This window comes from Saccharicrinis sp. GN24d3 (assembly GCF_052400645.1).
Taxonomy (GTDB): Bacteria; Bacteroidota; Bacteroidia; order Bacteroidales; family Marinilabiliaceae; genus Saccharicrinis.
The window spans coordinates 148,909-206,579 of sequence record NZ_JBQTGI010000012.1 but is presented as its reverse complement, the minus strand read 5'-3'; the positions used below and the strand labels follow the sequence as shown (position 1 = coordinate 206,579).

Annotated in this window: 30 protein-coding genes (2 of these 30 only partly in view); 8 read left to right on the top strand and 22 right to left on the bottom strand. The window is 41.3% G+C overall.

Annotated elements, in window-relative coordinates; genetic code table 11:
• Positions 1-184: the end of a CapA family protein gene (locus tag ACT29I_RS15675; protein WP_430935472.1), read on the top strand. Its footprint begins 962 nt before the window's first position; the window shows 184 of its 1,146 coding nt (coding positions 963-1,146); the start codon falls outside the window, past its left edge; it ends in the stop codon at positions 182-184.
• 427 nt (positions 185-611) lie between these two features.
• Here the strand turns inward: ACT29I_RS15675 and ACT29I_RS15670 are convergent, their stop codons facing one another.
• Entirely contained in the window at positions 612-3,032 is a 2,421-nt protein-coding gene (locus tag ACT29I_RS15670) for an alpha-ketoacid dehydrogenase subunit alpha/beta (RefSeq protein ID WP_430935470.1), read from the bottom strand.
• 291 nt (positions 3,033-3,323) lie between these two features.
• Between ACT29I_RS15670 and ACT29I_RS15665 the strand changes: the two genes are divergently transcribed.
• On the top strand, positions 3,324-3,569 hold the full coding sequence (locus tag ACT29I_RS15665; RefSeq protein WP_430935468.1) for a hypothetical protein: 246 nt from the start codon (positions 3,324-3,326) through the stop codon (positions 3,567-3,569).
• 74 nt (positions 3,570-3,643) lie between these two features.
• Here ACT29I_RS15665 and ACT29I_RS15660 read toward each other — a convergent pair whose 3' ends face one another.
• Together ACT29I_RS15660 and ACT29I_RS15655 are read right to left on the bottom strand one after the other, a co-directional pair.
• A complete protein-coding gene (locus ACT29I_RS15660) occupies positions 3,644-4,648 on the bottom strand; it encodes an FAD:protein FMN transferase (RefSeq protein WP_430935466.1) in 1,005 nt (334 codons plus the stop codon).
• Between the two features lie 253 nt (positions 4,649-4,901).
• On the bottom strand, positions 4,902-6,077 hold the full coding sequence (locus ACT29I_RS15655) for a N(5)-(carboxyethyl)ornithine synthase (RefSeq protein ID WP_444793908.1): 1,176 nt from the start codon (positions 6,075-6,077) through the stop codon (positions 4,902-4,904).
• Between the two features lie 463 nt (positions 6,078-6,540).
• Here ACT29I_RS15655 and ACT29I_RS15650 point away from each other — a divergent pair, with 463 nt between their 5' ends.
• Together ACT29I_RS15650 and ACT29I_RS15645 are read left to right on the top strand one after the other, a co-directional pair.
• A complete protein-coding gene (locus tag ACT29I_RS15650) occupies positions 6,541-7,407 on the top strand; it encodes an outer membrane beta-barrel protein (RefSeq protein WP_430935462.1) in 867 nt (288 codons plus the stop codon).
• Positions 7,408-7,423: 16 nt separating this feature from the next.
• Entirely contained in the window at positions 7,424-8,635 is a 1,212-nt protein-coding gene (locus ACT29I_RS15645; protein WP_430935460.1) for a hypothetical protein, read from the top strand.
• A gap of 305 nt (positions 8,636-8,940) precedes the next feature.
• On the opposite strand, the gene ACT29I_RS15640 is transcribed toward ACT29I_RS15645, so the two are convergent.
• The 4 genes from ACT29I_RS15640 to ACT29I_RS15625 form a co-directional block, all read right to left on the bottom strand.
• Positions 8,941-10,590, bottom strand: coding sequence for a DUF1501 domain-containing protein (locus ACT29I_RS15640; protein WP_430935458.1), 1,650 nt, complete (start codon positions 10,588-10,590; stop codon positions 8,941-8,943).
• Positions 10,591-10,767: 177 nt separating this feature from the next.
• Complete coding sequence (locus tag ACT29I_RS15635; RefSeq protein WP_444793907.1) at positions 10,768-12,432, bottom strand: DUF1800 domain-containing protein; 1,665 nt, start codon at positions 12,430-12,432, stop codon at positions 10,768-10,770.
• Between the two features lie 355 nt (positions 12,433-12,787).
• A complete protein-coding gene (locus tag ACT29I_RS15630) occupies positions 12,788-13,636 on the bottom strand; it encodes a DUF6599 family protein (RefSeq protein WP_430935454.1) in 849 nt (282 codons plus the stop codon).
• A gap of 125 nt (positions 13,637-13,761) precedes the next feature.
• Entirely contained in the window at positions 13,762-14,961 is a 1,200-nt protein-coding gene (locus tag ACT29I_RS15625; protein WP_430935452.1) for an aldo/keto reductase, read from the bottom strand.
• Between the two features lie 198 nt (positions 14,962-15,159).
• Between ACT29I_RS15625 and ACT29I_RS15620 the strand changes: the two genes are divergently transcribed.
• On the top strand, positions 15,160-15,771 hold the full coding sequence (locus ACT29I_RS15620; RefSeq protein WP_444793906.1) for a leucine-rich repeat domain-containing protein: 612 nt from the start codon (positions 15,160-15,162) through the stop codon (positions 15,769-15,771).
• Positions 15,772-15,812: 41 nt separating this feature from the next.
• Here the strand turns inward: ACT29I_RS15620 and ACT29I_RS15615 are convergent, their stop codons facing one another.
• The 9 genes from ACT29I_RS15615 to ACT29I_RS15575 all read right to left on the bottom strand — a co-directional run bounded on the left by ACT29I_RS15615 (position 15,813) and on the right by ACT29I_RS15575 (position 26,221).
• Positions 15,813-16,178: a hypothetical protein gene (locus tag ACT29I_RS15615; RefSeq protein ID WP_444793905.1), complete on the bottom strand. Its 366-nt coding sequence runs from the start codon at positions 16,176-16,178 to the stop codon at positions 15,813-15,815.
• 19 nt (positions 16,179-16,197) lie between these two features.
• Positions 16,198-16,815 carry a DsbA family protein gene (locus tag ACT29I_RS15610; RefSeq protein ID WP_430935446.1) on the bottom strand — a complete coding sequence of 206 codons (618 nt, stop codon included), beginning with the start codon at positions 16,813-16,815 and terminating at the stop codon, positions 16,198-16,200.
• Positions 16,816-19,875 (bottom strand): AsmA family protein, encoded by a 3,060-nt coding sequence (locus ACT29I_RS15605; RefSeq protein WP_444793904.1) that lies wholly within the window; start codon positions 19,873-19,875, stop codon positions 16,816-16,818. It lies immediately after the preceding gene.
• Positions 19,876-20,313: 438 nt separating this feature from the next.
• Entirely contained in the window at positions 20,314-21,585 is a 1,272-nt protein-coding gene (nqrF, locus tag ACT29I_RS15600; protein WP_430935442.1) for an NADH:ubiquinone reductase (Na(+)-transporting) subunit F, read from the bottom strand.
• A gap of 64 nt (positions 21,586-21,649) precedes the next feature.
• The gene (gene nqrE / locus ACT29I_RS15595) at positions 21,650-22,267 is read right to left on the bottom strand and encodes an NADH:ubiquinone reductase (Na(+)-transporting) subunit E (RefSeq protein WP_430935440.1); all 618 of its coding nucleotides are present in this window, start codon (positions 22,265-22,267) and stop codon (positions 21,650-21,652) included.
• Positions 22,268-22,292: 25 nt separating this feature from the next.
• A complete protein-coding gene (locus ACT29I_RS15590) occupies positions 22,293-22,949 on the bottom strand; it encodes an NADH:ubiquinone reductase (Na(+)-transporting) subunit D (RefSeq protein ID WP_430935438.1) in 657 nt (218 codons plus the stop codon).
• Positions 22,950-22,960: 11 nt separating this feature from the next.
• A complete protein-coding gene (gene nqrC, locus ACT29I_RS15585) occupies positions 22,961-23,656 on the bottom strand; it encodes an NADH:ubiquinone reductase (Na(+)-transporting) subunit C (RefSeq protein WP_430935436.1) in 696 nt (231 codons plus the stop codon).
• 12 nt (positions 23,657-23,668) lie between these two features.
• Positions 23,669-24,835 carry an NADH:ubiquinone reductase (Na(+)-transporting) subunit B gene (locus tag ACT29I_RS15580; protein ID WP_430935434.1) on the bottom strand — a complete coding sequence of 389 codons (1,167 nt, stop codon included), beginning with the start codon at positions 24,833-24,835 and terminating at the stop codon, positions 23,669-23,671.
• A 39-nt stretch (positions 24,836-24,874) separates the two neighbouring features.
• Positions 24,875-26,221 (bottom strand): Na(+)-translocating NADH-quinone reductase subunit A, encoded by a 1,347-nt coding sequence (locus tag ACT29I_RS15575; protein ID WP_430935432.1) that lies wholly within the window; start codon positions 26,219-26,221, stop codon positions 24,875-24,877.
• A gap of 340 nt (positions 26,222-26,561) precedes the next feature.
• Between ACT29I_RS15575 and ACT29I_RS15570 the strand changes: the two genes are divergently transcribed.
• Both ACT29I_RS15570 and pruA read left to right on the top strand, forming a co-directional pair.
• Positions 26,562-27,830: a type IX secretion system plug protein gene (locus ACT29I_RS15570; protein WP_444793903.1), complete on the top strand. Its 1,269-nt coding sequence runs from the start codon at positions 26,562-26,564 to the stop codon at positions 27,828-27,830.
• 307 nt (positions 27,831-28,137) lie between these two features.
• Positions 28,138-29,763: an L-glutamate gamma-semialdehyde dehydrogenase gene (gene pruA / locus ACT29I_RS15565; RefSeq protein ID WP_430935428.1), complete on the top strand. Its 1,626-nt coding sequence runs from the start codon at positions 28,138-28,140 to the stop codon at positions 29,761-29,763.
• 112 nt (positions 29,764-29,875) lie between these two features.
• Here the strand turns inward: pruA and ACT29I_RS15560 are convergent, their stop codons facing one another.
• Positions 29,876-30,631: a transposase gene (locus ACT29I_RS15560; protein ID WP_444793902.1), complete on the bottom strand. Its 756-nt coding sequence runs from the start codon at positions 30,629-30,631 to the stop codon at positions 29,876-29,878.
• Between the two features lie 135 nt (positions 30,632-30,766).
• Between ACT29I_RS15560 and ACT29I_RS15555 the strand changes: the two genes are divergently transcribed.
• On the top strand, positions 30,767-31,090 hold the full coding sequence (locus ACT29I_RS15555; RefSeq protein WP_430935424.1) for a hypothetical protein: 324 nt from the start codon (positions 30,767-30,769) through the stop codon (positions 31,088-31,090).
• A 37-nt stretch (positions 31,091-31,127) separates the two neighbouring features.
• Here the strand turns inward: ACT29I_RS15555 and ACT29I_RS15550 are convergent, their stop codons facing one another.
• The 5 genes from ACT29I_RS15550 to dprA all read right to left on the bottom strand — a co-directional run.
• Positions 31,128-32,378, bottom strand: a complete 1,251-nt coding sequence (locus ACT29I_RS15550; RefSeq protein WP_444793901.1) for a glycosyltransferase — start codon at positions 32,376-32,378, stop codon at positions 31,128-31,130.
• Positions 32,379-32,449: 71 nt separating this feature from the next.
• The gene (locus ACT29I_RS15545) at positions 32,450-33,079 is read right to left on the bottom strand and encodes an OmpH family outer membrane protein (RefSeq protein WP_430935420.1); all 630 of its coding nucleotides are present in this window, start codon (positions 33,077-33,079) and stop codon (positions 32,450-32,452) included.
• A 202-nt stretch (positions 33,080-33,281) separates the two neighbouring features.
• Complete coding sequence (locus ACT29I_RS15540) at positions 33,282-34,349, bottom strand: PorP/SprF family type IX secretion system membrane protein (RefSeq protein ID WP_444793900.1); 1,068 nt, start codon at positions 34,347-34,349, stop codon at positions 33,282-33,284.
• 54 nt (positions 34,350-34,403) lie between these two features.
• Complete coding sequence (locus ACT29I_RS15535) at positions 34,404-56,795, bottom strand: PKD domain-containing protein (protein ID WP_444793899.1); 22,392 nt, start codon at positions 56,793-56,795, stop codon at positions 34,404-34,406.
• A gap of 214 nt (positions 56,796-57,009) precedes the next feature.
• On the bottom strand, positions 57,010-57,671 hold the 3' portion of the coding sequence (gene dprA / locus ACT29I_RS15530; RefSeq protein ID WP_444793898.1) for a DNA-processing protein DprA. Its footprint extends 445 nt past the window's final position; the window shows 662 of its 1,107 coding nt (coding positions 446-1,107); the start codon falls outside the window, past its right edge; its stop codon occupies positions 57,010-57,012.

The following is a 57,671-nucleotide window of genomic DNA, read 5'->3' as shown; positions in this document are numbered from 1 at the left end:
TGGGGTTATTCATAAAATTAAAGATCTTACCAAAATTGATTTCCCGGAATTAAACCACAGACTGGTGATAGAACCTGATGGTAAGTTCAGTATGCCGCTGGAAAGAAAAATGGTACCCAAGAAGGTAATCTGCAGCGGACAGTTATCATTAGGCAGCAGAAAGTTAGTTGACATTAGACAATAAAATTATTGTCATCAATAAAATTGGAATCCTTAATATTCTCGATCCCCTTTTAAAATATAAACCTTATTCCAATAGAACCAACTTTAATGAAGGAGGCAATAATAGTTTAAGATTCCAATATGAAGGCACGGTTATTATAAACTTATGCATCAGAAATCCTGTTACGCTATTAAACCACATCAAAACAAGATGTTTCAATTCTCCAGAGCGTTGCTATTCCTCTTTTCTGCAACTCCCTGTTTTATAGTATCGTAAATACTCATTACGTACCACTATTCCATAATCCGGCCTTAATCAACAGACGATCCCTTCTTTGAAAATTTGACAGCACGGGTTTAACGGCCTAACCAGCTAGCGTAATTTTAGTTACAAAGAATTAATTTAACATCCCACGATTTAAAAAACCGTAACATCTGTGGACAAACACTTAATATATCGGCGGATACTTATGCGGATCGAACTCAGTCATAATTTCATAAATGGCCTCGTAAACATCTTCGGCATTTGGGTTCGAGAAATAATCTCCATCCGTGCCAAAAGCTGGTCGGTGATCCTTGGCCGTAACGGTTCTTGGAGCCGAATCCAGGTATTTGAACGCCCCGTTTTTCTCTACCACCTGCTGCATCATAAATGCGGTGGTACCACCCGGAACATCCTCGTCGAAGAACACTACCCTATTGGTTTTTTTAACGGACTCCAATATCACACCATGAATATCAAATGGCAACAAGGTCTGAACATCAATCAACTCGACAGAAATCCCGATGTCAGACAACTGCTGCACCGCTTCCATGGCAATACGCACGCAGGAACCATAGGTCACCAAAGTGGCATCTTGCCCCACATGTAATACTTCAGGAATTCCCAACGGGATGTTGAATTCTCCAATATTGGAAGGTTTTGGTTCACGGATTCGGTATCCGTTTAGGGGTTCAATCACTAATGCCGGATCGTCTGCCTGTACCAATGTGTTATACATACCGGCTGCCCGGGTCATATCACGAGGCACACACACATAAACACCCCTAATGGAATTGATCACCATGCTTGTTGGCGAACCTGAATGCCAGATTCCTTCCAGCCTGTGACCACGTGTACGGACAATCATCGGAGCTTTCTGGCCTCCCTTGGTTCTATATCTTAAGGTGGCCAAATCGTCGCTCATGGTTTGCAGGCCGTACATCAGGTAATCGAAATATTGAATCTCGGCAATGGGACGCAAACCGCGCAAAGCCATTCCCAGACCTGTCCCGATGATGGTGGTCTCCCGGATTCCCTCATCCCAGATTCGCAGGCTACCGTACTTTTTCTGTATGCCTTCCATGGATTGATTCACCCCTCCAAGAACACCTGTATCCTCGCCAAAAGTCACTAATTCCGGTATTTTGGCGAATAAAGCATCAAAGTTATCCCTTAAGATCTCCCTTCCCGGAACTTTCTCCACTTCTTTGGGATAATGAGGTGGGACAACCGGAACCTTAACCGCGGCAAAGTCATCTTCAGAGTACAACCTGTCATTATACATCTCGCTGGTTTTTTCGCGATAATCCGCAATCCAACGTTGTAAATTAAACTTAAGGCTGTCCGGGTTATTACATGTGTTACAGATATGCCGCAATATTTTCCTGGCAGTGGATAGTATCGCTTTACGGTTCAACGTCATTTCATTTTTCAACTCCTTCACCAAAGTATCAATGCGCTCATCGTTTTTACCGGTACACTTACACAGCCTTTTGTCCACGATATCCAGCAGCATATCCCTCTCTTCTTTGAGGGTGGCCATATTCTGTTTCCAGGCTTTCTTTTTGGCTTCGTCAACTTCCTGACGGGCTTCGACTTCAATTTTGTCCAGTTCTTCGGCCGTTGCCAACGAACGTTCAATCATCCAGTCTCTCATCTTAACCAGACAATCAAAATCTTTTTCCCATTGCAGACGTTCTTTCGACTTATACCTCTCGTGCGAACCTGATGTTGAATGCCCAACAGGCTGCGTCACCTCCTCCACATGAAACAATACGGGCACATGCTCTTTTCGACATTTGGCCACTCCTTCTTCATAGGCCTGGCACATACCAGCATAATCCCAACCTTTCAATTTATAAATAAGAATACCCGTTTTGTCTTTAGCTCCCTTCTCGAATCCTTTTAATAGCTCTGATATACTTCCCTTGGTTGTCTGTACGCTTTTGGGTACCGATATCCCATATCCGTCATCCCAAACCGACATGGCCACCGGTATTTGATGAACCGCGGCCGCATTCATGGTTTCAAAGAAATGTCCTTCCGATGTACTGGCATCGCCAATGGTACCAAAGGCAACCTCATCGCCTCCCTTACTAAACTTAACAGATTCCTTAAGCGCAGGACTGTTCCGGTATATTTTAGATGCGAAGGCCAATCCTATCAAACGGGGCATTTGCCCGGCAGTTGGGGAAATGTCCGAAGAGGTACATTTCATATCTGCAATATTTTTCCACTCTCCCGAATCGGTTATGGTTCGTGTCCCAAAATGATTGTTGAACGAACGACCGCCATTATCAGGGTTTAAATCCGTATCGGTTTCTCCGTATAAAGAAGCAAAAAACTGCACTGGCGTTGACATTCCCGCTGCCAGCATAAAAGTCTGGTCGCGATAATACCCCGAACGCCAATCACCTTTCTTAAATTGCTTGGCCATAGCTATCTGAGCTACTTCCTTGCCATCGCCAAAAATTCCAAACTTGGCTTTTCCGCTCAACACTTCCTTGCGTCCTGCAATACTCATATTGCGGCTCATATGACCGATGCGATAATCGTTCAACACCTCTTTTTTAAACTCGTCAAAACTAATTCCTGAATTCGATATCATGCTTTTATAATAGACTATTTGAGTTTAGACAATAGATTTTTTACTCATTTTATTTCTTCCAAAATGATTATAACCTATTTTTTACCGACGAACAAAGCTAATAAGAATTATTCTAAATAAAACTGCAATGTGTCATTCTCTATTGAAATAATATTTGGTTTAATAACACCAAATAAAATTGCGCAGTTGCCTTTCCATTTCCCAATCATCAAACATATTTTTACACGGTTTGTTTATTAAATACTATAATTGCGTATTTTTGCACATACAAAATCAAAAAATAGAGAAGCTATGTTTTTAAAAGTATTATTACTAAGTATTGTGTTGGTGGCAGTGGTGTTTGTATTAATGGCTATCAGTATTTTGATTAAAAAGAAAGGAAAATTCCCCAATATACATATCGGGAGCAACAAGGAAATGCGTAAAAGAGGTATTTCCTGTGCGACTACCCAAGATAAACAGGCACGAAAAGAAACCATTAAAATTAAACCGTTGCATTTGGGTGGCGATGACGAAAGCCAGACGCTTAGTTGTTAATCAGATATTAGTTCTTGGTCAATAGTCCGTAGTTATTAGTTTGTTAGAAATTTCCATTGACAATTGACCAATGACTATTCACCTATAATCAACTTCTCAAACCCTCGGGTATATTTCACCTGGTTTTCCCCACTTTCATCTACATAAATAAAATAGCCTTCTGTGTTTGGAAGAGAATCTATCAAAGCATAACCCTTTTCTAATCCCATAACCATACAAGCGGTGGCATACGCATCGGCCCTCATGCAATCGGGGGCAATGATAGATGCGCTTAATACAGAATGCTGCACAGGATAGCCTGTCTTTGGGTCGATGGTATGTGCATATTTTTTACCGTCTTTAACGTAGAAATTACGATAGTTACCCGAAGTGGCCAGGGCCACATTCGTCAGTGATAGAATGGCCTGTAACTCTCTATTCAAAGCCGCTTTATCATCAATAGGTTTATCAATGCCAACCCGCCAGGAAATACCTTTATGGTTAATACCACTAGCCCTTATCTCTCCACCAATTTCCACCATATAGTTTTTTATACCCTGCGAAGCCAGATAATCGGCCGCCACGTCCACGCCAAAACCTTTTGCAATAGCACTGGCATCAAGCATGATATCCGGCTTAGCCTTATTAAGGAAATCATCGTTTAAACTAACCATATCCATGCCAACATTCGGCATCAGTGAATCAATCAATTCTGGGGTCACCTCATCTTTCTTTTTAAAACCGAAACCCCAGACATTCACCAACGGACCGACTGTCATATCAAAAGCCCCTTTCGAGTTTTTATAGACCTCCTGACCAGAAAGGAAAACCTCTTTCATCATGGGATCTATCTCTGCACCTTTTTCGCTCAAGTTAAATCTGCTGATGGTAGATGTTTTTACATAAGTTGACAAAGATGCATTTACCTCATTCAAGGCGGTCATTACGCCTTTATCTAAAGCATCATTCCCCTGAACAGGCTGATAAATAATATGGTAGTAGGTTCCAAAAATAGGACCTTCTATTTTTACATAGTCGTAAGACTTTGTTTGGCACGACAAAGTTACTAAGGTCAGGAGTATGATAAGGATCTGCTTCATTATTTAATTTTTTGAGATACAAGCGCAAAAATAACGCAATATCCGAAGCAGACAAAGTTTAAAATCCTTTAGGCCGAATCTCACTTCTGATTCCCATTAAACCCGCAATATGCATTAGAAAATATATTACACATTGAAATTGTTTCAAAACAAGACACTCCGCTGCTTCACTTCAACTCACCATAACGATGCTCCCGAAAGTAATCGGGACAAGTTATGCCTCGTTTCAGTAAAGACTTGTTTTATTGCACTTTCAATGTTCACCACGAAGTTCTAATGCATAATCCGAGTTAAAGTTATGCGGATAATTTGACATACGGTTCTGAAAAGTTAAAACGGATTCTTTAACGATCACCCCTTGGTCAATATTAATTGCTTTTCGGATCGTACTATTTTTCATCCAACCCTTACGTCCTTCAATAATAGCAGATAAATATATAATTAATGCAGCTGAAATTGACCTTGAGGCACTTTCCCACAGATAACTTGGTGTATGATCTACAGCATAGTAGTCGACATTACCAATATGTTGCAAAGGATTTTTAAATGTGGTTGGCTTCGCAAAATAGAAGCCCATACCTTCGTCGCAACTGACATCGATAATTAGAGTGCCTGGTTTTAAAATATCTTTTTCTTCTTCCGTCACAAAATTGATTGGATGGTCTGTATCCTGATAAACACCATTAATAATAATTTCAGATTCTCCAATTAAATCCGATAGAGGCAGTACCGTTCCATCATGCTCTACCGCAACAAGTCTGGGTTCATTATCAACACCATCACGGATACGGATATAATGAACATCCAAAATTTCTTCACGCACCTCATGGTCCGGCCTCTGGATACAAATCGTTATATCCCTGAATCCATGTGCCTTTAACGCATAAATGGCACCTCTGCTAACTGCACCAAAACTAAAAATAATTACTTTCCGCTGGTTGCCATAATGACCATCGATGCCTTTTAATTGTAATGCATGAATAACGGCACAGTAACCTGCCATTTCATTATTTTTATAAAACGTATGTCTTCCTACCCGACCCTCAGGAGTCCAAACAAACATATCCTCAAAGGCAATAAGTGTCAATTTTCGGTCTATCGCTATTTGAGTAATGTCATTTTGTTGGGCGCAATGCGGATATCCCCATATAAACCCACCTTCTTTTATTTCCTGTAAATCGGCCAATACTGGTTTTGCAATAATTACAGAACCAATTTCTGTCAACAATTTATGACGAGAAGCCACACCTCCTGCACGAGAAGTGAAAAACTCGTCATCCACACCAAAAGGTGCGCCATACCCTTCTTCAAAAATTAACTGCCTCCTGATGTTCTCCGGAATCCGTGTCAAGTGATCGGGATGAATCGGGACGCGTTTTTCATCTTGTTTTCTTGAAGTACCAATAACTCCTAGCATAATTCTTTCCATAAACTTTTCTCTTTAAATTTTTGCCATTAAAAAAATATTATCGGCTCTACATAAGTAATCCAATGAGAAATTTATTGCCAGAGAGAATGATTATGTTGTTTCGTAGCAAAATGAAGCAATAACTGATTGAAGTAAGAAGTGGTATAAACCAGTCGCAATTTACTCTATTTATTCAAGAAATACATTTTTTTGATAACCGAATGAATTATATTCAACAAAATTCTGCTTACGTTCAAACACAAAAAAAACTTTTACATACTACAGTTGTTCTTCGAAAAACACAAAATTGCTCATTTTTCGCACACTATATAAAAGCATTATTCGTTTACCTAATATATCAACATACACAACACAATGGAACCGGCATGGCCGCCTGCCTGTTGCAGACAGGAGCAAATTATTAGGACAACCTATTATTGTTAGTTTTTTGCACTGGTTATTAAGGTTTTGCTATTATTTATACATGAAAAAAAACATTTTACTAACGGCCTTACTCCTGGCTGTTCTACACCCTACTTTTGCGGCTAAGAAAGGCAAACCGACATTGCTGGTTGGGTTTTACGGAGGAGTGAATTTTACCCAACCTGCCAGCTTATACTCCTACAGCGTAAATAATGTTCTTGGCTCAACATCCGATATAACCCCAAAGAACTACCATGGAATGTTAAGTAATCGGGGTAACCAGTTTGGTTTTGCAATGTTTTACCCTGCTTTTGGCAATCTACATATTGGGTTGCTTCCATCTTATAGCAGTTACAAGTATGCCTATACAACAGAACGAAGTTGGACCGAAGAAACTGGTTCTACTCTTAATGATGAAACTGAACACATTCAAAAGCTCAGGTATTTTGAGATCCCCTTATCGGTTCGTTATTATGTGGGCACTACTAAGCTTAAACCCTTTGTTGAAGGCATCGTTTCTTACGGGATGATGCATACGGCAGACAAAACAGCAAATTCGGAATTTACCAGAGACAACGGAGCCACTGCTTCTGTTGTTCAAAGCACCTCGATAAAATCGGATTATAGCGACAATTTTATCACCAGCAGGTTCGACCTGGGTGTTGGAGCAGGAGTATCCTACGACTTTAATCAGATTATTCTGATGCTGGGTGCGTCGTACTACATTAATATAAACAATGTTACCGATGAAGAAAATCGCTATTCGAACGATTTGTTTGTAGGCAATGCTTATGATGTTCAGGACGATCTTAACCTACATGCTTTAAAAGTGAATCTGTCGGTGATATTTCCTATCAGCAAAATCACCAAACGTTCCGATATAGAGTGTAATTATTTTAGAGAACAGAGAGATAGAAAGAAAAGGTAATCAATCAACAGCCAACATGATGCAACATAGTTACGTTTTAATATACAGTTTAGTTCTAACATTGTTTTTATGCTCTTGCGACATTAGAAACAGTAATGTAGAACCCGAATACAATTTTGTTAAGGTTTACGATGATGAAGATGTTACCAAGTCTTATTTCCCTGTAGGCGCAATAGAAACTGATGACGGAAGCATCATTATATTATCTGCCGTAAATGATTCGCAGAGCACAAACTACCCTACTATTCATGTGATGAAAACGGATAAAAGCGGAAACCCGGAATGGGAAACGAACGTTGATCCCGCTTACGTTAGTCCCGTCACGGGCCTACTGAGTTTTGGGGGCGAGATACGCTTTGTATGCATGGACGATAACTCATTTATAGCACAGGTAATGGAGATAAACACCGTTACAGGTGATGTTACAGAGGTAGGCGATATGCCCGATAGCTATCCGCTTGCAGCTCATTACTCGCCGGAAACCAACACACTTGTGATAGCATCGTACGATGGAATTGGTTACAATACCATGATTACCGGATATGATGCTTCTTTGAATTTATCCTTTGAGCTTATCTCACCTACCAACAAGGATTTTTCTTACGATATTTTTCAGCACTTAAAAAAACAGCGTGCTCCTTTTCCCTTTTTCATCCATTCTTTTGAAAACAACGGGATAACCTACTACGGCGTAAATGCTTTTTCAAACTATACCTTATCCTTGCTTTTTGTGAATCACAGCAGCAAAACCATCAGCGGCAGGGTAAACGGATACCAGGAACAAGGTGGAATAGGCGCAACGGTTAATAAGGCAGATGGAGTGTTTGCCATTGCCAAATCAAAATTTAATATTGGAGATATTGCCTTTGCTACAGAAGCGGCCATTGATGTTAACGGTATTCAGAACGTGACCCAACTTGAAGATATAGCTTATCCTGAATTATCGACAAAATCGAATGTTAAAATCGTAAAGGAAGAGTTGAATGGGAAAGAAATGTTGGTATATGCCGCCACAACCAACAGCAATCAATTGGCATTATACTTTTTTGACGCCGAAACCAATGAATTAAAACTCACCGAATACCTGGGACATACTAACCCTGTAGAAATATCCAGTTTCTTTAAAGCCAATGACGGTGGACTTATAATTGCCGGAAAAACAATGGTAGCAGGAAGATACGAACGTATTATATTATACAAAGTGGCAACGGATGAGATGGATTTTTAGTTATTAGTTGATTAGTCAATGGTATAGTTGACTTTAAAAGTGACGTTTTCAACAAACGAAAAATGTTGTCATTTAAAGGTGTATGGACCCGAAGTTAATAAACAATTCAAGGGTACGGGGTGTCGCTTCGCTCCATATTCGGCATTCAGCCTTGGGAAACCAAACAATACAAATTGATTAATATAGGAAGCATAGGCTAATTTACCCCCGGTCCCTTCGTCTTAGACGCAGTACTTCCCCCGGTTTCAGAACCAGGGGAAGAACCAATGACTCTAATATCCATTGACCAATGACTGAACTATTACCTATCTTTTGACAATAATCTTACCGCTTTCCGTGTACTGTTTTGTTTCTACGGAGAAAAGATATTGGCCTACCGGAAGGTTGTTTACCAACAGGTAAAAATTGTGATCCCCATAATTCAGGAACTCTGTTTTATGCAGATACACCACTCTGCCATTTACATCAAAAATCTTTATTTTGGCACTGCCGGGCATGGGCATCTTAAATTGAATAGTCAATCTATCGGAAACAGGATTTGGGAAAGCTATGGCATTAACAAAACCCGCTTCCAGCTCTCTAACACCGATATCCAGGCCAAAAATATCAATCCTGTTATCAATAAAATCGCTAAAGCGGGCTACCTCCAGGGTTTCTTTGCTGGCTCCAAACCAATCCTGTAAAACGGACGTATATACCTGACGATAATCGACCTGGTACTTCATATTCCCCCCAATCAAATCGCTGAGGTCGGGATTGTCGCCTACCACCTGGCTTTTCACGGCTTTCCCAAAAACAAATACCGGGGTTGAGCTTCCGTGGTCGGTACCGTAACTATCGTTGGATTTCACCCTACGGCCAAACTCGGTAAAGGTCATGGTCAGCACTTTATCCTCCAATTCCATATTGGCCAAATCATCCTGAAAGGCTTTAATGGCCGATGACAAATGGTACATTAACGAAGCATGTATTCCAAGCGTAGAATCGTTCTCGTCCACCTGATTCCCATGTGTATCGAACCCACCCATGCGGCACATAAAAATTCGCGTTTTAATTCCGCCTTTCAGCAAACGGGCTATCAGCCTAAGCTGACCCGACAGGGCATTTTTCTTATATAGCGCCAAGGTGGGCGCAGGGTATTCTGTAGGGTAATCAACGGTTGAGTTAGAACCATTATCGTACACTTGCTTTAAGCGCTCGGCATAAACATTCGACATACCTTCGAACTGCCACAGATATTCCAGTTCTTCACCCGCATAACCATCGGGCTTATGCAAGGTTGCATTATCTACCCCCACCCCGTTAATCAGCTCGTAAAATGCTTCGGGACTTTGTACGTTTAATCCAATGGGTATTCCTTGTTCCCTGTGAAAAGCCAACGACATGGCACTCCCCATCTCTATGGCAACGGGATCTTTCATGGTCTCACTTGGAAATGCATCCGGGTAATTGGGGTATTCCAGATTAAGGAACCTACCCATCCATCCCGAAGTGACATCAGCCTGGTCTTCGGTACCATCCAACCCCATAAAAACCAGGTCGCGCCCTCTAAAATGCGAACCGTTCATATCGGGGTAACCCACATTCTGAATAACAACTGCCTTGTCTTGGTCATACAGTTGCTTGAAATGAATCATATCAGGGTGTAATCCTACCTGTCTGCGCTCAGGAATGGATTCATCTACGTTAATATAACTGCGCTCCCCATGATCGGGCAGTGCGATATTCGCCCTCAAATTATAATATTCGTTGTATTGACCAATGGGAACCAACGAGTTAAGCCCATCATTACCGCCATGTAACTGAATAAAAATTAGCACATTTTCGTTATTACCTTCCAACGCGGCTTTGGCCATGGCCGTTGTGGGCATCATCGCCCTCACCGGTACACCACCTAAGGCAAAAGTACCTGCAGCTGTTGCACCTATATTTCGTATAAAACTTCTTCTTTTCATATTGATTAGCATTAAGACAAACGAACACAAAGACGCTGGGACACAAAGTTTTTTTTTAAAATAACTACCCCTGTTTATCTCTGTTTAAATCTTTGAAAGGATGCTGTCAAATATAATTCCCACGCTTACTTGCAGATTATGGTGAACTCATATTTGGCAATACCTTGCAGCGATTAATTAGCACAATTGGTATTCAGGCGACTGCATAATAGCATTGATCAAGATCAAAATACGGGATTCAACGGTGGTTTTATATTGGCTTGGATCAGAAACATAGTTGTTCCATTCCGCGGTCCACGCCGATACGTACAAACCATCCAGAAACACGGTGGTCAAAAAGAAATCACGTCTTTCCGCAGCTATCGGGAATGGAATCATCAATTCTATCAATGCATCAACCAGGATATTAGCATCCGCAGGAGTAGAAATTGCACCACCGTTCTCAACCCAGGACAGGACATCTATTTTAATGCCTAGAACTTCGCCCTTGGGGTTTACTCCATTTAAAATATACTCGGCAAACTTATATCTGTATGCCAACGTATGAGGCCTGATCCAGTTTCGGCTGTAAATAGGGAATTGATGATAAGCCGGATAACCTGCCACTTCGAACGGCTCGTAGAAATTAAGCCCTTGTTCTTCTATAAATTCAAAAATACCATCGATATATACCGTATTGTACAAAGTATCCAAGTCAGCAGGAACATTTACATCGAACAACCGCAAAGTTCCTAAAATAAGATCGATAGGGGATTTGATGATAGATCCAATGATATTATTGGATGTTGCTGCATCATCCACATCGTAAAAATGCTGGCTGCTTAACATGGCTTTTACCAATGTTGGCATATCATAGCCCGAGGATTTAAACTGGGCGGCCAATGGCACGATTACATTGGCCTCAATGTCATTATCAATCATATAATAAACAAAAAAGCGGTAGAGTTTGCGGGTGATAAAGCGGGCCGCTTCGTCTTTATCAAAAATCATCTCAATCATCTCATCAAACTCTTGCCTGGCCGCATCGCTGGTAGCATAACCGTTACTTAGTGCTGATGGTGCTATTATCCTGTTATCGAACCTGCTGCTAAACACCTTTTCTCCGGCGTCGTGCCTGTTGGCAATAAAAGTGTCACCGCTTTCCACTTCTCTTAATACACCTGTGGGTAATTGTGTATCTTCATTTATATTTCCAAAAGAATGGTCAACCTGATATCCTGTCAAAATCCGTGTAGCGGCCTTAATATCATCCTCGGTGTAATGGGTATAATCGCCCAGGCTCACCTGTGGTCCCCGACCAATGGAATACAGCTCGAACATCTCCCGTGCAAAATTTTCATTGGGACTGCTTACATCGTTGGTGCCATTATCTAAATAAATAAGCATGGCATTATCCATACAAATGTGTTTAAACAGCTCCTTGAAACTGCCAAAAGCGAATTGCCGATACAAGGCATTCTGATAGTAGATCATTTCTGATGATTCCACCAAACTGCGCCGAACAGGTAAATGGGTGTGAAAAAAGTAAGTTAACCTTTCGGAGATATTAGTTCCCGAATTTCGCATCTGTTCCAGATGGCAGATAATAAAATAATCGGTCAACTCTTTTTGCCCGCTGTTGCCTCCTGTTGCTGCAGGGTTTAACCAGGTTTCACCAGTCTTTAAATCGACGGGTAATTCGGGCGGAGCAGGCTCCGAGAAGAGTTCATTCATGGCCTCATCAACAGTATAAGAAGCAAACTGTTGAATGGCCGCCTCAGTAGGTCCAAAAGTAGCCCGCCGTAACAGATGGGCCGCATTTGTTCTTCCTAAGGCACCAGATAATTTGTCTGTTGCTGCCATTAAGTTGTGTGTTGTGTTGATTTATTTAAAGATAACGAAATTATTTTTCCAATAGTATTTCAGGTAATGGATTACTTGTTTGAGTGGTGGAATTGAAATACGGATTGATCATTTTTTGTCCACAGTTTAAAAGGATTTAACAGATTATTGGCATTTGACAATAGTAAATAATACCAATTAAGATTTGAATGAAGGTTTTAACAAACTTGCGACAGATGCAAAAACAAAATGGACAACATTATAATTCCAAACAGCCAGAAGTGCATTTGGAATTCACGCCAACGGCTCACCCCAATGAACAAAAATCATTTTCAAGATTCAGGCACCCGAACTTTATTGGAACTGGAACTATTGTTTATTTTGCATTTGTCAGCAAGTCATTTAAAAGCTGCTGATGTTTTTCGGGTTCTTTGGAGTCTAATAGACCGCAAATCATACCCCGATCATATACTAGCACTACCTTACCAATATATGGGTCTGCAAACACATATTGCTTTGGCTTAAGCTTTTTTTTGTATTTAACTCTATCGAAATATTTTTCAAGTAGGGTTTTACACTTCTCATCGTTCCCTTTGTAGGCAAACAAACGGATTTTTTCTCCAGCATTATTGTATTCTACCGTACACACACCATCAAAACCGGTAAGGCCTATAAAGTTTTCTGCCATATAGCGTTCGGAATAATCAATTTTGTTTTCATTTGGAAACCAATTGAACTGCATCGGTAAAGAGCAATCTTTGCAGATGGATGCTGCCACCCTCCTTGCAAAAGTCAACAGCTCTGTTTCATTTACTTCGGGTTGTCCATTATATATTTTCACATAATAATCTCCTGCTAGAAGAAACACCGCTCCCCCATCAATAAATCCTTGTGCCCCAATATTATTTATACTTGCAGTTTGAGGCCTTTCCTCGGAATAGATACCAAAGGCCAGCATTGGATTTCCATGACGGTAAAGCTCCAAGGTTAACATTTGCCCGGATGAATTTTTATAATCGACCACCCACAAATCCTTGAAATCATAACCCAAATAAAAATCGGATGCACCATTGATATAATCGTAAAGGTTATCGGGAGAAAAGTATTGTTTTTCACCTTCAATGTCCCAGGCATTTATGTTGGCAAATTTGGTTGGATAAGATTGGGAGAAGGCAGAATATTGGATTGATAGGATTAGGAGTAAAAATAATTTTCTGTAATTCATAAGTAAATAGGTTCTAGGATTAAGGGATAATATCTTGTTTACCTGACGCTTAATTAAGACGCCTTCTATTAGGTATAGGGAACGGTTCTGATTCGCATTAGATACAGAACCGTTCCATTGCCCTGTTACACGATAAAATCGTCAGGCACGTCCATTAAACGGCAAATATCTTGTACTCTTTCGCCCACGGCAAAATCCTTAACACATGTTACCGTGCACTCATCACAGTTTGCACAAGCATTACTATTGACCTCCATGTGCGACAACAAGTCTTTAGCCTGATTCATATCCCGATAACCATAAGTATACATGTACGAACGCATTATTTCGGGGATTGGCAGATTGTTTTTACACATTCCTTCACAATGGCTGCACTGATTGCAGTATAAGCCTGCCACATCACGGGCATAGTCCAGATCTTTTTCTTCCTTTTTGGTCAGCTTAAGATCTTCCATTACCGAAAAGCTTTCTTCCAGATGTTCGAAAGAAGTGAATCCCGGAATAGCGGTACAAATATTCTCGTCGAGCAAAGCCCATTTTAGTGCCGCCCTGGTATTAACAGGCGCCGTTTTTTCTTTGTCCAGAAATCCCCCTGCCATGGTTTTCATGGCCACAAAACCGATTCCTTTGGCAGCTGCTTCTGCTATGGCCAGTTTTAATTCTTCGCGGTGGTCCTGCTTAAAGTTGTATGCAGTTAGCACCACATCGTAAATACCAGCCTCTACCGCTGCCCTGATAACATCTGGCTCGTTTTTATGTGTTGACACCCCTATAAACCGAGCCTTCCCTTGCTCTTTGGCTATTTTAACCGCTTTCAATATTTCGGGATGAAGAACTGCTTGCTTTGTTGAGAGAGCATGCACATACAGCAGATCCACCTGACGCATCTGTAAACGCTCCAGGCTTATATCAAGCATCTCCAAAAACTTTTCGGCTGTAGCTTCTTCATTTATCAACCCGGTTTTTCTATCCATATCCTGACAGTACACTTTGGTGGCTATAAAAAACTTGTCCCTGTCGTGATTTTTCAACACCTCCCCTATCATAACTTCATTTTTACCTTTCTGATATCCATGAGCTGTATCAAAGTGAAGGATTCCTTTGGCGATACCTCCTTCGACCAGAGCCTTGCCATCACCCCGCATGGCACCAAAACTAACAATGGGAAGTTTTACTCCCGTACGTCCTAGCGTCCGATAAATTATTTTTTGTTCTTTTTTAGGCTTGGCTTCCGCGGTATTTCCGTTTAACAACGTAACTCCTGCCAATCCGGCAGCTGTTACTTTAATAAAATGACGTCGGTTGTTCTTGTCTTTAGTTTTCATGGTTACACGTTTTATGGGCGTATGTAAGTTACTAAAATTATGGCATATCTGAAATTTACAGCACAACTATTGCACGGACATACATTTGCCCCGACAGATTGATATCCATAATATTTATTTGAGTGGAATTTTAATTTTTTTAAAACAATAAGTATATTCCTACGTATTTCACATACTGGTTATACAAAGAGTTATTAAATGGGAGATATACATATTATTGAAGAACTAAGAAATCAATTACCCAAAAAGCTGAAAGAAGTCAAAAGGGTAACCTGGTTTTTACGTGGATATCAACTGAACGATTTGGGACATGTTACCCACCTGAGCATCTCAAAGTTCGGGCTTCAAGGACAATGGCCCAAAGCCCTTTTTAAATTGGAGCACCTTGAATTCCTGGATATACAGGATAATGAAATCACTGCGATACCCACAGAAATCTCTAATTTAAAAAGTTTGAAGTGTTTGGATATCCGCGTGAACCAACTCAGCTCACTCCCAACATCTTTAGTTAAAATGCCGATGTTAGAAAAACTCTACCTGGGTGACAATGCTTTTCAAAAAATACCTGTGGTTGTAGGCTCGTGTCCCTCTCTTTGCACCATTGATTTTACCAACAACCTGGTTTCAAAAGGCTGCGAACATCTGTTTAACTCTAAAACGATAAAAAACATTTACCTGAAACAAAACAAGCTTACTTCATTTCCGTTCCACTTAACTGAAGGTAAGAATATTGAAGATTTAAACCTGATGGAGAACCAGGTTTCGAATATCCCCGAAGAAAACAAAAACATTGCGAATTTATTATATTAAAAAATGGCTGCCCAAATAAAAAGCAGCCATTTTTAGTCTTTCTAATTGCAGGCAGCACAGGCACGAGCTTCTAAAAGCAACTTTTGCGTAACACTTTCCAGCTCAGCCTTAAGCGCATTAAATCTGGTATCCGAAGATTTCAAGTCAGCCAATGCGCCCACAGCACAGGCATTCACAATAATAATATCATATGCACCTGAACAATCAGTCCCTTCACAATTATAATCTACGCCGTTATACGTCCAATAACAACTCTGGTCCGTGCAACAGGCGTTAACATCGATTGAAGGGCCACCATCTGGACATTCTGCATCCGGGTTTGAGCAAAACTCATCAGACTCCTCTTCCGCACATGAAAAGCACACCCATGAAGTCATCAACATTAAAACAAATAGTTTAGTTTTCATTTTTCCCATCATTTATTGATTAAAATTCTTCCTTTAAAATTACATCTAATTCTTTAAACGGCCTATAACCACTATACACTCTATTATTTATAATCAGGCAAGGAGTTCCGCTTAAATTATTTTCTCTGAACAACCTGACATTCTCTTTCAAATATGAGAAATCTTTGTTTGACACTATACATTCCGCAATTTCATAATTTTCTGCCATTATATCGTCAATTAATTCACGAAAATCCTCAGAAACAATTACCGAAGGATTTGTAAGAAGCAGTTCGTGAAATTTATCGTACGAACCATATTGAGCAATACAACTAGCTGCCTGTAGCGCATATAAAGATGATGGATTTTCTCCAAAACTAACCCATTTTACCACTACCTTAGCCAATCCACTATCTAAATATTTTTCCTTCAATTCCGGAAATGTTTTCAAAAAAAGATATCTACAATATTTACAATCATATGAAGCAAACAAAAAGATAGTATTGGCAGAGGAATCATTTCCAAAGACCACGTCCTCATAACTCTGGACCAATGGTATCTTCAGCTCCGAAACGCTATCTTTCTTATCTCTTGTGCAAGACAAAAAAAATAAGAAGAGAATGAATATTGTTTTAATGATTGCTGTTACAAGTTTCATTTATTCTTTATCTTCAACACTGTATTTAACCAACCTAGGATCAAACCTAAAACTTACCATTTGTTCTTGTAAATTCACTTTTGCATCCATTCTAATCCTATCCGGCCTATTATCCAAGCCTGCCTTATATTTGCCATTCTCAAACTTAGACACTACATAAATGGGTCTTTTCCCATCTCTTACTTCATCTTCTTCAAAGCCATTTTCCTTTGCCATTTTTTCAAGTGCGGCTTTATCCTTTTTTGACAGTAGCTGGTTCAAGTACATTTTTAGATGGTATGTATAATCTTCACCAAAGCTATACATTCCAAAAAACATAGCATCAAACGATGAAGTTTTGATGTTAGTACGCGGGAAATACATCTTATTCTTGAAAAGAAATAAATTACTCTCTATCGTACTAAAAAACAACTTATCCAAACCGTCCAGTTTAATCGCTTTTATTTCTTCGATTTCCATTATTGGTTTAACATTGATAAGTGCTCCATTTTCTATCTTAACATTTCCTTTTAAAAGCATTTTCTCGTAAACGGGACTGTAATCTACCAAAACAATTTCTCCATCCATAGCACCGGACAATGTGCCTTGAACATTTTCTTTCTTGAAATCTTCCTGATCGATATAGGTTTCCAGCTCAAACATCATTCTGGATACATCCAGATTCTTTACTTCGCTTTTAAATTGCATGAAATCCCTAAAACTCCTTTCAGCTTCATTTTTCACGGACGGATCCTCTTGAGCCATATCATAATTGACAGAAAGTTTAGCCTCCCCACCAAAAACGTTGCAAGTTAAATCCTTGGCTACATAAAAACTTTTTTCCACGTCAACCAAAAACTTAGAATCTATATTTTCTGCCAAAATATCTTCATACTTAAAGCTTTTGGCTCTGGCTCTTCCTTTCGCTTTAACGGTGTACTTCTGCACATAAGGTTGTTCTTCCTGTTTCGCCTTTATACCGGCTTCGGTTACTTCTTCCAAATCGGGCACCGTATCTATCATAAAAGCCTCAATCCAGGCATAGTCCAAATCACCAACTTCGAAATTACCGTGCACCCTCAGTTCTTTAGGGTTATTTAAAACAGCTCCGGTATACACATTGGAAACGGTGGTGGAATCCGCAGAGAAATCAAGTCCCAGGTAATTTCCCGACACCCGGTTCATCCACACACTGTCGTTTTTGTAAGCTATATTTCCCGATAACATTTTCACGTTCATCAGGGTATCCGGCATATTCAGATAAACATTATTCATGCGCACCTTAAACTGGCTATTTTCAAATAGCAGACTCATGGCCTGGTCTGCAACAGAATCCATGTTAAAAGAACCTGCAGAAGCCAAATTAGCCCCTACTTCACCCGACATGCTATTGGCTAACGAGTCCGGCAACATTCGATATATTTCAAAGAGGTTTACAGATACATCTGACTTTAAATCATACTTCACATCTTTAAATCCATCAATCTGTCCCGAAGCCGAAATATAGGAGTTTGCAGTTGCCATAAGCAGGCTATCTATCTGCAAAGACATATTTTCGTAATCGCTAATTTTTCCTGCGAATGAACTTGTCAAATATCCTTCGGTTATGCTAACGTTATAATCGGGAACCTGCAGCCTTATAGCGCTTAATTTTATGTTTTTGGGGCGATATGCCAAAACTCCACCCAATCCTTTAATTTCGGGAACAGAATCCATCCGTAAGCCCACATTTTTTAGACTCAGATTTAATTGGGATCTATTTAAAAAGTACTCCGTAAAATCATCGGTAATAGAATCGGGCAAGACTCCCGATGTGGCCAAGCTTGCTTTCAGGTTCCCGCTAATATCCGTCACCAAAGAATCAGGAATAAACGGTTGCAACTCGCTCAAATCGACTGAAGCACTTCCCGAAATGTCGTATTGTGGTTTTATGGGATTTATAATTTTGGCAGACAAATCGATGGAACTCTTGTCTGTTTCAGCATGAAACTTTTTAATATTTAAAACGGATGATTCCAAAGTCGCGGTGTACCCATTGGAAAAATGAGCATGAAGGTCTATGCTCTTTAATTCAGGATATGTATCATAATTAACCAAGCCGTCTGCCAGCGTTAAATCCATATCCACTTGCGGCAATGTATTGGCGGTAACATAACCTTGGGCAGTGCCTTCCATCCCAACCTTGCCCAACACTTTGTTTAACTTCAGGTCAGCAATCATTTTTTGAGGCAGGATGGACATATTTTCGGCGACATCAATCTCCGAACCTGAAAACTTAACATCAATTTGAGCACTGTCTTTTTGAACAAGGGTGCCGTGCAGGCTAATTTTGGCGTGCCCTGTATTTAATACAAAATCGGAGATACCAATGGTATCGTTTAAAGCAGTAACCGAAAAATTCAGTTTAGTATCGGAAAGACTATTGCAGTTATAATCGCCATAACAAAGCTCCTTTACCACCAGTTTTCCTCTGGTGGCTGCCTTAAAGCCTGTAGGTTCTACCTCCCCGTTCATTTCCAATTCGGAGATATGAACAAGTGCTGAAGTTTTTAGCAGGTCATCAACATACTCCAACTCAATGTTCATAAGCTCTAACTTATCCAATGTATAAACCCCTTGTACTTTTGTGGTGTCCTTAGTGTTTTCGATGGTTTTTGCACGACCTCCCTTCAGCAAAAAATCAAAGTTACTTCTTCCCAAAGAGTCAACTAAATATTTTGCTTTTACATCTTCAATCTCGATTTTTTTTACCAGGATATTGCCTTTCATCAACTGAATCAGATCTACCGAAGCATAAAGCTTTGAGATAGCTGCTACCGTATCAGGTCGGGTTCTGATGGAATCATTAGTTCCCCTGCTCAACATGATCAAATCGTTAAACTCGATGGTAGCATAAGGAAAACGATATAGCAAGCTAAAATCAACCTCGCCAACCTCAAGGGGAACATCAAAGGTTTTAGCACCTTTGTCAATGGCGAGTTTAATGATATCTTCTTTAAATATTTCGGCAAGAATAATCAAGAGGAGAACAAAACCTCCTGCAATTAAAAATAAATTACGAACTAATCGCTTTTTTGACATAATTAAAAAAGTATCAAGTAGTAAGATTTAGGTAAATAGACTTACTGTAACGAAGGTAGGAAAAATAGGGAATTGAAATGTTAGGTTTGAAAGAAAAAAGAAATTATTCGGCACGTTTTATACCGGATTATGTATTGGGGGTTCGTCATGAGCATTGCAAGTACAATAAAACAAGGCATTACTGAAACGAGGCATAACTTGTCCCGATTACTTTCGGGAGCACCGCTCTGGTGAGTTGAAGTGATGCAACGAAGTGTCTTGTTTTAAAGTAATTTTAATGTGTAATAGAATTTCTAATGCATATTGGAGGGTTTATCGTTAGCGGCTATACATAAATACTTTTACCTATTAAAGTGGTCCTACGTTACAAAAAAAGACCCCCGAAGGAGTCTTTTTCTATCATTATTATACTCAGTGTCTCTGAGTCTTTTTATTCAACTACGATCCAAAGTCGTCGAATGCGATCATTTCATCAGGTACACCCAGATCGTATAACATCTTGTTTACCGCGTCGTTCATCATTGGCGGCCCACAAAGATAATATTCGATATCTTCCGGCTCCTCATGCTTGCTTAGGTACTCATCATTAATCACCTGGTGGATAAAACCGGTCGATCCCTCCCAATTATCCTCAGGAAGAGGCTCACTCAAAGCAATAGAAAACTTAAAGTTAGGGAATTTCTTTTCGATCGCTTCAAACTGATCCTGGTAGAAAATCTCTTTCTTGGAACGTGCTCCATACCAGAAGGTCGCTTTACGGCCTGTTTTTAATGTATGGAACAAGTGGAAGATATGTGAGCGCATTGGCGCCATGCCGGCACCCCCGCCGATAAACATCATCTCGCGGTCTGTTTCTTTGATGAAGAATTCACCGTAAGGACCTGAAATAGTTACCTTATCACCCGGCTTGCGAGAGAAGATAAATGAAGAACAAATTCCTGGATTCACCTTCATAAACCCGTTATTAACCCTATCCCATGGTGGCGTGGCAATACGAATATTCAACATAACAATGTTTCCTTCCGCAGGGTGGTTGGCCATAGAGTAAGCCCTATAGGTAGGCTCCGGGTTCACCATTTGCAGATCGAACATGCCGAACTTCTCATACTCCTCACGGTACTCTTCCCCGATCTCCATATCTTTAAAATCAACCGTGATTTTAGGTACGTCAATCTGTATATAACCTCCCGATTTAAAGTCTAATATCTCACCTTCCGGTAATTTCACCACAAACTCCTTGATGAAAGTGGCCACGTTATCGTTAGAGACCACCTCACATTCCCATTTCTTGATACCCAGAATTTCCTGCGGTATTTCCATTTTCAAGTCTTCTTTCACCTTAACCTGACAAGCCAAACGCCAGTTATTGGCCTGTTCTTTTCGGGTAAAATAACCCGTTTCGGTTGGTAGGATTGAGCCTGCCCCATCGTTCACCTGACAACGACACATGGCACAGGTACCACCACCACCACAGGCGGATGGAAGAAAGATTTTATTGTTTCCTAAAGCCGACAATAATGTTTGTCCCGGGGCAACCTCCAATGCCTGTTCTCCGCCATTAATGTCGATAGTTACGGTTCCTGCCGGAGTCAACTTTTGCTTTACGTACAAAAGTATAGATACCAACAGTAGGATAACCAGTAAGAAAACTACCACACTGGTAGCGATTACTGTACCCTGACTAGCTAAAAATATCATATTTATTTCCATTTTTCTTATTTTAAACAAGTTTCTTCAGCGTCAGCGCTTTAGTTACTTGCTCCGGCCAGGCCGGCTAGAGTTGAATTCCCATAAAGCTCATAAACGCGATACCCATTAATCCGGTAACGATAAACGTAATACCCAAACCGCGTAATGGAGCAGGAATATCAGAGTATTTTAATTTTTCGCGAATCGCTGCTATACCTACAATAGCCAACAACCAACCAATCCCAGAACCAAGTCCGAATGAAGTTGCTTCGGCTAAAGAAGCATATTGACGCTCCTGCATAAACAGAGAACCTCCCAGAATAGCACAGTTTACCGCAATCAGTGGCAAGAATATACCTAACGAGCTATAAAGTGCGGGCGCAAACTTTTCTACAATCATCTCAACCAATTGCACCATAGAAGCAATTACGGCAATAAACATGATAAAGCTCAGGAAGCTAAGGTCAACCTCGGCAAAACCTTCACCCAACCACGAAAGGGCACCTTCTTCAAGTACATATTTATTTAACAGATAATCGGCAGGTACTGTAATAACCAGTACAAACACAACTGCCAAACCAAGTCCGAACGATGTTTTAACGGTTTTTGATACTGCCAGGTACGAACACATACCCAGGAAGTAGGCAAACACCATATTATCGATAAAAATAGACTTTACGAATATATTAATTATATTTTCCATTGAAATCAATTTTTCCAGTTACCAATTAATCCTCTACCAATTCCTTGTTACGGGAACGCTGAACCCAAATAATGATTCCAACGGTTACCAATGCCATCGGTGGCAAAATCATGAAACCGTTATTCACATATCCCAAATCATAAAATGCCTGAGGTATGATATTTAAGGTTCCTAACCCAGGCAGTGTTAAGGTACCGGACCCAAACAACTCGCGGAAGAAAGCTACAATAATCAGGATTACACCATAACCTGCGGCATTACCAACACCGTCAAGAGCCGATTGCCAGGGTTTGTTACCCAAAGCAAATGCTTCCAAACGTCCCATGATAATACAATTGGTAATAATCAGACCCACAAATACCGATAATTGCTTACTTACTTCGTAGGCAAAAGCTTTCAATATCTGGTCGACCAGAATTACAAGAGCTGCAACAACTACCAACTGAACGATAATACGAATACGGGCAGGAATAGTGTTGCGTAGCAGTGATATTAAAATATTGGCGAACACCAACACAAACATTACCGAAATAGACATTACAATGGCCGGCTCCAATTTAGCCGTCACCGCCAAAGCCGAACAGATACCCAATACCTGAATGGTAATAGGGTTTTGGGCGTTAAGCGGGTTTGTTATCAATTTTCGGTTTTTAGCTGAAAACAAAGGTTCTTTGTCGCTCATTTTTTAACCGTTTAATTTTTTAAATATTTTTCGTACCCTTCCAGGCACTCTTTTAACATATCGGTAACTCCGTTACTGGTTATGGTCCCACCGGAGATAGCGTCAACTGCGTGAGGATTACCTTCTGAAACACCACCTTTTAAAACTGCAATAGAAGTAAAAGCCCCCGAGTTATCAAAAATGGTTTTTCCCTTAAATTGAGTTTCGAAAAAATCTTTTGAGATTTCCGCACCTAAACCGGGTGTTTCTCCCTTGTGGTCGAAAGTGGCCCCATAAACCGTATTTTTGTCGGAGTCTATGGAGATATAACCCCAGATTGCCCCCCATAAACCAACACCGCGAAGAGGAATAATAAGCTTCTCTTCTCCGTTATCAAGATTACAGATATAAAGTGGATAGTTACGGTCTTTGGGTTCCTTACGAAGTTCCTTGGCCAAATCAATAGCAAAGGCTTCCCCTTTAATTTCCTCGCCATTCATATTAATTACTTTCGTATTTTCACCAATATGATTATCGTATAGCTTCACTGCTGTTGTGGCATCGCTGGCAATCCCTACCGACTTTAACAAATCGATTTTCTTTGCTACTTCTACGTTTTTATCTTGCTTCTCTTTTAAACCAGTAGCTACCAGGGCCAAAACTGCTGCAACAACAACAACCATGACAACAGCATAAAGGACTGTATATAAATTTCCTTGTTTGTCCATTTTTCTAATTTATTAAGCGTTTACTTTTACCCTTTTTAAACGGCGTTTAATATTTTGCTGAACAATCATATGATCAATCAATGGAGCAAAAGTGTTCATCAATAAAATAGCTAACATTACACCTTCCGGGTATGCAGGATTGAATACGCGAATCAGGATAGCAAAAACACCTATCAAGAAACCGTAAATATATTTTCCCTTTTCGGTACGTGCGCCAGACACGGGGTCTGTTGCCATAAACACGGCACCAAAAGCAAAACCACCCAGGCAAAGCTGTTGAATAGCATCTACAGACATCAGACTGTCTGGTGCCCCTACAGCATTAAATAAAAGAGCCATTAAATATCCACCCACAAAAGTACTGACCATGATCTTCCAGCTCCCGATACCGGTAGCCAAAAGAACAACAGCTCCAATTAAAATTGCCAGTGTACTTGTTTCGCCAATAGAACCTGGAATAGTTCCAATAAAACTTTCTAAGGCAGAAGGTAATAAATCCACTTTGCCGATTGCTGCATTACCAAGCGCAGTAGCACCTGAGTAACCATCCACAATACCTTCGCCTTTGGTCATGCCGGAAACCCAAATAAGGTCGCCCGACATTTTTGACGGATAGGCAAAGAATAAAAACGCCCTGGCGATTAAAGCAGGGTTCCAGATATTCATACCTGTACCACCAAAAACCTCTTTACCTATAACCACAGAAAAAGCAGTTGCCACAGCGACCATCCACAACGGGATATCAGCCGGTAAAACCAAAGGGATCAGCATCCCTGAAACAAGGAATCCCTCTGCCACTTCGTGTCCTCTTAATTGAGCAAACATAAACTCAATGCCAAGACCTACCACATAAGATACAACTACAATAGGTAGTACTTTTAAAGCACCATAACCTACCATTTGCCAAAAATCAGCATCAGGCTGACCTATAGCTAAAAAATGTTGTAACCCTGTATTCCAAATACCAAACAACAAAGCAGGTATTAAAGCCATAACCACAACGGCCATTGTTCTTTTAGAATCAATAGCATCATGGATGTGCACACCATTTTTTGATGTTGTTTTAGGAACAAAAAGTAAGGTCTCAAAAGCATCAAATGAAGAGTGCAATTTTTCAAACTTTCCCCCTTTTTCGAAGTTCGGTTTGATTCTATCCAAATATTGTCTTAATGCTTTCAATTTATTATGATTTTAATTTTTACAAATTGATTGAACCGATTAACTCATCTCTTTAATCATCGTATCGATACCTTTACGAAGAATACTTTGAATTTCGAGTTTTGAAGTACACACAAACTCACATAGCGCCATATCTTCTTCTGCCACCTCGTAAATCCCAAGCTGCTCCATCTTATCGATATCCTCAGTTATGATGGCTTTGATCAAATGCTCAGGTAAAATATCCATAGGCAAAACCTTGTCGTACTGTCCCGAGACTATAATAGCGCGGGGACCACCGTTAAGGTTTGCATTTAGTTTGTACTCTTTTTTGGCACTCAACCACGAGAAATATGATTTTGAAACACTGAACTTACCAAAACCCGGTGCTGCCCAGCCCATAAATTCTGCCACATCTCCTTCGGGGATTACCGTGATTTGAGAATGGTAGCTTCCCACATACCCGTCTTTAGCAATTTGATCGCCGGTAAGTACGTTTCCACTGATATATCTTAGCTTGCCTTCTTCAACATTTTCCACGTACGAAGCGATACTGGCACCTACCTTTGTTTTTACGTAATTCCTGGTCTTTAACTCAGATCCTGTCAGCGCAACAACCCTGGAAGCATCATAAACACCTTCCAGGAATAATTTACCTAATGAAATTACTTCTTGTGGTTGGATGGTCCAGTAGATATCTCCTTTGTTGATAGGTGAAACATGGTGAATTTGAATACCCACGTTACCTGCAGGGTGAGGACCCGAAAATGAATGTACTTTTGCTCCTCTTGCCGAAACAAAAGATTTGGAGGCCATTTCGTTGTTCACACCGATGTGCACACCTCCTTGAGTAAGTTTGTTGAGCACATCTACGCCTGCCTGGAATTCTTTTTCTTGTCCTGCTACGATAAAATCGTAATCCGGCGCCAAAGGTGAAGAATCGAATGCCGAAACAAATATTGCCTTAGGCTCATCGGTGGGATTGGCGACCACATTGTAAGGACGTTGACGAAAGTAAGGCCACATACCTGAAGCCAAAATCTTTTCCAGCGCTTCCTCTTTTGACACTTGTTTTGGATCAACAGCCCCAAATTTCTCAGCTTCGTTTTGGTTATCACTTTTAACCACAACCTCTAATATTCTTCTACGCTCGCCGCGGTTAACCACCTGAACCTCGCCGCTCACCGGTGAGACAAACTTAACATCGGTACGGTATTTGTCGAAAAATAAAACCGAACCGGCCTTAACTTTGTCGCCAGGCTTAACAGCTAGCTTCGGAACCAATCCGGGGAAATCGCCCGGTTTGATCGCAAAAAGCTCAGGTAACTTGGTAGTACCAAATACTTTTTCCGCTTTACCCTGCAGCCGAATATCAAGACCTTTTTTTATTTTGATTACGTCTGACATGTTTGATAAAAAGTTTTAAAAAAATTTCGATGCAAAAATACAATAAATTATAACTTGACAATCCTCTAAACCTAACTAATAAAGAAAAAATTCGTTAAATAATTTTTAAATTATAAGCTGGCCCTAGCAGATTGGTTTCTTTTACTTTAAGAAATTACACATTATTGCCGAAAAGATTAGGCATTTTTAGGTAATCGGTTATATCATTTGTCTTATTCTTTTTATTCAAATGGTAAATGCAAAAGCATAAAATTGTATTTTGCCCGTTTAAACCAACAAACAACAATAATAAAAGGTCAACTATGCATAGTTATTGACTTAAACGACTAGATCCTCAATCATGACAAAAAAAATAACTTCTATTTTCATGTGGCTAACTATTGCTGTTCTATCGGCATTAGCTCAACCTATCACCAATACTGTTCATAAACACAAAATTAAAACGGTACTATGTCATAAACTTGGCTGGCCATTGTCATATCCCATCATTGGTTTAAACGGAAACGATCAAATAGAACTGTCATTTGATGATTTGGATGGCGAAACCAAGGATTTCTACTACAACATCATACATTGTGACAAAAACTGGGAACCATCGCAACTGATGGAAACAGAATACCTTAACGGAATCAATGAAGTGCCTATTCTTGATTATGTGTATTCGTTTAATACTTCAATTGATTATGTCCATTACAATATTGTTTTACCCAACAACGACATCGAATTGTTGGTTTCAGGAAACTATATCATTCAGGTTTACGAAGATAACGACACGAACAATCTAGTTCTAACACAAAGGTTTATGGTGAACGAACAGAAGGTAAATGTGATTCCGAGTGTTAAGTACACCATGAATTCGGATCTGAGAAAAGCCAAACAGGAAATTGACCTGACCATAAAACACAGCGATTTTAATTTCAGCAATCCTCTGGAAGAGGTGAATGTAAGCCTATTCCAGAACGGCAGGACGGACAATGCCATCACAAAACTCAAACCGCAGTTTATCAAACATAACGAATTGGTATATAATTACAATCGAGAGACCATGTTTGAGGGCGGAAACGAGTTTCGCTGGCTGGATATACGCAGTCTCCGTTTTCAGAGCAGTAAAATAAAAGATATATCTTTTCACGACCCCTACTATCATGTTGAGCTTTTCCCGGATATGTCGGTTGCCGGCCGATCTTATTATTTCAACAATGATTTTAACGGGAGATATGTCATTGAAGTCCAAGAAAAAGACGAACACGAACGGGAAGCCGACTACGTTTACGTTCACTTCTCCATACCTAGCCAACCATTGGCGGGTGGGGATGTACATATACTCGGGGGGCTCACCAACTGGAAGTTGGATGAAGCATCTAAAATGAAATATAATTTCGTATTTAAGCAATACGAAGCTTCCTTACTATTGAAACAAGGGTTTTACAATTATCAAATTGCGTTTAAACCAAACAACCTCGACCAAGCTTCCGTCAGCATGTTCGAAGGTTCGCACAGCAAAGCCGAAAACGACTACCTGGTTATAGTTTATTACCGTGGCATGGGCGATTATTACGACCGGTTAATAGGTGTTAGCCAGGTGAATTCGGTTACGAGCAGGCAGTAATTCAGTCCCGAAATTTTCAAAATCAAAGATTTTTAACATTTCCGAGGCCCCTCGAAAAACACTCCTAATTGAAATTTGGTGTTTCCCGCAACATACAGTGTGTAATCATTGGTTCAAAACGCATCGGATAATTTTGAGTCGACCGATGAGCTGAACCTTGACTATTATCATACCCTTTAGTATCTAAATACTGATTTTATTCATTAAAATACGAGGCATACTATCTTAAATTTGTACAACTTGGAATTAGTAGGTTAAGCTGACCCCAATTATGATGACAATTTTAACAATGATAAAATAATAAGTTATGCCTAAAGGAATATTTAACGTACCCCTTGCCGAAAACGAGCCGGTATTAAATTACGCTCCGGGATCTCCCGAAAGAGAGGAGCTTAAAGCACAATTGGAAACTTACAAAGAAACCGAAGTAGATATTCCGATGTATATCGGCGGACAGGAAATTAGAACGGGAAATAAAATTTCCATGCACCCCCCTCACGACATTAAGCATTGTCTGGGTTATTATCACCAAGGGGATGAGACGCATGTATACAAGGCCATTGATGCAGCATTAACTGCCAAAGAAAAGTGGGCTAACCTAAGCTGGGAACATCGTGCGGCGATCTTTTTAAAGGCTGCCGATTTGGTTGCCGGCCCGTACCGTCAAAAGCTGAATGCAGCCACCATGTTGGGTCAGTCGAAAAATGCTTTCCAGGCTGAGATTGATGCAGCTTGTGAATTAGCGGATTTCTTGCGTTTCAACGTTCAATACATGACCGACATTTATGCCGAGCAACCGGAAAGCGCTCCCGGCATGTGGAACCGGGTAGAATACCGTCCGCTGGAAGGATTCGTGTTTGCTTTGACTCCCTTCAACTTTACTTCCATTGCTGGCAACTTACCTTCCGCTCCTGCTTTAATGGGTAATACAGTGGTTTGGAAGCCATCTAAAACGGCGGTTTATTCGGCCCAGGTATTGATGGAAATATTTAACGAAGCAGGTGTTCCTGCCGGAGTTATCAACCTGGTGTACGTTTCCGGTCCCGTTGCCGCCAAGGTTGTTTTTGACCATCCCGAGTTTGCGGGAATCCATTTTACAGGGTCCACCGGTGTATTTCAGAGTATGTGGAAAACAATTGGAGGAAACATCGAAAGATATAAGTCGTACCCGCGTATTGTTGGAGAAACAGGTGGTAAAGATTTTATTCTGGCACACAAATCATGCGATGCCAAAGCGGTTGCTACCGGTATTGTTAGAGGTGGTTTCGAGTACCAGGGGCAAAAATGCTCTGCTGCTTCACGTGTATATATCCCTGCCAGTCGCTGGGAAGAAATTAAGGGTTATGTAGGCGAGCAGTTGGCTGAGATAAAGATGGGTGACCCGGAAGACTTCACCAATTTTGTGAATGCCGTTATCGACGAAAGTTCGTTCGATAAACTTGCCAGTGCCATTGATGCTGCCAAAGCGAGCAAGGAAGCCAAGGTGATTTTCGGCGGAAACTACGATAAATCGAAAGGATATTTTATAGAGCCTACCATCATTCAAACAACCAATCCTCAATATGTAACCATGGAAGAAGAGTTGTTTGGGCCTGTAGTAACCTTATATGTATACGAAGATGCCAGATTTCAAGAGACCATGGACATCCTGGATAAGACATCGATGTACGCCCTTACAGGTGCCATCTTCGCACAGGACAGGTATGCAGCCGAATTAGCCACTAAAAGATTGGTGAATTGCGCCGGCAACTTCTACATCAACGACAAGCCAACAGGTGCAGTAGTAGGGCAACAACCATTTGGCGGCTCCAGAGGCTCAGGCACCAACGACAAAGCGGGTTCGTCTATTAATTTGATGCGCTGGGTAACACCGCGAACCATCAAGGAGACCTTTGTACCTGCTCACGATTACAAATATCCGTTCTTAGGATAATACATTATAGGTTTTTTAGAATAAATACAGGCCGACTCTGATTAATCAGGGTCGGCTTTTTTGCTTGCATTACTCACCGGGTGAGCAGGAAGAATCTGGCGAGCTGGACGAACTAAAACGTTAAACCATACTCTTTAATAACCTCTCTATCTATTAACGTCCCTTCTCGTAACCCCATAACATCTCTGGCCGAAGAGAACTCCCAATCTTGAGCCCGGGTAACCAAACGTGCTGCAACAGGATTATTTAAAATGTATCTGTAGCAAATTTGAGGATATTGCCTCTCCGGTGTTTCTACTTTTATCACTGTAACACCATTAATCATATACCAATTTTTTGCAACACCATCTGTGCAGGTAATGCAAACTGCCTTGGTTCTTTCGCGAAATAACGAACCGGTTCTGTTTTCTTGATTGTTAATGGCTCGAGTGTATGACCGAAGGATGGTAGCCATCTCTTTACTCACCCTTTTACTCATCTCATCTTTACTCACCGGGTGACTATGTACATCTTGCTTATAGTCACCCGGTGAGTAGATGGGATTTACGTCATGCTTATAGTCACCCGGTGAGTAGATGAGATTTACGTCATGCTTATAGTCACCCGGTGAGTAGATGAGATTTACGTCATGCTTATAGTCACCCGGTGAGTACTTGGAATCCGATGAGTAACTTGGTGCATCTTTTAACCTAAGCATCAAATGAAAATGATTAGGCATTAAACACCATGCCAATATGCTACAATGAGGCAGCAGGTGCCTTTGTAACTTACTTAAAAAGAAAAGGTAGTTGTCGCGGGTATAAAAAATGCGTTGTTTGTTGTTGCCCTGATTGTAAACATGGTATAGTTGGTCCGGCGCAAAATACATGGATTGCTGTTTTGTAACAATTTAGGCTATTTTTCGAAGTAATTCAAGTTTTACTCACCCGGTGACTAGAAAAAGCTTTAAACTTTGGAAAAGCATTAGAAATAACTAATATTGCGCTTTCGAAAATATATCACAATGAATATTTACAAAACACTCAGCTTAGCTTATTATATTGGAATGATACTGGTATTGGCCGGAATCCTGTTTCAGTTAAATGACATCCCGTATGCATTTATTTGTTTGGTTTCAGGTATTGTTCCCTTGTTAGGCGTACGTTTGTTTAACTATTTAAAAGGCAAACCTGAGAACAAAAGACTGCATGGTATTATGGTGGTAAGCGCATTGTTTCTGGTTGTTGCTGCAGCACTTATTTTTCTTCATCGGAATTATTGGATGATTGCTGTTTTAATTACGGCCACTCTCGATTTATACGTGAGCTTTAGGAAGATTAGAGGTTAGTAGCTTGTGGCTGGAAGCTTGCGGCTCGTAGCTTGAGCTATTTCTGTATTTCACGATATTTCTTCAATAGTTCCCTATCGTCAAAAATATCATCCACCTCAATATGCTTTAGTTCCAGCAGTTCGATAGCAGCATCAAACACCGGCGTTTTTTCAAGAAAATGCTCATGTGTATAGTTGATGTATTTTACCAGTTTAAACGCATTGAACACCTGAAAGAATCGCTTTCTGAAAACCTCCAGTGTTGAACAATTATCGGCTACAGGCTTTAGTTCGTTATAAAAGTCGGAATTCAACAAAAAGCTACGGACACGCCCTGGCAATTCCAGAACCAGTTGCTGATAAGTTTCTTCTGAAATTCTGTAATATTTTTCTACGTTATCAAGGAATGATTTTAAATCGATAAAACCTTGCAGATTGTAAGTCCTATATTCCTCATCTTTATTTTCTACCATTTTTTTTACCGAAGGGCCTGTGCCAAACGGCACTCTTGAAGATATGCGTGGTGAAGGATAAACTTTGGTGGTATTCAGCTCGCCATATCCACCTTGTTGCAACAGTTTTTGAATAAAATAAAATTCCTCGCCACCTTGTCTGCGGTTCATACCCCCGACGCTTACATACGAAGATGCTTTAAAGGCAAAACAAGAGCCGATTGTGTGAAACGCATATGGGAACCCTATATATCGCAAACTTTCGACATAATACCTTAAATGTAACTCATACTGTGCAATGGCATCATAAACCGTAGGATCAAATTCGTTACCTGCAACCGGGTGCTCAAAACTAATAGAACATGCCTTATTTTGAGGTTTTGCAAAGTAACTATCTATCTCAGTAAGATAATTTGCATCAACCGTTGAATCCGCATCCAATGAAACAATAACACCATTTTCATTATCCGAGTCCGATAAATGCTGCACGGCTATATCCATCCCAATTTTTCGTGCCAATCCCGCACCAAAATGTTTTTTAGGAAGGTTAAATGCCTCTATAATATATATATCGATAAAATCACGATTAACCTTATAATCTTTTAGTTCCTGAATGGTTTTTTTTTGTTGTTTAATAATATCCTCTGTCGCATTGACCCCTGCGTTAACGACTACAATAACGGCTACCCTCCCTTGAACGGGATGGCAGGCACATATGGAATCAAGCGTTCTGCATAAACCATCTTCTAAATATGTTGGTATTACCACAAGGATCCCGGCTTTTTTAATATCCCCAACATTAAAAGATGTAAAAGGCGGGTGCTTTTCCAGGTACTTCCCAAACGGTGGTTTCATAGCTGCGTCTGTATTCAAAAAAGGCAGATTCCGATTGAAATCTGCCTGAATAATATTAATTGTGTATCTAATTATTTTGCATCGGCATTGTTACCCTTGCTGCTTTCGTATCTGCTGTTTAAAGCATCCGCTACTTGCTGTGTAATATTTATCCCCGGCACGCTGTACAGCACATTGTCGCCAAGTGTGTTACTCAATATCAACTTATATCTTCCATCGGCATTTAATTCTGTCAGATAATTAGTTAAGGTATCGCGCAGCTGACGGTTCAAACCTTCCTGTTCCACCATTAACTCTTGCGATAGTTTTGCGTTTAAGCTTTGGAGTTCCTGATCGCGTGCGGCCAGGTTTCTTTGTTCCTGCTCGGCCCTTTGACGAGATAAAAAACCGTTGTTTTGAACTTTACGCTGGAATTCTGCCACCTGAGTTTGTAACTTCTTAGCTTGCTCATTAAAGTCAGTACGTGATTTCTCTTCCTTCTTTAAAAGTTCCTCTTGCAGGTCAATGGCCAATCCATATTGACGTAAAAGAGAATCTGTATCGATATAGGCTACAGGAAATGTTCCATTCTCAATCAATCCTTCGGAAGCATTTTTGCTTGCTTGCTCACTTTTATTTGTTTTTGTTTGACATCCCACAAACATAAACGATGCCAACCCCAATAATAATGCAAAATTAACAACCTGTAAGTTCCTTTTCATTTCTGTAATTTTAGTTTTATGACTACAATTTAACATCACATGAATTTGAGATGATTAAATTCCAGTATGTGCGTTCCCTCTAGAGTTTATTTTTTTTACGGACAACAAATATATATTAATAACAAATATTTAAAAATTTATTTCACATTTTTTGTGATATGCCAGTCCTCAATTCAAAAAACAATACATAAAAACACAACTATTAAAAAATCCTTCGCGAACGGGAACGGTATTTACTTCTCGAAGCACCCCCTCCGGAATACCCCGGTTGCGAACATGGGATAGCACTTCGGTTAATTTTGGGTTTATTAGAAGAAGGTATCGTGTACATAATGGAAAATTCGTGCGAGCCTCCAGAGCCGGTCAGGTCGGATGTTGTTAAATCAAATGAATACCCCAGTCGCATTTGGCCCAGGTGAAGACCAAATATGGCAATCATGGCATCCTGATTGCCCAGTCCCTCGGCATTGGCATTGGGCAATCCCCTATACCACAAGCCCAGTTCAATAGGATTGTACACCCAATACGCACCCACATCGAGCTGATTAAAATCGGCCTGTTTTCGGTAATTAAAAGCAAAAGTTATACTTTGATCCGGCATGCGCCTTCTTCCTTCCTTATACACCCATTTATAACCACCGAATGCAGTTATTTTAAGATTCGTATCGGACGTAACATCGGTAAATGCCTCATTGTTCCTTACCAAATGATCGGCAGTTACTCCAGCCCAATAAAAATTACTGTAGATCATCACAGAGGCCGCTGCATCAAACCTGTTGAGCTTGTCGCGATCGACATCTAGTGCCGTTTGATCAATCAGGTTTCCATAGTTGTCATATGCATCCGAGGTCGTTCCTTTTGTAGGATCGATAAATGATTGGGCCAGCTTAAACTGCAGCCCCGGCCGGACCATCACGTTATCGTTCACATAGATTTCGTAGGCATACAATAAGCCAATATTTTGCTTTACCAGAAGGCCGCCTCCCGAATCGTCTCTATAAAACTGTACCCCAACACCACTGTTATAGTCGGCCATATAATGATCAAACGCAAAAGCCAAAGTCCTGTATGTACCGGGAATACTTGGCCACTGGTCGCGATAATGCAACGTCATCCTGCTCCCTTCCGTTAACCCGGTAAATGATGGGCTTAGGTACAGGGGCGATGCATAGTTTTGCGAAAAGGATGCATCCTGTGCCTGGACATTACTCACCCTTACAAGGGATAATATCACCAGAAATACAAAACATATGTTATTAGGTTTAATCATTGGTCATTTGGTTATATGCTATGATGCTAAATTAAGCTCAAATCTAAATATTTATTATCTCACCAGCAATACACTTCCTGTTTCGTTAAACACTGTTCCGCTTATAAAGGTACCCGTTGCCTTCCACACATAAACCGCCTGCGGTGATAACTGACCGTTAAAGAAACCGTTCCAGCCTTCCTCAATATTTTCACTTTCGTAAATCAATTGTCCCCAACGATTGAATATCTGCAGGTTATAAGTTTCAATATCGTCATAAACAGGTTTGAATACCGTAGTTTTATCCCCACTGGCCACCGAGGCAGCCCCCCCGTCCGGACGCGGCATAAATGAATTAGGGAAAACCACAAATCCTTCAGGTCTTACTTCTACCGCATCCACTTTTACAATTTCATCCTCGCATCCGAACTCACTTGTAACCTGCAGTGTTATTGTATAGGAACCAGTTTCAACATATTCGTAGGTTGGGTTCACCTTTGTGGACTTATTGTTACCATCCCCAAAGTCCCATAGGTACGTAGCTGCATCAACCGACTGATCATAACATTTCACCGAACCTCCGGGAATATACACCACTTCCGGTCCAACCGAAAACTCAGCCACTGGATGGTCGTAAACCAGGATATCCATCTGGAATGTTCCATTCACGTTATCCGGTCCAGGGGCAGTTAAGGTTACCTTATATTCGCCCGGATTGTTAAACGTATGTTCCGGGTTTCTCTCGTCGGACGATTTACCATCGCCAAAGTCCCAGCTATAGGTTGATCCGCCAATGGATTGGTTGGTAAACTGAACGGTTAACGGATAGCATCCCTGGAATGTATCCACCTTAAACGCGGCATCCGGCACTAATTTATACTCGATACTCACATCATCGTAGGTAATACATCCATTCACATCCATGGTCCATCGGAAAGTATTTACTCCTTCTTTTAGTCCATCCACACGGGTGTTGTAGTATGTGAGGTCATCGAATTCGCCATCCCCGGCAACTACGGTCCATTCCGCACCCAGATTGCCCGGATTGGATGCTTTAAGCTCATAACTGCGCGCATAGCTCACATCATCCTCGCCTGCGTAAGGATCGGCCTTATTCGATACGATTTCGACCACATCCTCGGTAGTACAGCTTCCATAAGCCACTACCCACTTAAATTTGTTTTCGCCCAGTTCAAGGTTCCTTACAATCGAAGTGGGACTGTTAGGATCCTCGAAATCTCCGTTACCGCTTAACACAATCCAAGTTCCAGCTCCTGTTTTGGGGTCATTCGCATTCAGCGTTAAATAATCCTCACACGTATTTTTATCGGTACCCGCTTCGGCTTTATCCGGGATATTGTTTCTAACAATTATTTCATCCGAAGAAACACAGTTTCCTTTTTGAATATTCCACATTAGAATGTTGTCACCAAACTTCAGGCTATCCACCCTTGTTTTAGGGTCATTCACATCTACAAAGTAAGCATTACCCGAAGTTCTGGTCCAGAATCCCTGCCCTTGTGTTGCCACATTGCCATCCAGGGGAGCATAATCCTTGCAATCACTGATATCCGGTCCTGCATTGGCCGTAGTTGGCGTATTGTTTAGAACCTCAATTTCGGAATATAAACTACAATCACCCTGCGAAATCGTCCACCTTAATTTATTTAAACCTTCGTTCAACCTGGATATGGTTGCATTCGGTAATGCAGGATCGTCAAAGTTTCCTCCGCCTTCGATAATGGACCATCTGCCCGTACCGAAGTCCGGCGTGGCAGCTTTAAGCTCTATATCCGGCGAACAGTATTCCTCGTCTTTTCCGGCATAAGGGACTGATGGCTGGTTGTTGATGACCAATACATCATCTACCGAAGTACATAATCCATTGTCACTGGTTACCACCCATTGCAACACGTTTTCGCCCTTTGACAGGCCAGATATATTGGCTTTTGGTTCCAGCAACTCATCTTCTGGTATAATTGCTGATCCGGTCAGTATTTCCCATTTACCTGTACCAATAGCAACCGGGGTTGCATCAAGCGTTGTTAAATCCTCACAAAGCTCCTGAGTATTACCCGCATATGCTGTGCTGGGCAAATGATTGCTCACGGTAACGGTATCGGAAGTAATACATCCCTCATTATTGATAGTCCAACGTAATACGTTAGATCCCTTGGCCAAATCAAGTACCTGGGTAACCGGATCATGAGAATCCACAAACTTAGCCTGGCTGCCACCTCCGACAACGGTCCAGGTACCAACACCCGGGGAGGCACTGTTTGCCTCAAGGAAAGTTTCATCGGAACAAACGTCCTGATCTCCTCCTACCTGAGCATCCACTTTATTGTAACTGATTTGAACATCATCGGTTGAATTACACCCTTCATATTCCACTGTCCATCTGAAAATATTATCTCCAAATTTAAGACTATCCACCTTGGTAGACGCATTAAGATAATCTTCAAACTTACCGCCTCCGGATCTGATTGTCCAGCTACCCGTGCCAACCTCGGGATTTGAAGCACCCAGGACAAAACTATTTTCACAGGTTGCCTTGTTATCACCAGCATCCGCCTTAGAAGGAGCATTATTTGTAATCTTCACTAAGCTAACATCCCTACACGAATTGTACTGAATAGTCCATGTCAGAATGTTTTCCCCTTTATCCAGGTTACGCACGTTCGTATAAGGATCCAGGTTATCGTCAAAATTAGCCGATCCCGAACCACCTAAAACACCCCAGGTTCCTTCGCCCGGAGATGGGTTATTGGCTTCCAGTACTGCTGTATCGGCACAATTTACTTGTTCGTATCCGGCAAACGCCTCAATCAGGTCATTGGATATCTCCACATCCGAGGTTGAGGTACAGCCATTATTATCCACTGTCCAACGGAACCTGTTTTTACCATTACCCAAGTTAGTAACCAGGGTATTTTCATTGTATACATCCGCAATTTCTCCGGCACCGGATATCAATGTCCAGGTACCCTCCCCGTAGATGGGTGCATTACCCGAAAGGCTCACCGTATCGGTACAAACAGGTCGGTCGTGCCCGGCAAATGAAACGCTGGGTTCGTTGTTGATAATTTCTATGGTATCCCGTTTTATACAACTGGCTTCTGCGCCATACACCTGTACTTCCCAAACCAACATATTCGACCCGGGAGCCAGGGCGTGCACGTAATTGCCACTAATTTCATCGGTATAATTACCCGCATCATCTTTGCCTTTACCAGCACCTTTAATAACTCTCCATGTTCCTGTGCCATATTTAGGTGCTGTTGGTCCAATTTTGGCCGAATCAGCACATACAACCTGATCTTCACCGGCATATGCTTCCGAAGGCTCCATATTGTAAACCATAACCGTATCGTAAGAATGACATCCTTCTTTGGCCACTTCATATTTGATCACGTTTTTACCTGGTGCCAGTCCCGTAATATAAGTTTTCGGATCGGTATCATCGGCAAAACTACCTCCTCCGGAAAGCACAGACCACAAGGGACTGCCTTCTATCGGTTCTACTGCTTCAAACACAGCCGAATCGCCACATACTGACATATCATATCCGGCTGAAGCTACGGTAGGCTTATTGTTAACAATCACTACGGTATCCTCGGTAGACTGGCTTCCATCACCTGCGAACCTCAGTGTCCATTTCAAAACATTTCTGCCCGGGCTGATGTCATAAATTCTTACTTCGGGATCATTGTGATCATCATCCTCAAACTTCACAAATCCGCTTACAACCGTCCATTCCCCAAAGGTATTCTCCGGCAGGTTAGCCTCAAGGTTGGTATAATCCTCACAAAGGTTCGTTTGATCCCAGCCTGCTTCGGCTTGCGCCAGGGCGCCACTCTGAACCTCTATATCTACATAATCAGAACAGTTTAGTTGGGTTACCGTCCACCTGAATTTGTTGATATTAGAGAACAGATTGTACACCCAGGTAGAATGTGATGTGGGATCATCAATATCACCTCTTCCTTCAAGTAAGGTCCAGACTCCCGAACCCACTACAGGTTCGTTGGCATTTAAAGGTGCGAAACTTTCATCGGTTGAAGTCCATGGAATGGCACTTACAGGAGTTGGTTGGTTATTAGTAACCACCATGGTATCTGTGGAAACGCAACCATTATAGTCTACGGTCCAAACCAAGGTGTTATTTCCCGAAGCCAATGACTCCACTGTACCATTATATTTAGATTCGTTGTCTTCAAAAAAACTTCCGCTTCCCATACTAGATACTACGGACCACGTCCCTGTTGCTCCATCGGGGGCAGGGGTAGCATTAAGCTTGGCTACCGGCTCGCAGACAGCTGTATCGGCTCCTGCATAGGTATCTACATGCAAATTGGTGATCGTGAAATCTACGGATGACGAACAAGTATTTTTGGTCACAGTCCATCGCATCTTATTGTCTCCTACTGCCAAATTTGTCACTTTAGTAAATGGATCTGTAGCATCTTCAAGATTACCCTGCCCTGAAACCAAACTCCAGTAGCCGTCACCATATACCTCCGGTACCGCATGCAAATCATATTCAAATCCGCATATTTGATCAGAAGTACCAAGACCTTGAATTTGGGCTTGTGATGGCTCATCATTGCTGATAATAACCGTATCGTACGAAGCACATCCGTTCCGGGTCATTGTCCAACGCAATATGTTTACACCATCATTCTCCTGCGACAATTCACTAACTGCAGTGTGTCCCGCCGCTGCATCCGAAAAGTTTGCAAAACCTTGCGTATAGGTCCACACTCCGGTTACGCCATCACCCTCCGGGATTTCGGTTCCGGTAAGGTTGATGGTTCCGTCACAGGTGTAAGAATTAACGCCTGCATCCACCTCTAATGCGTTGTTTCTGATCTCAACAATAGTTTTAGACAGACAATCTCCATTTAAAATATTCCAGCTCAGCACATGATCGCCCTTACCAATATTAGTAATATTAATCGTTGTATTGTATTTGTTGTCGATAGAAACCTTACCGGATTCAATTCGCCAATATCCGCTTTCATAAGCCTCCGGCGTGCTTCCCCTAAGTGTTGTGAAATCCGTTTGACATTCCAGATCAACCAAATTAACGATTACATCGCTGGCATTATAAATAACCGGTTCTGTAGGTTCGTTATTCACTATATTAACCTGTGCGGTACTTTCGCAAGATCCTTTGCGAACTGTCCAGGTTACGGTGTTTACTCCCTTGTCCAACCCTGTTACTGTAGTATTATCGAGTGTTCCATCGGTTATAGTACCGCCTCCTGCTATAATATTCCAATAACCCTCATCCGCATCTTCAAGGGATGCAACCGGAGTTCCACTGATAGTTGCAGTACCGCCACATACGGGCGAATTCTCAACCACGGCATTTACTGTTAATTGATCGTTAAATATTTTAACGGTATCTGTTACCGAACATAAAGTTCCCTTATTAGTAACCGTCCAGACAAAGACGTTCTCACCTTGGGACAGGTTATAAATATTAGCATCGGCTCTTGTTTTATCCGTAGCAGCATCGACAAATTGTGCCGATCCGCCCACAATTTCCCATTCCCCATCTTCACTGCCGCTAACCGGAACAGCATTTAATGCCGTAACCGTTCCACAAACACGGTCATCGGATCCAGCATCTGCCATTGGCAGTGGCGTAATTGTAACCTCTAATCCAGGAGACCAGGTTTCAGAAGCACTGCAGTCGTTTACCGGGCGTACTCTTACCATATCGGTATTAGAAGGTATGTTAGGATCCAGATCAACCACAATGGAAGAACCTGTTCCATCCCCCTGAATTATCATACCTGTGGGTAAATCCCATTCGTAAGCGCTTGCATTATCCACCTGATTAATGCTATATACCAAGCCTTTTGTTCCCTGACAAACATCGGTATCTCCAACCGGTGCCACAGTAATTGGATCCGGAATAGGATCTGCTGTTATCCAACGTTCAACCGTGTTGTTTACACCACAATCGTTTTTAGCATAAACCCTGATATAACCGCCATCAAAATCTCTATCAAAATTAACCGTTACCTTTTTATTGGCATCCGCACTCGTTATGATGTTTATGCCTGCATCTGCATCCCAATGGTAACTTGTTTCATAATCAACGTCATCAATGTAATATGCAACTCCTTTGGTTCCCTGGCAAACGATACCATCGTCGTCGTCATCGCTTTTAATCTCTGTAATATTTGTTGGTACAGGATTTAACGTTATTGTTGCCTGAACAGGTACCGCTGTCATATCCATCTCGCAAGAATTGGCATCAACCACCTGTGTTATCACATAATCAGTAGTAACACTGTCTGGAGCAACAGTCCAGGAATAGCTTAGGCTTGCATCAGGTGTAACTACCAGAGACCCTTCCTTACCATTTGCCAAATAGGTGATGGTGTATGGTCCTTTGTTTTGATTGAATCCGATTATCAGCTCCCTGCTATCCCCAACACACATATTATCACTACCCGTTAAAGTAACTATCGGTTTTTTATTGATAATTACATCAACAGCACCAGTACCTGCATTGGAACATCCGTTTGCATCACTTACATTTAGAATCACATATTTGCCATCGCCAACCGGACTATCCGTTAAGGTAGTATCATTTCCATGTATTGTTATCGTTCCGGAGGTACCGTTATTTTGGTCGGCCCAGGTAATATCGAATGGTGCCCTACCTTTAATATCCACGATGTTTAACGTAACCGCTCCGTCTTCGCATACCTCCGAAGGCCCGGTAATTGTTGCCGATGGTAAATCGTGCACCGTAACCTGAACACTATTACCCACATCCTCGCCTTTTAAGCAGGTAGCATCCGTTAAACTATACACTTTTGCAATCTTGTAGGTTCTGGAATGATCCACCGCTATCGGAATTTCAACCAATGGGTTATCTATGGTATACGTAGTCGTTAATGTTGTATAATTATCCAGAATATCAACTTTTATATTACCATATGCGGGATCACTAAAATCCCAATTCAGCGTTGTAACCGCTAAAGTAAATACCTCTCCCCTACACAATTCGGCAGAACCGTTAGCACTCAAAGATACTTCGGCACCTGGCTCTGTGATATAAACTGTCTCCTGCTTATCGCAATAACCCCTATCCGGACTATGAGTATCCGTATCGTCAGCGTGGTCTCTAACTATTACATTATATTCCCCGGCAGGCAGGCCAGTAAAGGTAAAACTAGCTCCATCCTTGGCATCCAGCTTTTCATTATAATAGCCATTGGTTACACCTTCAATGAATACAAAATAATTACCCGAAGCATCAGCTAATCCTCCGCCTACGGTAACTTCAACCACTCCTTCGCCTCCTCCGAAACAACTTACATCAGCAAGTTTATCTACATCTAATTCCAACGGGTTAATGGCAAAAATTTCAATATTTTCGGAATAAGTAGATGACAAATCGTCTGTAACGGTAACCTGATAAATACCAGGCGACAAATTACTCTCCACCAGAACCACATCATCTTCTACCCTGTCAATGCCATTACCTACGAACCTGATTCTATAGTGCGTTCCTCCAATGGCATGTCCTCCCTTGGGTCGAATGGTTATTTGGCCATTATCGTCGCCGGAACAAGGTCGGATCTGATAGACTACTTTATCGAAGCTTAATGCCTGACCCGGCTCAACCACCGACAACTCGGCTAGTTCAGCAGTACAGCCATTATTATCAGTAGCGATGATCTGATACGTTCCGGCTGTAACCACATTATTGACATCATCTTTAAGTGGGTTGGCAGTACCCTCCGGTACGGCAATAGGTTGATAAACACTTGATGCATCTTTCTTATACCATTGCAAACTATATGGCGGTACGCCATCGTATACATCCACTTCAATAACACCATCAGATAAGCCAGGTGCGGAAACATGGGTAATACGATCGTTGTCTACTTTGATACGAGATGTTGGTTCGGTTATGTATACCGTAGTATCTATCGTACAACCATTGTTATCGGTAACCGTAACGGTATACTCTCCAGCCAACAGGCCTTTTGGATTATCATTTCCTACCGGTGTGGAAGGATTACCAACCCAACTGTAGTTATATACGGTTGTCGGAATTTGCGTACCTCCGGAAGCAGATACCAATATTTCACCGCTATCGTCACCATGACATAATAACACATTGGTGATGACTACATCGTCAAACTTCAACTTCTCTGTTGGTCCTTCTACATCATAGAAGCCTGTATAACTGCAGCCATTGTTATCGGTAACAACAAGTTTGTGTGTACCTTGTTTTTGATTTGCTAGGGTGCTATTGGTTCCTGCTCCATCGTTCCAATCGTATGAATAGATTCCTGAGCCACCGGTTACCGATGCTGTTAAGGTAGCTCCCGGCTCATTAAAACATAAATTGGTGTTATCGATAGCAACATTTACAATAAGTTCATTGGTCGCTTCAATGATAAATGTCTCAGTAATTGCACAATCCGCTCCATCCGGATCCAAACGCGTATCGGTTATGGTAACTTCATATTCGCCAATACTTAATCCGCTTTGGTTTTGCTGATCTTTATTCAGTCGGGTGTCATCACCATATAGCGTCTTCCATTCGAACTTGTAGTTGCCATCTCCACCAATGACATCATAGGTAATGCTTCCATCGCTATTACCCAAACAAGTTACATCGGTTTCTTTTTTATTGATGATGGAAATAGCATCGGTTATGGTAGCCGATGCTGTTGCTGTGCAGCTTCTGCCATCGCCAAGGTCTTTCACAATTACAGAATAAGTTCCCCCAGACAGCCCTGTCTGGTCTTCGGCTTTAATAGTAAGCCCTGTGCCTCCCATGGAACTCCAGGTATACTCGAATCCATCCCCTGAACCTCCTGTTGCGGTCAGGTCTATTTCACCGCTTGTACCTTCACACTTGGTTTCTGTTACATCAAGATTTAACACGATTGGTGCATCCTCAGTAAGCGTAATATCTTTCTGTGCCGCACAATTATGACCGTCGGTAACCAATACAGTATATGTATCGGCAGGAAGATTTTCCTGTTTCTTATTCGATGCGAGGTTAGCTCCCACCACCGGACTCCATTGGTAATTATAATTACCAGCTCCTCCACTTACCACAATATCGATACTACCGTTACTGTTTCCGTTACAGGTTGGGTGTATCACATCTTCGGTAATCACTATGGCCTGATCTTCTTCAATATCGAATTCATAGGTTTTAGAACAACTCGCAATTCCGTCAGTGATATTTTGATCGGTAATTACAACTGTATAGTGACCGGCATATAGGTCTGAAATACTTGATTTGTCCTTGTTTGCCAGGGCATCAAACGAGGCAGGTCCTGTCCAGTCAACGCTGAATAAACCGGAACCTCCATTGATGGTCAGCTGGATAGATCCATTGTATCCTCCAGTACATGTTACATGGGTAACAATGGAATCGACACTTATTTCATAAGGAACAAACAGGTTCTTGGAAACCTCACAATCTTTCTTGTCCTTAACAGTAACGATATAGCTGCCCCCTTTGTAAATAGGCACATTAGCCGGATCGACCGGCACTGCAGGTGTGAAATCAGGGCCATTCCAAAGGATGGTTTTAATACCCGAACCACCATTAATATTCTCTACTTTTAAGGTACGTTCGTACGGATCGCACGCTGTATTCTCAAAACTTGCCGTATAAGTAATCGGATTGGGTTGAGCAACCGTGAAAACCGTATCCAATTGACAAGTTTCTCCATCGATATCTTTTTCAACCGTTAAATCATATTGCCCGGTGATCAGATCAACCTGGTTCTGTAAATTACTATTTACAATACCGGGGCCAGACCATGTATAGGTTGGGTTAACAGCACCCTCGACGACAAGGTTGATAGCACCATCCGAACCGCCATTGCAGCTTACATCCTTAACCGAATACGTTTTTATATGGATTGCATTTTTTACACCGACAATAAATTCTTTGGTTACTGTACATCCCCTTGTTACATCTTCAACCGTCAGCACATAGGTACCTTCCGAAAGACCCGCCTGGTCGAGGGAAGTATTGTCAATGCCCAAACCATCTACAGATGACCATGTTGTTACAATATTGGACGAAGCTCCTTCAATGGTAATTCCTGTAATTTCACCGTTGGTAACTCCTTTACAGGAGGTATTATTTATCGTTCCGGAAATTTCGATATGTTGCAATGTAAATGGATAATTAAATTTACAGCGTTCAGGATCAGTCGAATTGAGATCCAAAACAGTAAGCTCATAATCGCCAGCGGATAAGCCTGTAACATTCTCTGTGTGTGTTGAACCAACCGGTATGGTTACCGTTTTAACAATGGATGCTTCCGGTATTAAAATCTTATAGTCATACTCTGTAGCACCGGAAGGAATACCTCCGGTAATTTCAAAAGTAAGCGCTCCACTGGTTGTGGCCATTGGATCGCAATCTATATTTTCATTTGTTATATTCACACTTACAGGCAGTGTTGGTTCGCTAACAACAACTGATTTTGTTACTGAGGAACATGCTGCCCTGATATCCGTTACTTCAATTATATAATTCCCTGCGGTAAGGTTATCGAACACGGATGCACTGCTTCCGTTATTGGTTATGGCTGTTTGACCCGTGCAATTAATAGTATAAGGAGCCGTTCCTCCCGTAACATTCACACTAACAGATCCTGAGTTATCACCGAAACAAGTTGTTACATCACCTATCGTTTCGTTGATAACGATCTGACTACCATCCTCAACGATAATTCCATCCTCATAAACCTCGCAACCGTCGCCGAGACTTGTTACCTTCAAACGATAATCTCCCGCCACAACCGGATTCTTCAAAGTAGCTGCACCGTTCACCTTGTATATCTGATAATCGGTACCATCGTGTTTGTACCAGTCGTATTGATATGAGCCACCTGATCTTCCGGAGACTGATGTTTCGATGATTCCATTATCACCATTTGGACAGGTTACATCCTGTACATTATCAACTGAAATAATCAACTGGTTAGGTTCTTCTACTTCTACTTTAACGATATCCATGCATCCTTTAGCTGTCAGCAGTGAGATAACATAGTCTTCAACCTTGCTAACAGAATGAGAATTATACGAAACTATATCGTTCTTAACGAATGTACCGTTACTTCCACTCCAGGTAATTATATCAGTAGCTGCAGGAGCGCGACCCGACAAACTAACTGTGATTGAACCATCACCTTGCCCAAAACATGTATTATCCTTAGGTATAGCGATTAAAGTAACTTCAGCATCCTGTTTAATTTCTATATTATTTTGATAGAATACAGTGCCAATGGCATCATAAGCATTGATTTCATACACCCCTGCAAATAAATCACTAACAACCTGATTTAAGGTCGTGGCCGATATTTCACCAGAATCGTAGGCATTGCCATCGAAAGTGTTACCCGTTACCGTGTACTTGATTCCTCCGTTATTTGGAGCGTTGAATTCTATTTCTATTTCACCATCGCTTCCGCCGTAACAAGTTACATCACTAGTATTTATAGTCGCATCTAATGCATATGGTTGCCCTATAAAAATATCAGTTATGGTAGTATCACAACCACTTGCGTCGGTAATTGTAAACGAATACGAACCCGCCAGTAAATCATCTCTCCTAAAAGTTGTAACAGCTGCATCATCGGCCCAACTAATCGTATAAGGAGCGCCACTGTTACCGCTATAGGTATGCACATCAATAATACCATCTGCCTTATTATATATGGTAGCATCTTCGTCGTCCCAAACAATTGTAAAAGGATCTGGTTCGGCTATAGTGATGGTGTTAGAAATAGCACAGCCGTTTCCATCCACAAATGTATAGGTATAATCTCCTCCTGAATATACATTTATTGCGTCAGTATCACCTGTTGTATCAAGAGCTCCATTATCAATAATTCCGCTTGGTCCAGTCCATGTTACTTTATCTATCGCTACAAAATTTCTGTTTAACTGAATGGAAACTACTTGTCCGCCTTTATCTGCAGCATGACAAGTTAAATCGTTATAAGCAGGTGTAATGATATTCTCAGCTGGTTGAGAAATCATAATGGCATTCTCAGCAAACACATTCCCTACATTATCGGTTATTTGTACCTGGTATTCACCATCTTTCAGCGTATCCCACAGATAACTTCCTGTATTGGCAATAATAGTTTGTGTAGAACTAAAAGCACCTCCATCATATTCATTACCGGCAAGAACAACAGTATATGGCTCATTACCAGCCAGAACCGTAACCAGTATCTCTCCCTCTTCATCACCATAACACTTCATATTATCTGAAGATTCCGTTACGTTGGCCGATAGGGCAGTTGGCTCATTTATAATAATATCCCCTGAATCGTACAAACATCCATACAAATCCTCAATTTGATAAGAATATGTACCTGCAATTAACCCAGTTTGTAAACGTTCGTTCTGAGTAAAAGCAACTCCGGCTGGACCTGACCAGGTAATTTTATAATCCTCTGGTAACGAAGTGTCAGGGGTATTGCCGCTTAACACATCAATTTCAATAGAACCATTGTTATTACCTGTTGGTGTAATGTGTGTTACATTATGGTGAACATCCCATGCAACCGGTTCTGTAATAGTATAGGTATTTTCTATTAAACATCCATCTTGATTTGTGACAACCACCTGATAATCACCAGAAATATCAGCATTCGCCTCTCCAATTTTAGCTGCAATAGCAGTGATATCAGAACCACTTAATGTAATATTATTAGGATTAATTACACTCCAGGTTTCTGTCCCATTTTCTCTGCCGCCCAAAGTAATCTGAATCTTACCTCCGCCTTGTCCTTTACATTCGATTTGTGTTAATGCCCCGGAAACTGTTGTTTCGTCATTTTCGGAAATTGTAATTGTCTCATTATGCGTTTGACTCGCATGATCAGCTACAACAACTTCGTATATACCTGGTTTTAAATCCTCAAACAACACATTGGCATTTGCACTTGTTTTTTGGGCAAATACAGAACCATCATCAGGAGTACCCGTTAATTCAATTGAATAAGGAGCATTCCCCGATGTAATCGTTACTAGTATCTCACCATCTTCACCACCATAACAATTTACATCAACATCTGACACATTAACAACCAGTTCACCTGGTTCTGTGATAGTTATGCCGGAACTAGTGAAAGTACAATCGTTATTGTCTGTAATTACATATTGGTAAACACCCGCCTCAATTCCGTTATTGTTCACTCCCGTTACAGGAGTACCAACTGGATTTTCGTATACATCGTAAGTTCCACCGGCGTTCTGCTTGTACCATACAATTGATTTTACACCATTTTCGCTGACAGCGTCAATCAGAATTCTTCCATCTGAAGCTCCATTTGCAGTTACATGATCCTGCTGAACGATTGAGGAAGTTATATCGGCCGGTTTTGTTAGAACAACCGACAATGGCATTGCATCACAACCATTTTTATCCTTCACACTAATAGTGTAGGTACCTGCATATAAATCCACTTGCGACTTCTCAGCACTGAAAGCACCTGATGTGGACCAACCCACAGGATTGGTACGTGTCCAGTTGACAGTAGAATTGGCCTCATCAATGGCTCTACCGGATATGGCGACTTCTATTTCTCCATCGTGTCCGTCGTAACAAGTTATATTTTTAGATGATACTTCAACGACCGAGATTTCAGCCAGTTGATTTATAGTAACAACCTTGGTTAAGGATTCTCCTTCACTATCAGTAATGACAACCTCATAAGCACCTGCCGTTAAGGCATCAAACACATGATTACCAGATGTATTTCCCAGGTCCGACTCATTTACTGTAGTTCCTAAGTAATCAATTCCTGTAAGTGCAATGTTATAATTCGGATTTCCCGAATTCACCAGGACACCAATACTACCATTGGCAGAACCATAACACCCTGCATCAGTTGCGGTTACATCGAATAATAATTGATTTGGGCCTGAAACCGTTAACGTTTCTGAATAAGTACAAGTTCCTGCTCCATTGCCGTCGGTAATAGTATAAGTATAGTCCCCCACTGTCAATCCACTGCGCGACCAACCTGTTCCTCCATCACTCCAGGCAATAATGTATGGTGGTGTATTTCCTGTTGGTGCATTCACTGTTATGCTTCCATCGGTATGACCATAACTGGTAACATTGGTAACACCTGAACTAACCATCCATGGGTTTGGTTCTGAAATAGTAATAGGTGTTACCTGAACAGGAGAACAACCATTATTATTGTTTACCGTAACCGTATAATTACCTGCCTGTAAACCTGATTTAGAATACGTTTTTATCGCTACATCTAAGTTTTCTGGTCCCATCGCATAACCATTGTCTGCCGTCCAGGAAATAGTGGCACCATCAATATGTCCCTCAATATCAACAGATAAAATACCATCAACTTCTCCATTACAAGTAATATCTGTTGGTGTTACAGAAACCGATAATTCATCGGTCTGAGTAAGAACAACGGTACTATAATATACCTCAGAAGTTTCTTTGTCGGTTACTTCAATATCATATGTACCTGCTTTTAAACCTATAAGCTTATCATAAGTATCTGTGGTAAAATCCTCGTCAACAGCTGTAAATACAGAAGCATCAATCAGGGTCGCACTTACTTTAATATTATAATTACTACTTCCACTCTCCACCTGAATCGGGATAAATCCATCATTACCTCCATAACAAGAAATATTAATTTTATCTGAATCAGGATCTTTGACTATAAATTCAAAAGGTTGTGTTAATGTGATATAAGGACTTTCGTACAGACACGTGTTATCATCTGTAATTTTAAAACGGTATGTACCAGCATCAAAAGTGGATACTGTCCATGTACCTGCAAGTGCAACCATTTCCGTATCTGTTACATCGTACCAGCTAATAGAATGACCTGTATTGGCACCATCATGTTTATATACATTTATAACACCGTCAGCACTGTTATATTTTGTTAAATTAATAAGGGTGTAATCTACATCCCATGCATCCGGCTGCTTAACTTTATAGTTTGGCGTTGATTGTACGGTACAACCATTATCGTCTTCCACTACTACATAATACTCACCTGCCCCTAAACCAGTTATATGTTTCAATGTTGCTCCTTGCCCTTGAATTACGTCAGCCGTTGTACCCACTTTATACCACGTATAATTTTTATAAGGCGTTTCTCCACCTGTTACATTATTTTGTAGATTAATCTCACCATTTAACTCACCATTACATTTAACATCCGTAATCAGCTCTATACCAGCAGATACTGTTAATTCACTTGCCGGTTGTGCAATCGTAACTCCTCCGGTAATCACTTTATCTTTCTGACATAAAGTTGTAGTACCCATGTCTCTTACATAAATATCATAAGTTCCTTCCGTAAGATTTTGTATCGGAGAAGACTGCCACCCTGTTGACCCGTCCAAACTATATTCAAACGGTCCAACTCCTCCTGTAGTGGAAAGTTCAATTTCTCCTGTCGATTCTCCATAACATAAAACAGGAGTCACATTTGAAACAGTAGTAACAAAATCGCTAGGTTCGGTAATTTCAAAACTTATGGATTTGGTACAACTATAATCATTTTTATCTCTAATGACTAAATCGTATGTGGCCGCTCCCAGTAAAGTAAACGTGTGGGTCGCACTTGTTCCGGACACCCAGCTTGTTCCACCATCTTTGGAGTAATCATAATTACCGCTTCCTCCTGATGCTGTAAGTTCAATGAACCCGTCTGTATTGCTATTACACGAAACATGCGTATGATCGGAAACTATCAAATCTAATATTGGTGCCTCATCTACTTTAATAAAAGTAGGCATCTTATACTCGCAACCTGTTGCTTTTGAATCCCTTACCCAAATAGCATGATTCCCGGCAGACAATCCTGACTCTGTAAAGGTAGCCGCATTGTCGCCTGCATTATATCCACCTCCGTCAACATTGAATTGATATGTGCCCGAACCACCTGATGCAATGACTGTTATAACTCCATTACTACCACTGTTACAAGTAACGTCAGTAATATTATCGGTTACCAGATTTAGTGCAGTAGGTTCGCCAACCGTATAGATTTTGTTAAATGTACATCCATTATTATCCTCAACATCAACTCTATAATCACCTGCCAATAAATTTTTAGGATTTGCAGTTTTACCATTATCCAAATCGGGAACATTTGTACCGGTTGGTACATAAATCCATTGGTATTTGTACGGAGGAGTAGCACCTGCCAATGTTATGTTAATACTACCATTAGCCGTTCCATGACAATCCGCATCGATTACTTTTTCCGTAAGGATGCTAATGGCCGAAGCAGGTTCTGTAATTGTTATGGACAACACTCTGTCCTGCTCACAGAAATCTGCAGCCAACGATCCACGATCACGAACCGAAATTTCATATGTGCCAACTGCATATCCAGTAAACGTGCTGGCAGCATCCCATGTAGTAATATAATTTGTGCCATCATGAACCCTATATTCAAATGGTCCAACACCACCAGATGTAGTCACTGCAAATTCTCCATCAGCCCCAGTAAAACAACTAACATTTTTATGACTACCTGCAACTTCAGAAATGGCAAATGCCGAAGGCTCTGTTAAAGTCACTGTTCTAACATCCAGGCTCTGACAGGTTACATCTGAACTTTCTGCTATACTGAAAGAGTAAGGTATATTTGCACTAAGTCCGGTAAACACATTACTTGCCTGCCAATTTAATCCGGCATCCATCGAGTAAACATAATTACCACTTCCTCCAACGCCTGTAAGCGTTACTGTTCCATCGGTACCACTATTACAGGTTACATGGGTTATTACAGGCGTGTTCAATGCCAACTCAACTGGCTGGCCCACAGTTACAACAACCGTACCTTCGGTACAAGAAGTAGCTCCTGCATCCCGAACCCAAACAGAATGATTACCTGCGGCCACACCAGATACTGTGTACTCGTTTGTTCCGTTAACAGTCCAATCACCGGCTACTGCTACTGCAGGATTTACCTCGGAAAATGCATATGTTCCATTTCCTCCCGCTGCCTGAACTGTAAATGAACCGTCAGCAGCTCCAAAACAAGTAGCCTGAGTATTAGATATTTCGGCGAGTGACAATCCTGCTGTTGGTTGAGTAATTACAACATCGGTTGCCATTGTAAATTCGCATCTAGAATAATTTTTATCCCTTACTAATATGGTATATGAGCCAGCGCTCAGATTTGTAAATATATATTCGTTGGTGTTAACCCGGTTACTGTTCAACCAGTTTACACCTGCATCTATACTAAACTGGTAATCTCCAGATCCACCGCTGGCCTGAACTACGAATTCACCATCCGTTCCACCAAAACACAAATTATCGACATGGTTGGCAGCCGGATCCAGTTCCATTAAGCCTAATGCCGTATTCTTAGAGATTGTAACATCAACCGTTTGTGAACAACCTTCCGCATCTTCCACCAAAACAGAATAGGTTGCTACAGCCAAATTGTTAGCGGTTAACTCTTTGTTCGTTAATTGGGCTGCTCCAATACCCGCTGGCCAGGTAATATTATATCCGCTTGGATAAGTCACCAAATCAGTGAACGGTGTTCCTCCAGCAATAACAATGGTTGCGCTACCTTCACAAGTTCCTCCCATGGTACACGAAGTACAACCTACTTTAATATTTTTTGATAAATCTTCAGTAACCGACAAAGCTGCTACCGGTTCATCTATATTCACCGTTAGCACATCGTCTTCCTGACAGAATGGGGCGACTGCATTTTTTACTGAAAATGAGTATACGCCTTGGTTTAATCCTGAGAATGTTGGAGAGGCTTGCCAGGTACTTCCGTCGGCGGAATACAGATAGGAACCACTTCCTCCTCCAGTTTTTAAATTTATTACTCCGTCACTTGCGCCTTTGCAGCTTACATCCGTCTTTGAATCCAGCTGAAGAACAAGTTCATATCTTTCAATATCAACACTGCCGGTCATATAAGATGTACATCCGGCATAATTTGCACGAACCGTATAATTACCCGGAGAATCAAAGAATCGATCTCCTCCGGAACCATCCGTGTTTACAGTAAAGTTAAAAGCTCCACCAGTTGTCGTATTCAAATATTTTACTGTAGGCGAAAAAGAATTTCCATCCAATAGTAACTCATACTCAACATCCTTGTTGGAACCGCCTAAGCCAACTGTTATGCCTGCATCCCCCATGCAGAATGCACCTCCACCTGTTACTGAATACGTATTAGTAGGTGTACCTACAATTTCAATGGTAATCTCATGCGCAGTGATACAGCCGTCAACACTTTCATATTCATAACGCACTGTAAAAAAACCGGGAGTCATCAGGGATGGAGAAAGCACTGCTTTCTCATCATCAGCAGTTGCATCCACAATCCCGGGATAACCTCCAACTATCGAGAAGTTTCCGTTTCCTGCAGAAGGTCCTGACCCATTGAGATTAATATCGCCGGATGATGTACAAATTTTTTGTCCAGAAGTAATATCCGAAAAAGTAACCGGTATCGGGTCAAATACCTCCACCACCTTACTAATCGTTTCGGAACATCCTGAAGCATCGTCGGTATAAACAAAACGTACCGTATAATTACCCGGACCAACGGTGACATCGATTTCGGCAGTTTTATCGTCGCCATTGTCCGTCACAAATGGATTGAGCACTCCACTTTTGGTAGAACTGAAGACGCCCGTACCCGCCGCAGACAACGTATTGATGGTTATGGTTTGAGGCGTAACATCATTTTCGCAATAAGAATCCTGTAGCCCACTGAACTCAACCGACGGCAGATCCACCACCGACAGTTTATCCGGATGCATGTAGATGGAAGTACAACCATTTTGTGTGACCTGGTAGGTTATATCATAGTCTCCGGGACTCGCACCGGCTGGTGAAAACTTCTTGCCATCAACACCTGCGGCGACCAGATTGCCCAGATCGTCATATAAGGAAAAGAATCCGCTGGCAACATTGGGACGTAAATCAACATCTGCATTGTTAACACAGAATTGGTTTTGTTCACCTCCACTGCCATCATCAGGATAAAGGAAAGTGGCATCCGGCATAGCCAGCACTTCCACTTCCTGCTGTAATACATTGGTACAATTAGTCGAGGCAAATTCAAAATCGATTCTATATCTTCCTGCTCCTTGAACCGAAGGATTAAAAGTCACTGAACCATCGGCCGGTCCGGTACTCAGCTCATTTGTATAATCGCCATCAGCTGCAACCCACTTATAAACAGTTACCTTACCTGTTGTTTCATTCCCAAGCAGTGAAACACTTCCTTCGTTTGCGCAATAAGTAGCTTGAACCGGCAATGTTAATGGTACACCAACTGTCACATTTAATGAGGTGTTTCCACTACATGTCGTAACCGGGTCTAAGTAACTTAAGGATATTGAGTGATTCCCCAATCCGGCTGTTGAAGGAGAGAATACGGCTGTACCATCTCCATTATCTGTAATCCCCGGCCCGCTGAAAACCGCATCTGCCGTGCCAATATCCACATTTAAAAGTCTGGCTTTTATATTCACATCCAAGGATGTTTCGCAATAATCAGTATCCGGTGCCGAATTATCCAATAAGGTTATTTCAAGATTAGTCCCATTTATCGAGTTGGCATGAACGGTTGCCCCTTCTGTCCAGGAGTTAACACAACCGTTTCCATCCGTATAGGAATAGGTAATATTATAGGTAGTACCGGGCGTACTCACTGCACCGGGACTAAATGTAGCCGTTCCATCTCCGTTATCGTTCAGGAAAACGCCTAAACCAGCTCCAGACCAAACACCACCTGCATTTTGAGGGCTACCCAGAAGGGTTACCGGTGGGCTATCTTCACAAAAATCGCCAGGCAGGTTATTGATTCCGCCATTGGGTTTTAAGTTTTCGATAATAGTTTTAGCTGTAGTCAACAAATTAAGCGAACAACTGGCATTTTGTGATCTAGCTTCCAAGGTATAGGTTCCGGCTGTTACGCCTGTAAAATCCCTCGTGTGGCCATCTCCCGTAATGGATACGACATCTGTTCCGGTATCATCTACCAACACATATTCCACGTTCGTCTCTGTATCTGCCAAAGTAATTACGACACCGGCTTCATACTCACAGTAATTATCTTCAGGTATGGTTACCGTTTGTACATCCGGTCTTTTTTCAACGATTAGCTTATGCGTAAGTTCCGTTGTACAAGTTCCATTATCAGCAACCACCGAATAGGTAGCCGGCACCAAACCGTTAAATTGCACGGTATTAATACCATTACCATCTATTGGAAGATAGGACGCATCCGGAGCTCCATTTTTATATAATGTATACTTTACTCCGGATTGCCCGGGATTGGATAATACGATATTGCCTACATTACAAACATAACCGGATGTGTTAAAATTAATATCGGTTGGAGCTGCAATCACCGAAACAGAACCCGAAACCTGTTCCGTACAAAAACCGTTTGTTGCTTCGATAGTATAGGTTCCTAAAGCCAATAATTGATCCGTAACAATTTTTGGATTAGCTCCCGGGTTTCCCCCAACTGAATAGGCGGTGGCAACGGGGCCTGATCCATCATCATACAATAAATTATAGTTTACACCTGCTTCCGTATTGTTCGATAAGGTTATGGTAATGGGTGTTCCTTCACAATTGCCCGATGCGCTAAAGGTTATGGTGGAAACATCGGGTGAAGGATTAATGGTAAAGGTATTATTCATCACCTTTTCACATACTCCATTTTTAGATGCAACAACCGTATAAATACCTGCAACCGACTGCGGATTAAAAGGTCTGTCATTTCCACCTGCATCACCCGCTACCGTTTGAATGAGCGTTTCACTGCCCATACCATAATTTCTATATAAGGTATAACCGACATCTGTTTCGCTGGTCACTGTATTAAAGGTGACCGGTGTACCCGCACATAATGGCGGAACTAATGAAGAAGCGATATTTAAGCCCGTTACATCAGCTTCAATCGTAACAGTCCCACCCATCACAACATCCGTACATCCCGGATTGCCGCCTTTTACGGTATAAACACCTGCACTTCCGGCACCCGTATAAGGCCCCCAGGTAAGTGTTCCTCCTGTTCCTACTTTTGCTGCCTCTCCTAAATCAACATTATCCTTATAAACTTTATAACTTATTCCTGATTCTGAGTTTAATAATTGTACACTCGTATTTGATGTTTCACAAGCCGTTGCAGTAGTTATGGGCCTGTTTAAAGGTGGAGTATAAATAGTGACTGTTGCTCCTCCATCCATATCGAAGGTGCCACATCCGCTTATAGCTACAACCTTATAGGTTCCCGGAGTAGTCATATTGGGAAACGAAATAGCTCCATTTGTTCCCGCTGTATTAGTCCCTGCAACCAGGCCAGTGCCATCGTGCAATTGATAATCAATTCCCAGTTCACTGTCTGACAGTCCTATAATGGTTCCAACATCCGAACAGGCGTCGGTACCTGTAACAGTAAAAGCTAAATCAGGATCTTTGTCAACAGTATATACATTGCTCATGGGTAGATCGCCGGCACATGCTTTACCCACTACCCTGTACGTTCCTGCCACATTCTGTGTAGGAAAACTAATGGCGGAAGAGCCATCTCCCACAAAAGTGCTTAAGGCAACATCTTCATATGTCCCATTTCCATCTTTATCTCTTTGTAATTCGTATTCAACACCATTTTCAGGGGTATCACTAGCTGCGGTAGCATCTAAACTGAGTGTTAATCCAACTCCAGACTCGCATGATGGAACCGGGCTTCCGGAAACATCCAATACGGCTGTTGCACCTGTTGTATAAATAAGATCATTAATCCCAGTAAGGTCAGCACTACAATAATATTTATCAACTACACTTACTAAGTGAACTATATTAGGTCGAAGGTTAGTATTTCCATCATGTATTTCCTCAGTTTTGTCTTCGTCATGTACCTTATCTGCATGCAAGCCATCTGCCGTAGTGGAAAATTCAATATCATAATCATCTTCTCCACCGGTAATTCTAATATCAAAACCATTTTTATAATTATCAGTTGCCGGACATATAAAACTATCACCATCAATATGATCGAACAAAACTACCGAAGGGGCACTGCTGGTTTCTTTAATATCTAAATCCACTTGGCCCGATCCAAAATCTAACTCAACCTCGTAGTCACCTCCCGGATTCCATCCTGTAATTACATCGTCGGTATAATCACCTGGGGTACCTTTATCATCAATTGATAATCCGTCCAAATCAACAACTACGCCCGCGCCATTAGAATACCCAGCGCCAAATGCCAACTTGATGAGCTCATCAAAATTTATTTCGCTCCTGCCGCAAGTGCCATAGTCCTGTGCATAAACAGAAGTAAATAATCCCAGATATAGTAACGCAAAAAACAGACCTAGGCGAAGTGTACTTCTCCTAAGCCCTATTTTATTAAGGTTGAGTGAGTGATGGTTTAGCATGTACATATAGTTTTAGTCCCCAATGGTTCAATTAAAAAATCAAACCTAGACTTTTCTACGTCTTTAGTTAAAAAAAGGTTTGGTTAAAAACGAGAAACTATGCAAATTTTGTTAAGTCAAAATCATGCAATAAGGTACTCGTTTGCACTTCACTTACTAATAGTTAATTTTGATCATACGCTTTTTCAGAGAATTTTCATGTTCGCGATCCCCCCTACAAACATCTATATCTATTTCCCGGTAAACTTTTTAACAAACCGTCAAATTCCAGTTGCAACAGCATGGATGAAACCTTGGCTATAGGTATTCCTGTCGTTATGCTCAGAAAATTAACAGATGCCTCTTTTTCTTGACGAATCAATCGATAGATTACACCAAACTCACCGGAAGGCTCGTCGAACATGCTTAGCTGTCTTTCTCCCGTCTTGTTTTTTTCCGGTTCCCAATTTAATGCATACACCAAATCTTCGGCACTCTCCACCAATGCTGCCACATTTGTCTTTATCAATTTATTACATCCCTTACTAAATTCATCGTCCACCCTTCCGGGTATGGCCAGCACATCCCGGTTATATGATTGTGCCAGATGAGCGGTTATCAACGCCCCTCCTTTTACTGCTGATTCCACCACCAAGGTAGCATCCGTTAGGCCCGCCACAATCCTGTTTCGCTTTACGAAGTTTGGTTTATCAGGATTCGTCTCACTCATAAATTCGGTCACCAAAGCACCATGATCCAATAAATCCTTTGCCACACCCCTATGCATGTTCGGGTAAATACGGTCGAGCCCATGCGCCAAAACGGCAATGGTAGGCAATCCAAATTCCAGAGCCGCACGGTGCGCACAAATATCCACTCCATAGGCCAAACCGCTTA

Excerpts from the sequence above, each read along its gene's own strand:
- ACT29I_RS15640 (WP_430935458.1), bottom strand. The coding sequence starts at position 10,590 with ATGAAAAGAAGAAGTTTTATACGAAATATAGGTGCAACAGCTGCAGGT.
- ACT29I_RS15630 (WP_430935454.1), bottom strand. The coding sequence starts at position 13,636 with ATGAATTACAGAAAATTATTTTTACTCCTAATCCTATCAATCCAATAT.
- ACT29I_RS15645 (WP_430935460.1), top strand. The coding sequence starts at position 7,424 with ATGATGCAACATAGTTACGTTTTAATATACAGTTTAGTTCTAACATTG.
- ACT29I_RS15535 (WP_444793899.1), bottom strand. The coding sequence starts at position 56,795 with ATGCTAAACCATCACTCACTCAACCTTAATAAAATAGGGCTTAGGAGA.
- nqrE (WP_430935440.1), bottom strand. The coding sequence starts at position 22,267 with ATGGAAAATATAATTAATATATTCGTAAAGTCTATTTTTATCGATAAT.
- ACT29I_RS15610 (WP_430935446.1), bottom strand. The coding sequence starts at position 16,815 with ATGAAACTTGTAACAGCAATCATTAAAACAATATTCATTCTCTTCTTA.
- ACT29I_RS15605 (WP_444793904.1), bottom strand. The coding sequence starts at position 19,875 with ATGTCAAAAAAGCGATTAGTTCGTAATTTATTTTTAATTGCAGGAGGT.
- ACT29I_RS15560 (WP_444793902.1), bottom strand. The coding sequence starts at position 30,631 with ATGTATTTTGCGCCGGACCAACTATACCATGTTTACAATCAGGGCAAC.
- ACT29I_RS15620 (WP_444793906.1), top strand. The coding sequence starts at position 15,160 with ATGGGAGATATACATATTATTGAAGAACTAAGAAATCAATTACCCAAA.
- ACT29I_RS15625 (WP_430935452.1), bottom strand. The coding sequence starts at position 14,961 with ATGAAAACTAAAGACAAGAACAACCGACGTCATTTTATTAAAGTAACA.
- nqrF (WP_430935442.1), bottom strand. The coding sequence starts at position 21,585 with ATGGAAATAAATATGATATTTTTAGCTAGTCAGGGTACAGTAATCGCT.
- nqrC (WP_430935436.1), bottom strand. The coding sequence starts at position 23,656 with ATGGACAAACAAGGAAATTTATATACAGTCCTTTATGCTGTTGTCATG.
- ACT29I_RS15660 (WP_430935466.1), bottom strand. The coding sequence starts at position 4,648 with ATGAAGCAGATCCTTATCATACTCCTGACCTTAGTAACTTTGTCGTGC.
- ACT29I_RS15570 (WP_444793903.1), top strand. The coding sequence starts at position 26,562 with ATGACAAAAAAAATAACTTCTATTTTCATGTGGCTAACTATTGCTGTT.
- ACT29I_RS15590 (WP_430935438.1), bottom strand. The coding sequence starts at position 22,949 with ATGAGCGACAAAGAACCTTTGTTTTCAGCTAAAAACCGAAAATTGATA.
- ACT29I_RS15545 (WP_430935420.1), bottom strand. The coding sequence starts at position 33,079 with ATGAAAAGGAACTTACAGGTTGTTAATTTTGCATTATTATTGGGGTTG.
- ACT29I_RS15555 (WP_430935424.1), top strand. The coding sequence starts at position 30,767 with ATGAATATTTACAAAACACTCAGCTTAGCTTATTATATTGGAATGATA.
- ACT29I_RS15635 (WP_444793907.1), bottom strand. The coding sequence starts at position 12,432 with ATGGCAGCAACAGACAAATTATCTGGTGCCTTAGGAAGAACAAATGCG.
- ACT29I_RS15650 (WP_430935462.1), top strand. The coding sequence starts at position 6,541 with ATGAAAAAAAACATTTTACTAACGGCCTTACTCCTGGCTGTTCTACAC.
- ACT29I_RS15575 (WP_430935432.1), bottom strand. The coding sequence starts at position 26,221 with ATGTCAGACGTAATCAAAATAAAAAAAGGTCTTGATATTCGGCTGCAG.
- pruA (WP_430935428.1), top strand. The coding sequence starts at position 28,138 with ATGCCTAAAGGAATATTTAACGTACCCCTTGCCGAAAACGAGCCGGTA.
- ACT29I_RS15665 (WP_430935468.1), top strand. The coding sequence starts at position 3,324 with ATGTTTTTAAAAGTATTATTACTAAGTATTGTGTTGGTGGCAGTGGTG.
- ACT29I_RS15615 (WP_444793905.1), bottom strand. The coding sequence starts at position 16,178 with ATGAAAACTAAACTATTTGTTTTAATGTTGATGACTTCATGGGTGTGC.
- ACT29I_RS15670 (WP_430935470.1), bottom strand. The coding sequence starts at position 3,032 with ATGATATCGAATTCAGGAATTAGTTTTGACGAGTTTAAAAAAGAGGTG.
- ACT29I_RS15655 (WP_444793908.1), bottom strand. The coding sequence starts at position 6,077 with ATGGAAAGAATTATGCTAGGAGTTATTGGTACTTCAAGAAAACAAGAT.
- ACT29I_RS15540 (WP_444793900.1), bottom strand. The coding sequence starts at position 34,349 with ATGATTAAACCTAATAACATATGTTTTGTATTTCTGGTGATATTATCC.
- ACT29I_RS15550 (WP_444793901.1), bottom strand. The coding sequence starts at position 32,378 with ATGAAACCACCGTTTGGGAAGTACCTGGAAAAGCACCCGCCTTTTACA.